Source organism: Moorena sp. SIO4G3, assembly GCF_010692305.1.
GTDB lineage: Bacteria > Cyanobacteriota > Cyanobacteriia > Cyanobacteriales > Coleofasciculaceae > Moorena > Moorena producens_A.
Map to the genome: position 1 here is coordinate 1 of NZ_JAAHIG010000007.1, position 57,671 is coordinate 57,671.

The 57,671-nt window shown below is 44.5% G+C and carries 53 protein-coding genes and 2 pseudogenes (1 of these 55 running past the window's edge); 32 read left to right on the plus strand and 23 right to left on the minus strand.

Features of this window, described 5'->3' with window-relative positions; translation table 11 throughout:
• Positions 1–127: 127 nt before the first annotated feature.
• The 8 genes and pseudogenes from F6J99_RS02035 to F6J99_RS02070 all read right to left on the minus strand — a co-directional run.
• A pseudogene (locus F6J99_RS02035) lies at positions 128–346 on the minus strand (transposase); the annotation flags it as partial.
• 338 nt (positions 347–684) lie between these two features.
• Positions 685–1,044, minus strand: a complete 360-nt coding sequence (locus F6J99_RS02040; RefSeq protein WP_293091209.1) for a hypothetical protein — start codon at positions 1,042–1,044, stop codon at positions 685–687.
• Positions 1,045–1,534: 490 nt separating this feature from the next.
• On the minus strand, positions 1,535–2,116 hold the full coding sequence (locus tag F6J99_RS02045) for a Uma2 family endonuclease (RefSeq protein WP_293111502.1): 582 nt from the start codon (positions 2,114–2,116) through the stop codon (positions 1,535–1,537).
• Between the two features lie 284 nt (positions 2,117–2,400).
• On the minus strand, positions 2,401–3,255 hold the full coding sequence (locus tag F6J99_RS02050; RefSeq protein ID WP_293054140.1) for a hypothetical protein: 855 nt from the start codon (positions 3,253–3,255) through the stop codon (positions 2,401–2,403).
• Positions 3,256–3,570: 315 nt separating this feature from the next.
• Entirely contained in the window at positions 3,571–5,100 is a 1,530-nt protein-coding gene (locus F6J99_RS02055) for a hypothetical protein (protein ID WP_293111503.1), read from the minus strand.
• A gap of 288 nt (positions 5,101–5,388) precedes the next feature.
• On the minus strand, positions 5,389–6,672 hold the full coding sequence (hisS, locus tag F6J99_RS02060; protein WP_293111504.1) for a histidine--tRNA ligase: 1,284 nt from the start codon (positions 6,670–6,672) through the stop codon (positions 5,389–5,391).
• Positions 6,673–6,690: 18 nt separating this feature from the next.
• A complete protein-coding gene (locus F6J99_RS02065) occupies positions 6,691–6,969 on the minus strand; it encodes a hypothetical protein (RefSeq protein ID WP_293111505.1) in 279 nt (92 codons plus the stop codon).
• Between the two features lie 178 nt (positions 6,970–7,147).
• On the minus strand, positions 7,148–7,534 hold the full coding sequence (locus F6J99_RS02070) for a hypothetical protein (RefSeq protein ID WP_293111506.1): 387 nt from the start codon (positions 7,532–7,534) through the stop codon (positions 7,148–7,150).
• Here F6J99_RS02070 and F6J99_RS02075 point away from each other — a divergent pair.
• Both F6J99_RS02075 and F6J99_RS02080 read left to right on the plus strand, forming a co-directional pair.
• Positions 7,515–8,105, plus strand: a complete 591-nt coding sequence (locus F6J99_RS02075; protein ID WP_293111507.1) for a hypothetical protein — start codon at positions 7,515–7,517, stop codon at positions 8,103–8,105. The two genes, F6J99_RS02070 and F6J99_RS02075, sit on opposite strands and share 20 nt — an antisense overlap.
• Before the next feature lie 622 nt (positions 8,106–8,727).
• Complete coding sequence (locus F6J99_RS02080) at positions 8,728–8,862, plus strand: hypothetical protein (RefSeq protein ID WP_293111508.1); 135 nt, start codon at positions 8,728–8,730, stop codon at positions 8,860–8,862.
• Between the two features lie 44 nt (positions 8,863–8,906).
• Here the strand turns inward: F6J99_RS02080 and F6J99_RS02085 are convergent, their stop codons facing one another.
• Together F6J99_RS02085 and F6J99_RS02090 are read right to left on the minus strand one after the other, a co-directional pair.
• Complete coding sequence (locus F6J99_RS02085; RefSeq protein WP_070390813.1) at positions 8,907–9,683, minus strand: RNA polymerase sigma factor SigF; 777 nt, start codon at positions 9,681–9,683, stop codon at positions 8,907–8,909.
• A gap of 547 nt (positions 9,684–10,230) precedes the next feature.
• Entirely contained in the window at positions 10,231–11,061 is an 831-nt protein-coding gene (locus F6J99_RS02090; RefSeq protein WP_070390815.1) for a photosystem II manganese-stabilizing polypeptide, read from the minus strand.
• Positions 11,062–11,246: 185 nt separating this feature from the next.
• On the opposite strand from F6J99_RS02090, the gene F6J99_RS02095 reads away from it, so the two are divergent.
• From F6J99_RS02095 to rdgB, 3 genes are all read left to right on the plus strand, one after another.
• On the plus strand, positions 11,247–11,702 hold the full coding sequence (locus F6J99_RS02095; protein WP_293111509.1) for a hypothetical protein: 456 nt from the start codon (positions 11,247–11,249) through the stop codon (positions 11,700–11,702).
• 370 nt (positions 11,703–12,072) lie between these two features.
• The gene (locus F6J99_RS02100; RefSeq protein WP_293111510.1) at positions 12,073–13,515 is read left to right on the plus strand and encodes a phosphoglucomutase/phosphomannomutase family protein; all 1,443 of its coding nucleotides are present in this window, start codon (positions 12,073–12,075) and stop codon (positions 13,513–13,515) included.
• Between the two features lie 173 nt (positions 13,516–13,688).
• Positions 13,689–14,303, plus strand: coding sequence for an RdgB/HAM1 family non-canonical purine NTP pyrophosphatase (gene rdgB / locus F6J99_RS02105; RefSeq protein ID WP_293111511.1), 615 nt, complete (start codon positions 13,689–13,691; stop codon positions 14,301–14,303).
• Positions 14,304–14,398: 95 nt separating this feature from the next.
• Here the strand turns inward: rdgB and F6J99_RS02110 are convergent, their stop codons facing one another.
• Entirely contained in the window at positions 14,399–14,737 is a 339-nt protein-coding gene (locus tag F6J99_RS02110; protein ID WP_070390819.1) for a P-II family nitrogen regulator, read from the minus strand.
• A 1,366-nt stretch (positions 14,738–16,103) separates the two neighbouring features.
• Between F6J99_RS02110 and F6J99_RS02115 the strand changes: the two genes are divergently transcribed.
• Together F6J99_RS02115 and F6J99_RS02120 are read left to right on the plus strand one after the other, a co-directional pair.
• The gene (locus F6J99_RS02115; RefSeq protein WP_293111512.1) at positions 16,104–19,451 is read left to right on the plus strand and encodes a valine--tRNA ligase; all 3,348 of its coding nucleotides are present in this window, start codon (positions 16,104–16,106) and stop codon (positions 19,449–19,451) included.
• 22 nt (positions 19,452–19,473) lie between these two features.
• Entirely contained in the window at positions 19,474–19,941 is a 468-nt protein-coding gene (locus F6J99_RS02120) for a hypothetical protein (protein WP_293111513.1), read from the plus strand.
• A 162-nt stretch (positions 19,942–20,103) separates the two neighbouring features.
• On the opposite strand, the gene F6J99_RS02125 is transcribed toward F6J99_RS02120, so the two are convergent.
• The 5 genes from F6J99_RS02125 to F6J99_RS02145 form a co-directional block, all read right to left on the minus strand.
• Complete coding sequence (locus F6J99_RS02125; protein ID WP_070390822.1) at positions 20,104–20,772, minus strand: HAS-barrel domain-containing protein; 669 nt, start codon at positions 20,770–20,772, stop codon at positions 20,104–20,106.
• A gap of 58 nt (positions 20,773–20,830) precedes the next feature.
• Complete coding sequence (locus tag F6J99_RS02130; protein ID WP_044493740.1) at positions 20,831–21,022, minus strand: NAD(P)H dehydrogenase subunit NdhS; 192 nt, start codon at positions 21,020–21,022, stop codon at positions 20,831–20,833.
• 82 nt (positions 21,023–21,104) lie between these two features.
• The gene (rodA, locus tag F6J99_RS02135) at positions 21,105–22,373 is read right to left on the minus strand and encodes a rod shape-determining protein RodA (protein WP_293111514.1); all 1,269 of its coding nucleotides are present in this window, start codon (positions 22,371–22,373) and stop codon (positions 21,105–21,107) included.
• Positions 22,360–22,488, minus strand: coding sequence for a hypothetical protein (locus F6J99_RS02140; protein ID WP_293111515.1), 129 nt, complete (start codon positions 22,486–22,488; stop codon positions 22,360–22,362). The genes rodA and F6J99_RS02140 overlap by 14 nt, the downstream gene beginning before the upstream one ends.
• A 100-nt stretch (positions 22,489–22,588) precedes the next feature.
• On the minus strand, positions 22,589–23,653 hold the full coding sequence (locus F6J99_RS02145) for an Mrp/NBP35 family ATP-binding protein (RefSeq protein WP_293111516.1): 1,065 nt from the start codon (positions 23,651–23,653) through the stop codon (positions 22,589–22,591).
• Between the two features lie 632 nt (positions 23,654–24,285).
• Between F6J99_RS02145 and F6J99_RS02150 the strand changes: the two genes are divergently transcribed.
• From F6J99_RS02150 to F6J99_RS02200, 11 genes are all read left to right on the plus strand, one after another.
• The gene (locus tag F6J99_RS02150; protein ID WP_293111517.1) at positions 24,286–24,483 is read left to right on the plus strand and encodes a hypothetical protein; all 198 of its coding nucleotides are present in this window, start codon (positions 24,286–24,288) and stop codon (positions 24,481–24,483) included.
• Positions 24,484–24,577: 94 nt separating this feature from the next.
• Entirely contained in the window at positions 24,578–25,267 is a 690-nt protein-coding gene (locus F6J99_RS02155) for a class I SAM-dependent methyltransferase (RefSeq protein WP_293111518.1), read from the plus strand.
• 212 nt (positions 25,268–25,479) lie between these two features.
• Positions 25,480–26,421, plus strand: a complete 942-nt coding sequence (locus F6J99_RS02160; protein WP_293111519.1) for a zinc-binding dehydrogenase — start codon at positions 25,480–25,482, stop codon at positions 26,419–26,421.
• Positions 26,422–26,615: 194 nt separating this feature from the next.
• Positions 26,616–27,929 carry an NAD(P)-dependent oxidoreductase gene (locus F6J99_RS02165; RefSeq protein WP_293111520.1) on the plus strand — a complete coding sequence of 438 codons (1,314 nt, stop codon included), beginning with the start codon at positions 26,616–26,618 and terminating at the stop codon, positions 27,927–27,929.
• A 79-nt stretch (positions 27,930–28,008) separates the two neighbouring features.
• Complete coding sequence (locus F6J99_RS02170) at positions 28,009–28,758, plus strand: CmcI family methyltransferase (protein ID WP_293111521.1); 750 nt, start codon at positions 28,009–28,011, stop codon at positions 28,756–28,758.
• Positions 28,759–28,903: 145 nt separating this feature from the next.
• The gene (locus F6J99_RS02175) at positions 28,904–29,788 is read left to right on the plus strand and encodes a hypothetical protein (protein ID WP_293111522.1); all 885 of its coding nucleotides are present in this window, start codon (positions 28,904–28,906) and stop codon (positions 29,786–29,788) included.
• 7 nt (positions 29,789–29,795) lie between these two features.
• Positions 29,796–30,896: a mandelate racemase/muconate lactonizing enzyme family protein gene (locus F6J99_RS02180; protein WP_293111523.1), complete on the plus strand. Its 1,101-nt coding sequence runs from the start codon at positions 29,796–29,798 to the stop codon at positions 30,894–30,896.
• 33 nt (positions 30,897–30,929) lie between these two features.
• Positions 30,930–31,676: a sulfotransferase family protein gene (locus F6J99_RS02185; RefSeq protein WP_293111524.1), complete on the plus strand. Its 747-nt coding sequence runs from the start codon at positions 30,930–30,932 to the stop codon at positions 31,674–31,676.
• A 57-nt stretch (positions 31,677–31,733) separates the two neighbouring features.
• Positions 31,734–34,211, plus strand: coding sequence for a CoA transferase (locus tag F6J99_RS02190; RefSeq protein ID WP_293111525.1), 2,478 nt, complete (start codon positions 31,734–31,736; stop codon positions 34,209–34,211).
• Between the two features lie 37 nt (positions 34,212–34,248).
• Complete coding sequence (locus F6J99_RS02195) at positions 34,249–34,656, plus strand: DMT family transporter (RefSeq protein WP_293111526.1); 408 nt, start codon at positions 34,249–34,251, stop codon at positions 34,654–34,656.
• Positions 34,657–34,672: 16 nt separating this feature from the next.
• Complete coding sequence (locus F6J99_RS02200; protein ID WP_293111527.1) at positions 34,673–35,614, plus strand: 2-oxoglutarate and iron-dependent oxygenase domain-containing protein; 942 nt, start codon at positions 34,673–34,675, stop codon at positions 35,612–35,614.
• Between the two features lie 750 nt (positions 35,615–36,364).
• Here F6J99_RS02200 and glpX read toward each other — a convergent pair.
• The 3 genes from glpX to F6J99_RS02215 all read right to left on the minus strand — a co-directional run bounded on the left by glpX (position 36,365) and on the right by F6J99_RS02215 (position 38,090).
• Positions 36,365–37,402 carry a class II fructose-bisphosphatase gene (glpX, locus tag F6J99_RS02205; protein WP_293111528.1) on the minus strand — a complete coding sequence of 346 codons (1,038 nt, stop codon included), beginning with the start codon at positions 37,400–37,402 and terminating at the stop codon, positions 36,365–36,367.
• 68 nt (positions 37,403–37,470) lie between these two features.
• Entirely contained in the window at positions 37,471–37,638 is a 168-nt protein-coding gene (locus tag F6J99_RS02210; protein ID WP_293111529.1) for a hypothetical protein, read from the minus strand.
• Between the two features lie 239 nt (positions 37,639–37,877).
• On the minus strand, positions 37,878–38,090 hold the full coding sequence (locus F6J99_RS02215; protein WP_293111530.1) for a hypothetical protein: 213 nt from the start codon (positions 38,088–38,090) through the stop codon (positions 37,878–37,880).
• A gap of 185 nt (positions 38,091–38,275) precedes the next feature.
• On the opposite strand from F6J99_RS02215, the gene F6J99_RS02220 reads away from it, so the two are divergent.
• The 3 genes from F6J99_RS02220 to F6J99_RS02230 all read left to right on the plus strand — a co-directional run bounded on the left by F6J99_RS02220 (position 38,276) and on the right by F6J99_RS02230 (position 44,199).
• On the plus strand, positions 38,276–42,364 hold the full coding sequence (locus F6J99_RS02220; protein ID WP_293111531.1) for an NB-ARC domain-containing protein: 4,089 nt from the start codon (positions 38,276–38,278) through the stop codon (positions 42,362–42,364).
• Positions 42,365–42,596: 232 nt separating this feature from the next.
• Positions 42,597–42,911, plus strand: coding sequence for a glutaredoxin 3 (gene grxC / locus F6J99_RS02225; protein ID WP_293111532.1), 315 nt, complete (start codon positions 42,597–42,599; stop codon positions 42,909–42,911).
• Positions 42,912–43,212: 301 nt separating this feature from the next.
• Positions 43,213–44,199 carry a Type 1 glutamine amidotransferase-like domain-containing protein gene (locus F6J99_RS02230; RefSeq protein ID WP_293111533.1) on the plus strand — a complete coding sequence of 329 codons (987 nt, stop codon included), beginning with the start codon at positions 43,213–43,215 and terminating at the stop codon, positions 44,197–44,199.
• A 233-nt stretch (positions 44,200–44,432) separates the two neighbouring features.
• On the opposite strand, the gene F6J99_RS02235 is transcribed toward F6J99_RS02230, so the two are convergent.
• Positions 44,433–44,612 carry a hypothetical protein gene (locus F6J99_RS02235; protein ID WP_293111585.1) on the minus strand — a complete coding sequence of 60 codons (180 nt, stop codon included), beginning with the start codon at positions 44,610–44,612 and terminating at the stop codon, positions 44,433–44,435.
• Between F6J99_RS02235 and tadA the strand changes: the two genes are divergently transcribed.
• From tadA to F6J99_RS02250, 3 genes are all read left to right on the plus strand, one after another.
• Positions 44,571–45,062 (plus strand): tRNA adenosine(34) deaminase TadA, encoded by a 492-nt coding sequence (tadA, locus tag F6J99_RS02240; protein WP_293111534.1) that lies wholly within the window; start codon positions 44,571–44,573, stop codon positions 45,060–45,062. The genes F6J99_RS02235 and tadA overlap by 42 nt on opposite strands.
• Positions 45,063–45,078: 16 nt before the next feature.
• A complete protein-coding gene (locus F6J99_RS02245; protein ID WP_293111535.1) occupies positions 45,079–45,321 on the plus strand; it encodes a hypothetical protein in 243 nt (80 codons plus the stop codon).
• Between the two features lie 263 nt (positions 45,322–45,584).
• Entirely contained in the window at positions 45,585–46,334 is a 750-nt protein-coding gene (locus F6J99_RS02250) for a 1-acyl-sn-glycerol-3-phosphate acyltransferase (RefSeq protein WP_293111536.1), read from the plus strand.
• A gap of 108 nt (positions 46,335–46,442) precedes the next feature.
• Here the strand turns inward: F6J99_RS02250 and psbC are convergent, their stop codons facing one another.
• On the minus strand, positions 46,443–47,825 hold the full coding sequence (gene psbC, locus F6J99_RS02255) for a photosystem II reaction center protein CP43 (RefSeq protein WP_293111537.1): 1,383 nt from the start codon (positions 47,823–47,825) through the stop codon (positions 46,443–46,445).
• The gene (psbD, locus tag F6J99_RS02260) at positions 47,809–48,867 is read right to left on the minus strand and encodes a photosystem II D2 protein (photosystem q(a) protein) (protein WP_008183309.1); all 1,059 of its coding nucleotides are present in this window, start codon (positions 48,865–48,867) and stop codon (positions 47,809–47,811) included. Before psbD ends, psbC begins: the two co-directional genes overlap by 17 nt.
• Positions 48,868–49,354: 487 nt before the next feature.
• On the opposite strand from psbD, the gene F6J99_RS02265 reads away from it, so the two are divergent.
• From F6J99_RS02265 to F6J99_RS02290, 7 genes and pseudogenes are all read left to right on the plus strand, one after another.
• A complete protein-coding gene (locus F6J99_RS02265) occupies positions 49,355–49,921 on the plus strand; it encodes a photosystem I assembly protein Ycf4 (RefSeq protein ID WP_008183311.1) in 567 nt (188 codons plus the stop codon).
• A gap of 156 nt (positions 49,922–50,077) precedes the next feature.
• A complete protein-coding gene (locus F6J99_RS02270) occupies positions 50,078–50,827 on the plus strand; it encodes a peptidylprolyl isomerase (protein WP_293111538.1) in 750 nt (249 codons plus the stop codon).
• Between the two features lie 30 nt (positions 50,828–50,857).
• A complete protein-coding gene (locus tag F6J99_RS02275; RefSeq protein WP_293111539.1) occupies positions 50,858–52,057 on the plus strand; it encodes a beta-ketoacyl-ACP synthase in 1,200 nt (399 codons plus the stop codon).
• A 129-nt stretch (positions 52,058–52,186) separates the two neighbouring features.
• A pseudogene (locus F6J99_RS45385) lies at positions 52,187–52,357 on the plus strand (amidophosphoribosyltransferase); the annotation flags it as partial.
• 22 nt (positions 52,358–52,379) lie between these two features.
• Positions 52,380–52,613 (plus strand): hypothetical protein, encoded by a 234-nt coding sequence (locus F6J99_RS02280; RefSeq protein WP_293111540.1) that lies wholly within the window; start codon positions 52,380–52,382, stop codon positions 52,611–52,613.
• Positions 52,614–52,617: 4 nt separating this feature from the next.
• Positions 52,618–54,141, plus strand: coding sequence for a hypothetical protein (locus F6J99_RS02285; protein WP_293111541.1), 1,524 nt, complete (start codon positions 52,618–52,620; stop codon positions 54,139–54,141).
• Positions 54,142–54,277: 136 nt separating this feature from the next.
• Positions 54,278–56,044, plus strand: a complete 1,767-nt coding sequence (locus tag F6J99_RS02290) for an AAA family ATPase (RefSeq protein WP_293111542.1) — start codon at positions 54,278–54,280, stop codon at positions 56,042–56,044.
• A 209-nt stretch (positions 56,045–56,253) separates the two neighbouring features.
• On the opposite strand, the gene F6J99_RS02295 is transcribed toward F6J99_RS02290, so the two are convergent.
• Positions 56,254–57,066 carry a hypothetical protein gene (locus F6J99_RS02295; protein ID WP_293111543.1) on the minus strand — a complete coding sequence of 271 codons (813 nt, stop codon included), beginning with the start codon at positions 57,064–57,066 and terminating at the stop codon, positions 56,254–56,256.
• A gap of 279 nt (positions 57,067–57,345) precedes the next feature.
• Here F6J99_RS02295 and F6J99_RS02300 point away from each other — a divergent pair, with 279 nt between their 5' ends.
• Positions 57,346–57,671, plus strand: the 5' end (the start) of a protein-coding gene (locus F6J99_RS02300) for a DUF6753 family protein (RefSeq protein ID WP_293111544.1). The gene runs 613 nt beyond the window's last position; the window shows 326 of its 939 coding nt (coding positions 1–326); it begins with the start codon at positions 57,346–57,348; its stop codon lies off the right edge, out of view.

The following is a 57,671-nucleotide window of genomic DNA, read 5'->3' on the forward strand; positions in this document are numbered from 1 at the left end:
TCTCCCGGACTCTTCGGGGGATGGTATTTCACCATCAAGGTTATCAAGTTGTCTTGAGTTCTGAACTCAAGCAGCTAATCCCCTATTACCCTTGGTAGGGTATAGTTTCTAGCTAACGAATCGCACCAACTGAAGCTTGACAGGCATGAGAATTTAAGGCTTTAACAAAGGGATACTCAGACCTGAGCCACGTATTATGACGATACAAGTCTTTTTGTCCTATACCTTTATTGTCCATCCAGTAACGGATGCACTTGTTCCGAACAAACTGACCGGTGCGAATCGCCTCATCAATCGCAGCATATTGAGTTTTATTCCCTTTGACCTTAAATTCTAAGACTATCATTTTGACGTGGAACAACTCTACGTAATATTATAGCACGAAAAAAATAAAGCCGTCCTTCTAGGACGGGGCTTGAGGCCCAAATTTTTGGTCAACCACCGGATTCGACAGAGTGACTGAGATCTACTCCGTTTAAGGGGATATGAAAGCAATACCACAAAATTTACCCTTAAGATGTGCCTGTTGATACTAAATTTTAGGGCTAATCTTAAGCAGTAAGCAGTAAGCTATCAGTTATCAGCTATCAGCATTCAGCCGTGAATGCTGACCTTAAGGATTCTTCTAAGCCTGAGATATCGCCTGTTTGTGGCATTGCTGAACGCCACTTTGAGAGCTATAATTTACCAATTCATCAGTTCATCTATTACAGTGCGAATACGATAAGTGTTCCGGTCACAAGTATTGACACAAATAACATCTACCCTGACATAATCACCTTTGGGAGCACATACAAGATTAAAAATAACGTTATTTCCTCTTTTATAGCGCCATGCGTGAAATTCAGTTTTTTCGATTTCTCCTCCATTTACAAGAATATCCATTTTTTTTATAGCTATATTGTTACAGCTTGTCTCACTCCCACTACTAACGGCATGCCAACCTGTACTACCTCCCTCTCCGGTTATTGCATTAGCTAATCCTTGGTTTAGGGTCATACTTACAATAGTTGCAACAGATAAAATGCTTAATTTCTTTAACATCGTGATTCCTCCTTATCTCTTGTTAACTAATTTTAGAACATCTTATTTTTATTGATTATTCTTAATAATCAATAAAAATAAGATGTTTTTTGAAAACTTAAAATTACTTAATATTTATTGTGTATCAATTTAAGGCATTGCTGAATTAAAATAGATAATAGCGTTTTCAAACGAGTTGTAAAGTCATAGATTGTCGAAAAAGGCAAGAGACAAGAGGCAAAAGGCAAGAGGGAAAAGAGCTCCAGAGTTTTATAGCAAACTCAAAAAAGACCTTTTCAGTTTACATCTCAAATACAAATGCTATAAAACCGTAGGGGGTAAATCTCAATGCATGCTGTTTGCTCCGGTGGGTGGAATAGGCATCTTGCCCGTGGGTGGAACGGGCATCTTGCCCGTGGGTGGAACGGGGCGGGTTGTCTCAACCCTGGCTACGAGGCGGAACATGAATGCTCCCCTAACGCACCCTACTGGGCTAATCTTAAGGATTCATCTAAGCCTCACAGATAGCCTGTCTGAAGTACCTAATCGCTTCAACTTTGGAAGCCATCATCAGACACCGATACAATAAGTCAATATCCAAATCTGGCAAGACTTCACTCTGGGAAATTTTTTCGTAACCATCAGAGCGCAAGTGATACAAAGCAAATACACCATCCTCCCAAAACCAAACTTCGGGTACTCCTAATGCTTGGTAACGATTTAGCTTGCTCTGGTTACCACTGGTAAAGACAACTTCAATAGAGAGGTCTGCAATCACTCCTGAGGATCTACCAATTAGGTAAGATTGGTCTGCTTGTGCAGATGCTTCCCCTTCCTTCTCTTGGGTAAAGCTACCGGTTGGAGTGAACTCAATTTGTTTTTCAACAAAATAAGTACCCAGCAACAGTGCTATGACACCACTGAAGACTTCATGCTCTTGGGAAACTGCCAATATTTCTACCTCACCCCTGTAGTAGAACAGTCGAATTCCTGGGGAGTTGACGAACCCCGCTTGAATTGATTTGAAGTTATGCCAACTTACCCCGGAGTGGACTAGCCGTTGGTCTTTTTGTTTATCTACGACATAGGTCATGGCGATTATTCCTTGTTCACCATAGAAAGCCTAATCAATGAATTTGCGATCGCATAAGCGCGGAAGCTTCGCGTAGCGTCGGCGTTTCGGCAAAGCCGACGCTACGCGAACGCGCAGCGTGGCCAAAGGCCTCAGCCGCGCCAAAGGCGATTAGCCCGAAGGGCGTTGGCTAGCGAACGCAAATTCATGACTACCATCTTTGTAACCATTCAGCTGACAGCTGAGGGCTGACAGCTGACGTATCTTTCCTTACCAGATTAGCAAGATTGTCTCCTGTTCATCTATTATTGAACATTTGTCACCCTACCGAGACGAGTAAAGCGAATTTCAATCCTGCGCCTAGTTTGATCATCCTTTAAACTAATCGGAGCAATTTGTCCATTAGGTAAAATTAACTGAGCTGCAGAATAAGCCCGAAATTGCAGCCCCTTGAGCCGCCCTTCCTTAGCTTGAATCTCACGGAGTAACTGCACAACTGCCAAAGCTCGCATCAGTCCTAAATCAGCATTAGATCCTGGTCTAAGTTGACTGATAGAGGAATTTTTATTAACCACATTCCCAATAGTTTGGTCGATATTGCTACCACCAAGATTAGGTTGACCATCTGTGTGACCAATCAGTTCTACTACATTAATTTCATAGTCCTTGGCATTGCTTTCAATAGCAGGGACAATTTGCTGCCGAATATAGTCTTTCATGGCTGAGGGAATTTGCGCACTACCGGAATCAAATCGGTAATCCCCCTGATCTTTGATTACAATAATCGGAGGTGTATCTGGTGGTTTTGGTGCTGCAGCAATCTGTACCTGCAAAGACCTAACCTGCTGTTCTAGTGCCTTTTCGCGGACAGTTGAGCGCTTTGCCCTAGCTCTCCAAACCGCTACGCCACGCTCAAGTTGATCAACCCGAGCTGCCTTAGCTCGTAATTCGGCATTCTCCCTTGCCAATTGCACCACTTCATCTTCACTTCTGGTGAGATCATCAATGGTTGATTCTAAGGCAGTTTGTGCCAGCACAGACTTCAGGATAGACAGCAACAAAAATAAGATCAGGATCATGAAGGCATTAGACATTAAGTCTGTAAAAGCTGGCCAGAGATTTATCTCTTCATTCCAATCATTATTTCGTGAACGACGCATTTTATCAATTCTCTGTCAATCTTATAATTACTATTAATCATTTGCTGTAAGCATTCAGCTATCAGCATTAAGCTATCAGCTATCAGTTATCAGCTATCAGCATTAAGCTATCAGTTATCAGCTATCAGCATTCAGTTATCAGCTTATGGGCTAAGGGCATATGCTTATATGGGCAAATTCCCAGACTTTCTCGAACTATTAAATTCTCACGCTTAGAGGTTTATTTTAAGCTGAACGCGCACGCGTGAGCTTTTAGCTGACGGCTGACAGCTGACGGCTGACAGCTGAAGGCTGACAGCTAACGATTTGCCAGGTTTATCGTTCACTGCTCAAACGCCTGACTAGCTCTCCTACAGTCATATCTTGAGTTATGCGAGTTGAACCATCGATTTGATTGGACTCAGTCAGTTTTTGGCTAATCTTAGCAATTTCCTGATTGGTGTTATTGAGATGATTGACAACTTTTTCAAGATTGTGTCGCATAATTTCATAATTATGCTGGTCAGTATTAGCTTGCTGAGTAATACTTTGATCAAGGCGATCGCCTAAAGCCTGAATTCCCAGACTTACTCCTTCGGTATAGCTTTTCACATTTGACACTAACTTAGCCAATTCAGCCTGAACGTCACTCAAGCTATCGCTTCGAGAAGCAATCCGTTGTTCTAATTGATCAAGCCTAGCGATCGCTGACTGAAATCCCTGTGCTCCTTGCTGAAGTTGGGGGATAATCTTCCCTAGGGCTTGTTGACTGTGATGATGCTGTTTTACTACATCTAGAGAAGATTGTCTGAGGGCACTGATTTCTTCTGCCAATTTTACCAATTTAACCCCATGACGTTGAAGTTCAGCCATTGCTACTCCCATCCCTTGCACTGATTGAGATAACATACTGGCTGACTCAGAGAAACTGCTTTGGGTTCTAGTTAAATCTACTGTAGCCTTAGATAATTTTTGAGGAAACTGGCTATGCTCAAAGGTTTGAGCAACTTGGGTAAATTGAGCAGCAGCTAGTTGAAATTCTTCAGCACTTCTAGCGATAGTACTAGCAGCTTGGAAGAATCTATTGTAAGAATTTTCTGCTAGTTTAAGCACTTGAGTGTTAGCATCAGCAATTTCTTGAACTTTTTCTCGTAGTGAGGATTCCACTGCTTCTCGAACAGTCTGACCAAATCTCGCCAAAAAGCTTTCAAAGATATTGGACATCCCCTGAACTAATACATCCAGGCGTGTTTGCCCTGCTAAACTCGGCTGATAAATATTATCCAAGTAATCTTCTAAGTAACTAATTAGATTGTTTTTCGCTAGCCCTGTATTGAAGGCGACGTTAATTACCGTTAAGACAGCACTAAAAAAGATAGCGGTTAAGCTAGTGGTAAAAGCAATTCCCATCCCTTCTAGGGGTTGCTGTAATTGGTTAACTAAAGTATTGATATCGGTAGCATCAGACTGACTGATTGTTTGACTGAGTGCTAACAAATTGATGGTGATGCCGATAAAGGTACCTAGTAAGCCAAAGGATAACAGTAAGCTAGGCATAATCCGACCAATGTAATCAATTTGGTCACAAGATATGCCAACAACTTTTTCGTGGCTGTAGGCTTGGTCAATTAATGCGCCTGTATTGACCTGCTCTAAATGTCGGCTAGCATCTGAGAACCGTCTTTCTAGCTCCTCTACAATTCTGGGTTTCTTCCCACGAGGCTGTCCATGGATTAGTCTTCTTACTCGCTTCCCTAGGGATAAAAGATGGGTATGGAGAGCAAAACGTAGTAAAATTACGAATACTGATGGGATTACCACCAGTACTACAGTCAGGGCAATTAAGTAATCCGGTATTGGTAGCATAGCAGTAGCTGGGGAACTCTACAGGTGAGATGGTAGGTAGCGCAGCATCCTCAGGATGCTAACCCCTTTCTTTATAACCTAAGGATACCCATACTTATCTCAAAGCATTGATGTGTCACTACGAAATAATACGACGTTCTTGAGTGTTAACACTGAACACTCAAGGGTGCATCTCCTAACAGTTGTTTGAACCAGCAGTGGTGCGTTACGGGCAGCAACCTAACCAAGGGCTAGAGGCCAAATATCAAGGCTCCCCTAACACACCCTACGCAACTCAACACTCAAGACTCAACGCAAAGGTTCTATCTGCTCTTTTAACTGCTCAGTTTTATCCAATAAATCAGCTTGGGTCATAGTTTCTTGTTCCCCAGAGGCCAGCCATTTCAAATTCACGGTGTTGCTCTGAGCTTCAGCATCTCCGATCACTAAACAAGCCACCGCACCACTGCGGTCAGCTCGCTTAAACTGTTTACCAAAAGCACTTCCACTCAAGTCGAGTTCTACAGCCAACCCAGCTTTGCGCAGTTGCTGAGCCAGTTTCAACCCTTGAGCTTGAGCTACTTCACCTCTGGATACTAGATAAAAATCTAGCGCTAGGGTTGGTGAGGCTTGCAGTTGTTGCAGCAAAATCACCAAACGCTCTAAACCAATCGCCCAACCAACGGCTGGAGTTTTATTTCCCCCCAATTCATCGACTAATCCGTCATAGCGACCACCACCACAAACTGTTGCTTGAGCGCCTAAGTCATCAGAGATAATTTCAAAGGCAGTGTGGGTGTAGTAATCCAACCCCCGCACCAAGCGAGGATTGAGCTGGTAACTAATCCCTAAATCCTGCAACAACTGCTTGACCTGATCAAAATGACTTTGAGACTCTGAACTTAGGTAGTCTAAAATACTGGGAGCATCCTGAGCAATCTCTTGAGTACGTTTGTCTTTACTATCTAAAATCCTGAGGGGATTGCGAGTTAAACGGTCTTGAGAATCTTCGTCCAACTCATCTTTGTAAGGAGTGAGGTAATCTACCAGAGCCTGTCGGTACTGTTGACGGTCTTCGGTACTACCGACAGAATTCAGGTCAAGTTTCAGGTTAACTAGACCCAAGGTATTGAGGATATCCATTGCGATCGCAATTACTTCTGCATCTGCCCTGGCATCACGAGAACCAATCACCTCTACCCCCAATTGATGAAACTGTCGCTGTCGTCCAGCTTGGGGATTTTCATAGCGAAACATTGGACCGGTATACCAGAGGCGTTGTACCCCACCAGCAGCATAGAGGCTATTTTGAATATAAGCTCGCACTACTCCCGCTGTCCCTTCTGGACGTAGTGTCACCGAACGAGGAGGGGTTGCCCGGTCGTTGAAGGTATACATTTCCTTCCCTACCACATCGGTAGCTTCCCCAATTCCCCGTTCAAACAGTTCAGTACGCTCAAAAATGGGAGGACGAATTTCTCGATAAGCCGCTCTATTGAGAATCTGTTGTGCGATCGCTTCTACTTCCTGCCAATATCCAACTTCGTCTGGCAGGATATCCCGTGTTCCTCGTAAAGCCTGGATTAAACCCATTAACGTTTTGCTTCCCCATCATGTGAGCTGCGGTTCACCATCGGAAGTGTCTTCTTCCCAGGCACCATAGCGATTTTGATAATAGGACAAAATTTGCTTGACCCGTTCTCTTTCTACTTTATCAGTAGTCTCGCCATACTCAATCCACAATCCACCAACCTGACTCTGATTGTAATCAAACTGCTGGGATGTTTGGGGGAGTAAATCAGCTTTTACTCCTGTCACTTGCCGTAAATGGGCAGCTACCTCTCGATAAACTGCCAAGGGTAAACCAGGACAACTAATTTGATAACGCAACAGTTTACACTCCTATATAATTTAAAACCATTGGGATGCTCCCAATGGCTGGAAATACCAATTATTTAGTGTTAGGGGAATGGCTGACGGCTGAAAGCTGATAGCTGTTGGCGTAGCCTGCGCGTAGCGCATATGCTTACCTAACACCTAATAGTTAACACTGTACCCTGAGGTTACCTCAAGAAGTTGATGTTGAGTTTTCTCCAACTCGTCTAGACACTTCAACACCGTTTTCTTCCAGAATCACCACTGGATCTAAACCTCTATACATTTCAATCCGCTTGACTAGAACTTGTCCACCTAATATAAACTGTCCAACTTGAACGCTACGACTAGGCTCATTAGGGACATCTAGGATAGCGTAATAGACACCCCTACCGTTATCAACTACCCCTGTGACACTGACATTATAGGCCAGTTCTGGTTCTGGTAGGATTGGCAGTTGCAGATCAAATTCAGGAGGGATAGGGGGGATACCATCCTTGACAACAGAGCTATTGTCTGGTGGTGAACCAGGTTTAGCAATGCTAGTCTCTGTAGATCGAGTGTTCTGGGGCCTTGGCAAAACATTCCCTCTTGATGAGCCAGGAGACTTTCTAGCGATTGAGGAGCTTGAAGGGCTGGTGGATCTGCTAGCTCTTGAGGGACTGGAGGGCCTGCTAGCTCTGGAAGGGCTGGAGGGTCTGCTAGCTCTTGAGGGGCTGGAGGGTCTGCTAGCTCTTGAGGGGCTGGAGGGTCTGCTAGCTCTTGAAGGGCTGGTTGGTGTTACCGCTACACTACCTCCTGTCCCAGGACGCGATCGCAAACCCGGTGTTCGTGGTGCAGGAGTCAGAGGCTGTACCCTTGTCGGGGAACTACTTGGTCTGCCAGGATTGGGCAAAATCTCCACCTCTGGTTGCACTGAAATTGCCGCAAACGGGTCAAGACGTCCCTTATCAATCCGATTTCTTATTTCATTGCTTGGCAAGGTTGTGATCAACGGTGGTATTGGTATTACCTTTTCCTGCTCTGGTGTTTCCGGTAATTTAGGAGCAAATTCAGCTACAGGAGGAGAAGGTTTGGTGCTATCCGGGGAAGCCACCGGAGTAGGTTTAGGGGTAGTCGGCTCCCCCTGTTCAGCCTTTCTACCCGGTTGACAGCCTCCTATAAGCAGAGCCAGCACACTCACCCATACGATGCATGATACTTTACCCATGACCACCTAAAAATAACGCTTTATCCGAGCATACCCTTGAACTTGAAGTTATCGATCTGTGGCACCAACTTCTTTGAAGATAGAATTTTTTTGGCAAACTTCCAAAACTGGAGACTCTCAGCAAAAAGCTGTGGGCATGCTATGGGCAATAACACCCAATCCAAGAAGCCCAAAGCGCGTTTCAGCGATGACTTAGCTATCAAGTCCAGTTACTTTGCCAGCTGTATATAATTTTCTATAATTTTAGCTGGCAGGCATTAGAAGCCCCACAGCTAATGCGTAGCATAGGTGTGGGGCTTCTTTTGCACAGGGTATTATAAAATTGCTATAATATATGTACTGAGAAACAAAGCCGTTCGCGAAGCGTGGCCAAAGGCCTTAAATGCTGGTTTGTCAGTCACCTACGTTCCTAAAAAATAGAAATTATTGTATTGTTCCGGCGCGGAGGGGCATCCCGGAGAGGAAACCTTAGAAGAGTGGAGCCTTAATCATAAAGTTTTAACCCTGTTATGCATAGCCGACTAACCATAAAGGCTCCACTCTTCTTGCGGTAACTTCTGACCGTGTCGTTAATAAAGCAAGCCTACGTATCCGTTCGCGCAGCGTCGGCGAAAGCCGATACCGTTGGGTGGAGTTGGCAAGAAGCCTACACGCTCACTCGTTCGCGAAGCGGCTCTGTAAGAGCAGAGTCAGTGTAGGAGTATGTCACATTATTATGCTTCACCAAATAATAGTGTTAAAATTAATCTTGTGTCGGTTTCATTAACTTTTGCAACGCTTCCAAGCCTTTTTTAACGCGGCGGGATACCGTTACTACACTGATGTCTAAGCGTTGTGCTACCTCTTTTTGGGTCAAGTCATGTAAAAAAACAAATTCCAGCACTTCACGAGTGCGCTTTTCCAAATGAGCTAGGGCTTGTTGAATGCGGATTTGGTCTTCCTGTGCCAGCTGAAAACTGCGATAGCGAGGATCTGGGACTAATTCACCCAAGCTGGTGTTTCTGTCCTCTGAATCTCCCACTGGTGTATCTAAGCTCAGAGGTTCCCGATTTTGATGAGCTAGGGTAATTTCTTGCCATTCTTCTAGGGAAATGTTTAATGCTGCTGCTATTTCTTCTTCTGTCGGTTGCCGATTTAACGTTGCTCGTAAATTTCGAGTAATTTCCACAGACTTTTGCCGTAGTGCTAGCCAGCGTCGAGGAATGCGAATTGAATAACCCCGATCTCGTAAATAGTGCTGAATTTCACCACGAATGTAGGGGATAGCGAAGGAACTAAATGCGATGCCCTTGGTGGAATCAAATCGTTCTATGGCACCAATTAAGCCAATACAGCCAACCTGAAGTAAGTCTTCGTAGCTTTCATGACACTGCTTGACCCAATGATGAGCTTCTCTCCTGACTAGTCCTAAATTGAGAGCCACTAGCTGATTGCGAAGTTCAGCGGTGGGAGATTGCTGGTACTTTTGTAATAATGTTAAGCTTTGATACTTAAGTTTATGGTTAAGGTTAGTCGCCATAACAAAATTTAAGGTGGTAGATTAAAAGTAGATCACAAGTAGATATCAATCGGCTATGATACCCCTAACTCATCCCAATTCTCCTGAATGGCTGCAACAAATTTTTTATCCCTTGTGCTAATGGTTCAGGTTGAATTGGTAATGGTTGTCGGATTACCGATTGATGTTTTCCCGGATCCAATCCCCGGACGATATTATGTTGCATCCCTTTTAGAGAAAGGGGCTCATTTTTATTGGCGTGGGTTTATGCTGCAGTTTTGTTTGATAACATAGGTAACGAGGGTTAATCGAGTTTATTAATCTCCAAAAGCACCGCCTTGGTCATAGTTTACTTACTTTAATTGTAGATTTACCATTAAGTTTCTTAAAACAGTAATTTCACCCTAATCCTGAATTATAAACGATGAAAGTTTATTAATAATACATACAGGATATCGAAAACGCCACATTTTTATCAAAAAAGGGGCATACGCCCCTTAGCAATTAACGTTTTTGCAAATTTCCCATTCTGGGAGTCAGTGGCTTATAAGACTCAAATCAACGTCAGCTATGCTTGTTTTGGTTGAACGCGAGCGTAAAATATCCCCTGAACTTTCACTTCTTCTGGCTCATCAGCACCTAAGTCAGTATCTGAGGGTTGTTCACTTATGAATGTACCAGCAATTTCGCCACTCTCGCTATCTACTTGAGCTATGCGCAGCTCAATGGTGCCTTCGCCCACATCTGCGCTCTTAACATTGGCAAACTCTTGGCTATCCGCTTGAGATGGCAGAGCAACCGAATTATCATAACCACTAGCCAGACCTCGACCTTTGGGATCTAGGAAAACAGCACCCCGATAAGAGGGGACGTAGAAATCGCCATCAAAATCGGTGGAAGCATTGATACTTTCCAAACCCGGCTCAGTTGTGGCAATCAATTTTTTAATGGTGAACAGGAATGGGACTTGCTCACCTCCAGGCAACTGAATAGTGATGGGTTGGAAATCTATACCATCCTTTTCCAAAAACTTCAGACTACCATCTTCTTGAAAAACTAAGTCTCCTCGCACTTGAACCAAGCTAGAGGTATAACGGGTCAATAATTTGCCGGGAAGATATTCTGCCTCTTTGCGCTTAGTTCCTTCTTCCTTGACAAAGAAGGTGGTTGGCTGTACGCACATATCGACAATCTCATAGGACTGGTCGGGGTCTAGAGGAATAGCACCCCGAGTCATTTCTGACAGCTGTGGACAGTTATTCGCTAAACCAGTGTTTCTAATCTGGTCATAGGTGAGTCCTTCGATACTTTCCAAGCTGGCTACATCTGGAGAACAGGACGCTGTAAAAACCCCCAGACATAACGCCAGGAAGGCACAAATCAAAGCACGATACTTCATAGTCAATCTCAATCGTCAATAATCAGATCTAAAAATGTATGTTAGGTTGGTTCTGGAATTGGGTTGCTGGTGCAATAGGAGTTAAACAGCTGCTGCCCTCTAGGCATTGACCAGTATTATCCGCAATTCACACCACACCCATGTTATAAGTCGGGCTACACACAAACTATCGGGAAGCTTGTTATTTGGTTGAACTACTGCCATTTGGGCATAGGGCATGCAAAAATGGCACCGATTCCGTGAGCCTCAGCTGTTCTTTAGAGCATTGTACACGGGAAGAGCCGCCTTTACTGCGACAGTTATTTGATGGAATGGATCGGGATAAAGATTTGGATTCAGAGCAATTACACCCTAAATTACTAGAGATTACCGCTGATATTCGTTCTTTGGCCAATAATTACGAAGGGGATAACATAGCACTGTTGGCTATACTCAGGGCTTTAGAGAAAGTCCATGGCGATATTCGAGACGAGTTATTTCAAGCCTCATTGCCGGATACTCGCCAGAAACTATATGATTTTCTAAAAGATATTGAAGAAAAGGGTGGTTGGCCTTACATTGAACGCATGAATCTAATCTCTGTACTGAATAAGCTGCCTGAGTCAGCCCGATCTAAGCAGGATATCAGCGACGACCACTAGGAAACTGTTGCCCAAGTCCTGGGATGATTGATAGAGATGCACGAACATAGCCACGAAGATAGTAAAGACGCCGGAACAAGAACAAGACATAACTATATAGATAGTGCTTAGATTTAGGAAAAACCTTAGTTGCTTAGCAACTTATTGGTGAAGCGTCAATAGACCAACCTCAATGGTGGGTCGAATACACCCACTGGACAAAATCCCGAAAGAGTGACTTAAGTTAAGTAACTACTATCAGTACTACTAGATGACGACAAAATGGCGAGACAAGCCAGATCAGGCTTTGGCGGGTCAGCAAGACACTAACTCTTTCCAATGCTAGGATTTTGCCGTCAGAGTATTAAAATTTAAGTAACTATATACTACTATGGCGATTGCCGCAGATTCAATTAAATTTGGGACAGACGGCTGGCGAGGTATCATTGCCGCCGATTTTACCTTCGAACGCTTGGCAATAGTTGCCCCTATTGCTGCTCAAGTTCTGGCAGATGCTTATGGGGAAACCACGGGTAGCCAAACGATTATCGTAGGGTATGATCGACGCTTCATGGCAGAAGACTTTGCCAAAAAAACCGCAGAGGTGGTTCAAGCTGCTGGTTTTGATGTCTTACTCTCTAACAGTTATGCTCCTACACCAGCCTTTAGTTGGGCAGCCAAGTCCCAAAATGCTTTAGGAGCTTTGGTAATTACTGCTAGTCATAATCCTGGCAATTACCTAGGCTTAAAAGTCAAAGGAGCGTTTGGTGGATCAGTTCCTCTAGAAATAACTAAACAGATTGAAGCCAAACTTTCTCAAGCACCAGCTACACCTAAGAAAGAGGGTAGTATCAAGACCTTTGACCCATGGTCAAGTTACTGTGATGCCTTAAGACAAAAGGTTGATATTGCCCTGATTCAACAGCTGATTAGTCAGGGGAAACTGACTGTATTTGCCCATGTTATGAATGGTGCAGCAGCAGGAGGCTTGAACAAGATTCTTGGGGTACCCATTATCGAAATTAAGGCCGAACGGGATCCATTATTTGGTGGCAAATCCCCAGAACCTTTACCCGGTTATCTGTCTGAGCTATTTGAAGCGCTCCAGAGTCACCACCGCGAACCGGGTGTTGAATTAGCGGTTGGGTTGGCATTTGATGGGGATAGCGATCGCATTGCAGCGGCTGATGGTCAGGGCAATTTCCTTAGCCCCCAAATCCTGATTCCCATCCTGATTGAACATCTAGCATCACGGCGTAACTTTAGTGGTGAAGTCGTCAAAACCCTTAGTGGTTCTGACCTAATTCCTAGAGTGGCAGCACTTTATAATTTGCCAGTTTATGAGACTGCCATCGGTTACAAGTATATTGCTGACCGGATGTTATCCACTCCTGCCTTGCTAGGGGGTGAGGAATCCGGAGGCATTGGCTATGGCAATCATATTCCTGAGCGAGATGCTTTATTATCAGCACTCTATATATTAGAAGCGATCGCTAAATCTGGAAAAGACTTAAGTGAACTCTACAAGAGTCTGCAAGAGCAAACTGGCTATGCTTCTGCCTATGACCGGATCGATTTACATCTATCGGGGATGGAAGTGCGATCGCGTATACAAGAACAATTACAAACTCAGCCTCTCCAAGAAATTAATGGTCAGGCAGTGGTGGATTGCCAAACCACAGATGGGTATAAATTCCGTTTAGCTAACGACAGCTGGTTGCTGATTCGTTTTAGTGGCACTGAACCCTTATTGCGACTCTACTGTGAAGCCGCTACCCTTGAACAAGTAACTCAAACCTTAAACTGGGCTAAAGATTGGGCCAGTAAGTTTTAGAGTTTAAATTTTGCATTAATGTTGGATTTTGGATTGGCTAGTTTTGGTTGGGTTATTGAAAATCTGGGCTTTGGTGAGTAAGATCGCAATCGGGCATTAAACGCTGCTTGAGCTGTATCGAACTGACTCTGATTGCCAGTTAACCTTTCATCAAACAATCTGACCTTGTTGCTTTGAGTAATCCAAAATCCCAACATCAAACCCCAAATTTGCTCCCAAAATTGCTGGTTGTAGCTACAGGCAATCCTGGTAAGCTGCGGGAGATGCAGACATACCTAGATTCTTTGGACTGGGAATTGCAGTTAAAGCCACCAGAGCTAGAGATTGAAGAAACTGGGGATACATTTGCTGCCAATGCTTGTCTGAAGGCATCAACGGTAGCCCAGGCAACTGGGCAATGGGCAATTGCTGATGATTCCGGTTTGCAAGTCGATGCCCTAGATGGTGCTCCAGGGATTTATTCTGCACGCTATGGCAAAACCGACCAAGAGCGAATTGAGCGGCTACTGGGGGAGCTAGGTTTGGAAGTGAATCGGCAAGCCCAGTTTGTTTGTGTAGTGGCGATTGCCCGTCCAGATGGTGCGATCGCTTACCAAGCTCAAGGGATTTGTCGGGGGGAAATTTTGCCAGCTCCTCGGGGAACTGGTGGCTTTGGCTACGACCCAGTTTTTTTTGTTCCAGAGCAGGGGTTGACCTTTGCTGAGATGGAGCCTGAGATCAAGCGATCCTGCTCTCATCGTGGCAAGGCTTTTGAATTACTAGTGCCTCAGTTGAAAAAGTTAGGTTGACTAGCGGTGGCTAAAACCCTCAACTCCCTATAAAAATCAACTGAGACACGCTAACTCGGTAAACCGTGCCTCAGCTGTGTTGGTATATAGGGTATTTAGACGGCTTCTAGATTTCTTTCCCCAGTACGAATTCTGACCACGTCATCGACAGGGCTAATGAAAATTTTACCGTCGCCAATTTCACCGGTGCGAGCGGCAGCGATCACTTTCTCTACGACCATATCAACTTGATCGTCTTCTACGACAATTTCTACTTTAAGTTTTTGTAGGAATTCAACCGTGTACTCTGAACCGCGATAACGTTCAGTCTGACCTTTCTGGCGTCCAAAGCCTCGGACTTCAGAAACTGTCATTCCCACAATGCCAGCGTTGACTAGGGCGATTTTGACTTCGTCCAGCTTAAATGGCCGGATGATGGCTTCTACTTTTTTCAAGCTCCTAACTCCTCAGTTATTCTGCTATTCATTTGTTATATGTTGACATCCTCACCGTCCTAGAAGAAAGGCGATTCCTAAACCTCACGATTTAGGTTTCTGCTTCAATGCAACAGCCTCCACCCTAACCGGGGTTTTATGGTCTTACGTTCGCTCCACAGACTATCCCCGCAAGTCCTGCGGTTCTCACGTGTCGAGTTTCAAGAAAAGTCTTGATGTAATGCGTGATTCGAGGGTTGGCCTTCCATTGCCCTGTCATCTTTTCCCGGTCTACCGATTTTGCTGCGCCGCCAGGTTACTGGACTTCGCTCGTATAGGCTGTCTGAATCCATCGTCTCGGGTGGGTCATTGACCATATTGATGGTAACATAAAGCCGTCCTATAAGGACGGGGTTTTTTTTTGATAAGCATGACACTTTATTTCACTGTGGATGTGAAAATTTTTATAAATGCTGATAGGTTGACACTCCCCGCTTTAAAAAGACGGGGATTCTTATATCTACGACCGGCCTTAAACCTCCGTGTCCAAATGGCAATATCTAAACCGAAATCCCGTCAAGACTAAGACTTTAGTTCAGTTCACGTGCATACCCAGCGGGCTAGTCTCCTTAAGCGTTCGGTTATTTTTTGAGAAGTGCCTTATGAAGTCCGTTTCTTCCCTGTTTCACCTGGTTCCGGCGTGCCGGAGACGAAACCTTATCAGAGGGTCGCCTTAATAAAAAAGTTTTAACCCTTTTATGCATAGCCTGTAACCCTTAAAGGCTCCACTCTTCTTACGGTAACTTCTAACCCCGCCGTACCGTTGTTTTCTCAAAATGTGTCTTGCTGGGTTCACACACCAATTGTTAGTTGATGATTGGGTTTTTAGCGATGCAGCGCGGTCTTGGGGGTTTCCCCCACTCGCTATTGCATCAAGAAAGGAGGACTTTCCCTACCCTCCGGGCATTACTACTTTCAGGTCAAACAATTGCGGGTCTCTCTCCCGGTTGTGCCTCGGTTTTTCAGCCTGTACCCTATACTCAGATTATACTATGGCGCTAAAGTTTTATCAACCTTTTGATAAAAGTTTTTTAGGCGACTAAACTCGCTAGTCACTTTCATCCCCGATAATCGCGATGCGGGGCTTTCAGTGTTGAGATTTCTAGTAACTCTCAAGTGTTGATCTCGATTGATCAACCGCGAAGACGACTCGCTTTTCTATACTTATCGATATATTAGCTGGACAGGTATTTGGTGACTCCCCACCAACTCATGCTCCCCTGCTTTTATGCCGCACGCATCCTTCCCGTATTTGCAGTTCATCTCCTTAACTATGCTTGAGCCTGTGGCAAAATTGAGGTAAGCCCATCTATTCACCATTCCCAGCATGACCGCAAGCACACCCACCCTGGCAACCAAATACGAACCGAAAACCACCGAAGCCAAGTGGCAACAATACTGGGAAGAAAACCAAGTCTTCAAAGCTGACCCCAATCACCAGGGTGAACCCTACTGCGTTGTTATCCCCCCACCTAACGTAACTGGGAAGTTGCACATGGGTCACGCCTTCGAGAGTACCCTGATCGACACCCTCGTCCGTTACCACCGGATGACAGGACGCAATACCCTGTGGCTACCAGGAACTGACCACGCTAGTATTGCTGTACAAACCATTCTCGATAGACAGTTAGAAGCTGAAGGCAAAACCCGCTATGACTTGGGACGGGAAAAGTTTCTTGAACGGGCTTGGGAGTGGAAGGAAGAATCAGGTGGCACCATCGTTAACCAGCTGAGGCGTTTGGGGGTCTCGGTAGATTGGTCGCGGGAACGGTTCACGATGGATGAAGGCTTATCGAAAGCAGTAATTGAAGCCTTTGTTCAACTCTATGATCAGGGACTGATTTATCGGGGCGAATATATGGTCAACTGGTGTCCAGCCTCGGAGTCCGCTGTTTCAGATTTGGAAGTGGAAAATAAGGAAGTTGATGGGCATTTGTGGCATTTTCGATATCCCCTGACTGATAGCAATGGTTTTGTGGAAGTAGCTACCACTAGACCAGAAACTATGTTGGGAGATACGGCGGTTGCAGTTAATCCTAATGATGAACGCTACCAGGATTTAATTGGTAAAACTGTAACCTTGCCAATTATGGGACGAAAAATTCCGATTATTGCTGATGAGTTGGTTGATCCAGGGTTTGGCACCGGTTGCGTCAAGGTAACTCCAGCCCATGACCCTAATGACTTTCAAATGGGTCAGCGTCATAGTCTGCCATTCATTAATATCATGAATAAGAATGGCACGTTAAATGAAAAGGCTGGCTCTTTCCAAGGACAAGACCGGTTTGAAGCCCGGAAAAATGTGGTGAAGCAGCTGGAAGCAGAAGAAGTGTTGGTTAAGGTAGAGGACTACAAACATACGGTACCCTATAGCGATCGCGGAAAGGTTCCTGTTGAACCCCTAATCTCAACGCAATGGTTTGTCAAAATTCGCCCCCTAGCTGACAGAGCCCTAGAGTCTCTTGACCAGCACCATTCACCGGTATTTATCCCGGAACGCTGGACGAAGGTCTACCGAGATTGGCTGGTGAAATTAAAAGACTGGTGTATATCCCGCCAACTCTGGTGGGGACACCAAATTCCTGCTTGGTATGTGGTGAGTGAAACCAATGGGACAATCACTAGCGAGACTCCGTTTATTGTGGCTCACCATGAAGCAGAGGCTAAGAAGAAAGCAATAGCAAAATTTGGAGAAAATGTCAAGCTAGAGCAAGACTCAGATGTGCTGGATACCTGGTTTTCTTCAGGATTGTGGCCTTTCTCGACTATGGGGTGGCCTGAGGAGACTAAGGATTTGAAGACTTACTATCCGACTACCACCCTGGTAACAGGTTTTGACATCATTTTCTTCTGGGTTGCCCGCATGACCATGATGGCAGGACATTTTACGGGTAAAATGCCGTTTAAGAGTGTTTACATCCACGGGCTAGTGCGGGATGAAAACAATAAGAAAATGTCTAAGTCGGCTAACAATGGTATTGACCCGTTAATCCTGATTGACAAGTATGGTACGGATGCCGTGCGCTATACCTTGGTTCGGGAAGTGGCAGGTGCCGGTCAAGATATCCGATTAGAGTATAACCGCAAGACGGATGAGTCAGCTTCTGTAGAAGCATCCCGCAATTTTGCCAATAAACTGTGGAATGCAGCCCGGTTTGTAATGCTAAACCTTGATGGTAAGACTCCTGAAGAATTGGGTCAACCAAAAGTAGAGGCATTGGAATTATGCGATCGCTGGATTCTTTCCCGTTTTCATCAAGTGGTGCGTCAAACTAGGGCTTATCTAGATGCTTATGCCTTGGGAGAAGCGGCTAAGGGACTTTATGAGTTCATCTGGGGTGATTTTTGTGATTGGTACATTGAACTGGTAAAATCCAGACTGCGTCAGGATGCCAATTCTCCGTCGCGGGTTGTGGCACAGCAAACTCTCGCTTACGTTTTAGAGGGTATCCTCAAGCTACTCCATCCCTTCATGCCCCATATCACTGAAGAAATCTGGCACACCTTGACCCAAAAATCTGGGCAGGTGTTGGCGCTACAACCTTATCCTATAGAGTACCTAGATGGTGAAACTGGGGAAAAAGAACTACAGACAACGGACAGCGAACTGCTAACCGTTAATAAATTAACGGATAATAAATCCGATTACCCTGATGCCCAATCACCGAGGTCAGAAACATCGTTGTCTAAGGACAAGGAAATCTCTAACCAAACTGTAGCTGTATTGTCTAAACTGCCAAAACTTTCTAAGACGTTGTTCGAGGACTACAAACAACCGATAATCGCAGCAGGGTTGGTTGTGGGAGGAATTATTGCCCTCAATATCCTCACAGCCTTCGTGGGTGCGCTCAATCGCATTTCCTTACTCTCAACTAGCTTAGAACTGATTGGTCTAGGATATGCCATTTGGTTTGTTTCCCGTTATGTGCTCAAGGCTGAGAATCGTCAAGAGTTATCGGAAAAAATTCAATCCATCAAAGCAGAAATTGTTGGTAAAGAAGACACTCAGCAATCCTCGGAATTGAAGAAAATTGAGTCCAACATGGGGATGATTGATGGGAATATCAAACAGGGAGAAGATATTAAAGATATAGAAGATATCAAAGATATAGAAGAGGTGCAGGTTAAAATAGACCATGAGGTTTCGTCAATAGGCAATACCCAATCTTCTATATCCCCAAGTTCTCTAATTGACTCAGAACTAGAGCAAAGGTTTGAGCTGCTGATCGGTACAATCCGTACTATCCGTAACCTCCGGGCTGAGGCAGAGATTAAACCAGGGGTGACCGCACCTGTTATTCTGCAAAGCAGCAACAGTGACGAATGTCAAATTTTGCAGGCGGGTCTTGCCTATATCAAAGACTTAGGTAAGGTCAATGAATTAACCATCACTCCAGCCTTGGAGAAAGAGGTAAAGAATACCATGGCCGGTGTAGTCGGCACTGTCCAGGTGCTCATTCCCCTAACTGGTGTGGTGGATGTGGATGCTCTACGGGCTAAGTTAGAGAAGAATTTACGTAAAGTAGAGGCGGAAGTCAAATCCTTGTCTGGGCGTCTGGGTAATAAGAACTTTGTGAGTAAAGCTCCAGAAGCAGTGGTTAAGGGTGCTCAAGAGGCATTAGCTGAGGCTAAAAAGCAAGAGTCTATTTTACGCGATCGCTTAAATAGACTTTAGAAAGATTTCAATCAAACTGGTAATGCTACACCTAGCTCAAGTTCAAGACAATGATGATTTTGGCGGGCTGCAATTGCAACTACTTGCCCGCCAAAACTCTGATCAATTCTGGGAAGTGATTGAGCCAAGACCTGTGGCGTTTACTAATTCCCAAGCTTTTAAAGAAGGTTGCTTAGTCTTAATCGATCTGGCTGAAACTCAACAGGTTATCACTATTCAATCTGCCACCGATTGGGTTTTAGATCTAGTCAAGAAGTATTTAATAGCTGAGGTTAAGTCTACCTTTTTAGAGGAAGAAATGAAACGGGCTGAACAATGGCGGCAAGAGCTAACCTTGAAAAGCCAAGGGTTAGATATCCGCGATTTAGAAGTAGAAGCACGTCGCGAAAAAATTGAAGCCTTAGCAGAAAACTTAAAATTGGAGAAGAAACAGCTGGAGCAAAAGGTAGCCCAATTGCAGGCTAAAATTGATGAAGCTGGTAATGAGTAAAGGGAATAGGGAATAGGGAATAGGGAATAGGGAATAGGGAAACAGAAATATGTATTAACCGTTACTTCGACTGTTATAACCAGGAAACTAAAAAAGTAATTTGTCAAGTAATTCGTAGTCATCCCCCATTATACCCGTGAGGGTTAACGGGGGATGACGATACTACCAATGAATTTGACTCAAAATATACCGCAAGCGGTCATAATCATCCTTAAGTAAGACACTCAAGGTTCGTCCGGCTTTAACTAACCAGTCACGGTCGGTCTGACGAAGACGATAAACTTCCCTAATCACAGCTGCGGTCAGGGGGTCTACTGGGGCACCATTCACTTCCAAAAGTGTTCGCAAAAAATCCAACTGTTCACTAAAGTGAATAACCTCTGATGGTTCACACTGGTAGACAGGTTGATGAATTTGCGGTGGACGGGGTGGAAGATACTGATAGACTCGACCGTGATGGTTGCTAAAACCATTAACACCCTCTTCCGAAGACATAAACCCAACGATGGCAGCACGGAACTCAGTTTTGAGCATGGCAAAAATCTGAGGCTGCTGCTCACGTAATTCTGCCAGTGACAATCCTAAAGCTGTTGCTCGATGAACCGAGTCAATCGGGCTAGTCGTAGCATAATAAACTACAGCAAAAATTTGATTACCTGACTCATCATCTACAGATTTTACCCAGCTGCCAAAGGGAGGCATGACCGGAAAGCTTAGATCTTCTGGCTCTAAACATTGAGCTAGAAATTCTGTAGTTGCTGTTTCAATCACCTCAGCAAGGTGATGTTCTGAGCGATTGCTGGGGCTGAACTGGGGTAAGGGAAGGCGCATGGTTTAGCGATTAGTGATTAGTCATTAATTATTAATGTCTTTTATCTATGCCTGTAAACTAACCCTTTTTACCAATTTTTGGTTTCACCTCTTCGATTTCCGACAGCTGAAACGTTACTAATTTATCCCAGTTACCTCCTTCAAACAGCACAGCTGCTTTACCATCACTAACGCGCTGTACTAGCCCCTCAAAGCGATAATAGGTATCGTCAACATTGATTACGCGAACTATAGAACCTGGAAAAATCATGAATGCCTCAAAACTTAGATTTCCTTTACTAGGATAGGAGCTATTGGACTTATTAGTCATCCAGTATCTTACAACCCATCACTTATTGAAACTTCAATCGCTGTCGATAATTGGCCACTGCTTGGGCCAACCCTAGGCCAAGAAAGTTGCTTAGTAGGGCTGAACGACCGTAACTGAGTAAAGGTAGAGGAATTCCTGTGATGGGAGCTAAGCCAATAGTCATCCCAATGTTGATCACGGTTTGAAACACAATCATTGAGAGCACGCCAATTGTTACCAGAGAGCCAAAGTTGTCTTTCGCATTCTGAGCAATGAGCACCAAGCGTAGGCACAACCACCACAAGGCTAATAAAATACACAAGCAACCTACAAAGCCTAGTTCTTCACCAATGGCTGAGAAAATAAAGTCAGTATGCTGTTCCGGGATAAAGTGGAGTTGAGTTTGAGTTCCCTGGTTTAGTCCCCTTCCCCAAAGTTGACCAGCACCGATCCCAATCCGAGACTGAATTAGGTGATATCCTCCGCCGAGGGGGTCTAGATCGGGGTTCAAAAAGAGCGTTAATCGGTCTTTTTGATAGTCCTTCAACAGATTCCAGAAGACTTTTCCTAACGGTCCGACAACTAGGTTAACCACCAGGGTACCCAAGGCTCCCAACCAGCGCCAAGGGAGACTGAGGAAGGCAATGAGTGTAATCACAGCAGACCAGGTATACCATGCAGGTAAAGATATACTGAACAAAATGGCTGAGACCAGAGGGGAAATCAACAGAACCAACCAGCCGGGATTGGCATTTGCCCAGTAAAGCATACTCAAGGTAATTGCCCCAAACACCAAGGATGTGCCGAGATCAGGCTGCCCAAACACTAATGCCCAAGGTACTATAGTTACTGCTAAAGCTGCTATTACTGCTGGAATGGTAGTAGCGGGGCGTTTGTGCAAGATGGCAGCTAGAGTAATAATCAACCCGATCTTGGCAAATTCTGAGGGTTGAACATTAAACCCTCCAATGGTAACCCAACGCTGAGCACCCTTAGCACTGGCACCGATAATCATTACAGCAATTAAGGACAGATTGGTGATGGCGTAAATTACCCAATGCCATTGGATCAGGGATTGATAGCGCGATCGCGAAATCAATAGAGCGATGAACAGTCCAATACCACCAATGAGCAAGTGGGAGACCCAATAGTTTCCACCATTGTCGATGGCTGCAGAGCGAATCATCACTGCCCCAAAGATGGTTAGCCCCACAGTCAGGAATAACAGTTGCCAGTCTAAGTCTTGCCAGGGGGCCCACAACAGCCGCCAACGAATACTATTTCTAATTCTAAATTTATTAATTTGTACCATCAGTTATGAGGTATGAGCTAGAGCAAAGGGAACAGGGAATAGGGAATAGGGAATAGGGAACAGGGAGTAGGGAGTAGGGAGTAGGGAGTAGGGAGCAGGGAAGAAAAATTATCACAATTTATTTAGGGTTAATACCTATTAGCTATGAGCTATTAGGTATTAACCCTCAGAAAATTGTTAATGGTGATTTTCCATGTTCTATGTTTGAGTTCTTATCAATTAGACAGGGCAGCAATGGAAACTTTGGCAGCAATCTGAGATGCGATCGCTACCAGTGCTTTAGCGGAGGCTGACTCTGGATTACCCACCGCGATGGGCAATCCTTGATCCCCTCCCTGGCGTAGGGAAATTTCTAGGGGAATACAACCGAGCAAGGGAATCCCTAGTTCTTTTGATGTTTTTTCACCTCCTCCAGAGCCAAACAGGTCATACTGACGGTCGGGCAAGTCTGGTGGGATAAAGTAACTCATATTTTCTACTATTCCCAACACCGGGACTCCCATTTGCTCGAACATTTTCAAGCCTCGGCGGGAGTCTAACAGAGCGACATTTTGGGGTGTTGTCACAATTACTGCTCCTGCCATCGGTACTGCTTGGGCTAAGGTTAGCTGAGCATCCCCAGTGCCTGGTGGCATATCCACAATCAGATAGTCCAATTCACCCCACTCTACCTGATAGAGGAACTGGCGAATAATCCCATTTAACATCGGTCCGCGCCAAATCACTGGCTGGTCTGGATCAATTAGAAATCCCATGGACACTAGCTTGACACCATGGTTGAAGGCTGGCTCGATCACATCCCCCTGTTTTCCTTTCTGAACCATCACTTTGGCATCAGCTAATCCCAGCATAGCTGGAGCATTTGGACCATAGATATCAGCGTCTAGGAGACCCACTTTTGCCCCCAACTGAGCCAAAGTAACGGCCACATTTACCGCAACAGTACTCTTACCGACTCCCCCCTTACCACTGGAAATGGCTAAAATATTTTTCACACCCTCAATACCAGTGCGGTCAGGCAAGGATTTTTGCTGAGGTGTTTCAGCGGTAACATCCACGACTACCTCTTCTACTCCCGATAGCTGTTTCACTGCCTTCTGGCAATCCTCTACAATAAATTCCCGCAAGGGACAGGCTGGGGTAGTCAACACTAAGGTAAAACTGACTGTACCGTTGTCAACCTTGACATTGCGGATCATATTTAACTCCACTAAACTCTTCTGGAGTTCGGGGTCTTGTACCGGTCGTAATACGTCTAAAACTGAATTTGTATCAAGCATGACAGATAGGCGGGCATAGCGTTTGTGTTAGCTAAGGCCACGAGGAATGGGGCTACGGTTCGATTGTAGAGCTTTTACGAGGCGCAGTGATTGCCAATCAGACTAAGAAAATAGACCATTGAGGCGATCGTTACCAACTGTCTCGAAATGTATCTGATTATTTTTGTATTTGACTTACAGCCTAACTCCTAAGGGGGGTTAGGGAGAATTCTTACTCCGTGAAAACTGAGAACTATGTACTTAATAAAATCGCAAACCCCTATAAAATATCATGTCTATCGACACTATAGGGTTAATTCTACTTATCAAGTACATTCAAGTTTATTATCCCTGTCTTGATGTAGTCGGTGATGGGTGAAGCCCCTTCATTTTAGCGCATCCGTCACTACTCCCTACTCTCTAAAACCCACCGGCTTAAGTACCTCATGGGATTGATACATACTATAGGTATTGCCCCCCAGTTGATAGTGAAGAGCAACTATCGCCGAGGCAGACGTAAAATTTTGTAAAACTACAACTATCCCTTGTGATAGCTAGATTACAGCACGAACGAAATCGCAAAAGCACTCAAAAAATTTGTCACTTTACCAAAGTATGTTATTCTACAAGAGGCCTAAATGCTAGGGAGAAATATGGGCTTAACGAGAGACCTCTTAAAGGAAGTTATCTGGTGGAGCTGTGCTACCAGTCGGGTCTCTGATCACGAGGATTCCGATTATCCTGACCAACCATCCCTAGCCAAGATTAAGCAGTTCGACTTTGGAAAACAATGTTGTCATGGGGTTTATCACCCGATGATGACTAAAATTCTTGCAACTCTTCCGCACTAGAGGTTTCTTTTAATAGGAGTTGGGCTGATATTTCCCTTGTCGCCCTCTCCCTTTCAGAGATGTCACAAGTTGTCAACAACAAGAGGTATTTATTTTGACGACAACCATTGCTGAACCCAAAAGTGCTAAGACAGTTAATAGTTTTGATGCGATTAAGGAAGCCCACAAGCTTTCTGGAAACCCTGAAGATATCAAGCAATACTACGATCAATGGTCAAGGGCCTATGACCAAGATGTGGAGAATGAAGACTATTGTGGCCCGGATTACATTGCTGCCTATTTGGATTTGTTACCCAAGCAGGATGGAAAGTTTTTGAATTTAAGCAATCCGGAAATCGAAATTTTAGATGCAGGCTGTGGGACAGGCCTTGTCGGTATGGCGTTACGTCGCAAAGGCTATCAAAATGTTGATGGGTTTGATTTGTCCCATGGCATGGTTGAAGAAGCTGAAAAAACCCAGGCTTATCGCAATTTAACCGGGGGATGCGATATGACTAAACCCATCAAAGCCTACCCGAATAATCGCTATGATGCTGCTATTAGTTGTGGCGTTTTCACTCTCGGTCATGTGCCTCCCACAGCCCTCGAAGAAATGATTCGCTTTACTAAGCCGGGGGGATTAGTTGTAGTGAGTACTCGTAAAAGTTATTACGACAGCACAGATTTTCAAGGGGTTTGCAATCAACTCGAAGCTGAAAACAAGGTCAAGCTTGTCAGCTCCATTATTGACGGCCCCTACCTTGCTGAAGAAGGTGCTCACTACTGGGCTTTTAGAGTTTGTTAAAGGCTTAATGGTGAACACAGCAGCATAGGTGGCGAAGCCCGTAGGTTGGGTTGAACAATGAAAGCCAATATGATCGCCTTAGCTGGTGTATTTGTTGAGTTTTTTTAGTTCAATCCAGCCTAAGGGGCTGATCAGCACTGGAAATGAATTCCGGTGTAAGCCCTTTGCTGTGACTAGAAGTCGGCGGTTTCTAAACTCCCGGAGTTTTTCTGATGACCCAGCTCATGAATGCGGCTCTTCTTACTGGCCACGGAGGAGCCGACAAATTAGTTTATACCCAAGTAGCTAAACCCTCGCCCCAAGCGGGAGAGGTTCTGATTCAAGTGGGAGCTTGTTCTGTTAATAACACGGACTTGAATACCCGCACCGGCTGGTATACCGCAGAACAGGAGTTTGAAGCGGTTCTGCAAGATACCGCCACAACAACTATTAATACTTCAACTGGTTGGGGACAAACCGCAATCCAATTTCCTCGGATTCAAGGGGCTGATATTGTTGGCAAAGTGGTTGAGGTCGGTGTCGATGTTGACCCCAAGCTGCTGGAGCAAAGGGTGATGGTGGATCCCTGGATTCGAGCTGAGTCTTCTGGAAGCGATCGCTACATTGGCAGCGAATTAGATGGCGGCTTTGCGGAATATGCAGTTATTCCCGCTTCCAACGTTTATCCAATCCACTCACCCCTATCTGACCTTGAACTCGCCTGCTTTCCCTGCTCCTATTCCACCGCCGAAAATATGGTGGTCAAAGGTCGCATTACTGCTACCGATACGGTACTGATTATGGGCGCTTCTGGAGGAGTAGGCAGTGCTTTGATTCAACTGTGCAAACTGCGGGGGGCGACGGTAATTGCGATCGCAAGCCACAGTAAGCAAGCCTTTGTCCAGAAACTTGGAGCAGATTTTGTTTATGATCGCAACAAAAATTTAAATGATTCTTTAGATCATCATCCCATTACGGCATATCTTGATACTGTTGGTGGAGTGTATTTTTCACAATTACTCAAGAAGCTGAAAGTGGGAGGAAGGTATGTGAGCTGTGGTGCCATTGCAGGGCCCCTCGTCCAACTTGACTTAAGGGAACTCATTTACAAAGATTTAGAAATGATTGGTGCTACTCGCATGGAAGCCAGAGTATTTCAAAATTTAGTCAATTAAATCAATCAAAATTGTTTGAAACCAGTAGTTTATAAAACTTTTCCCCTTTCTCAAATCCATGCAGCTCAAACGTTTTTCCAAAGCAAAAGCTTCTGTGGTAAAGTGGTGATTGATTTAAAGCAACTATAAACTGCGAATTGGATTACCTTTCAACACTGATAGCAATTAACAAATTCTGACACAAGTAGGAGATTATGACTAAGCAAAAAATTGCCTATATTGGTACAGGAGCCATGGGCAAACAGCATATCTACAAACTGCTGAAGGATGGGTATCAAGTCCAAGTTTATGATAAGTATCCAGAAGCAGCAAAAACAGTGATCGCAGCAGGAGCAGTTTGGAAAGATAGTCCCAAGGAAGTTGCTCAAGGTGCAGATCTGGTGATTACCAATTTACCCTTACCCCATCATGTATTAGAAAATATGTTAGGGGAAACTGGGGCAGTAGAAGGCATGAGACCTGGTGCAACTTGGATGGATTTCTCCACAACTGACTACCATAACACTCAACATATAGCAAAAGAAGCAGCTAAAAAAGGACTATTCAGTTTAGAATCTCCCGTGAGTAATCTCTCCCACATGGGTGTAGATTTCTGTAATGCCAGTTTCTATGTTAGTGGAGATCGGGAAGGCTACGATCTGAGTAAAGAAACCCTCGATGCGATTGGAAAAATTTCCTTCTTTGTCAGCAATACCATCGGAGAAGCTCAAACGGTAAAACTGTTAACTAACTTGCTGTTTTATACGGCAATGGTGACAGCCGGAGAGGTTTATATGATTTGTAAAGTATATGGTATTCCTCTACTTTGGATGTGGGATTATATTCGAGCGTCTCAAGGGAATAGTTTTGTCACTGAGCAAGTGAGTCCGTTTATTTTTGATGGTAGTTATGACTATTCTTGCTCTTTAGAAATCACGGTTAAAGATACAGATTTAACCGTAAAATTAGCCGATGAACTGAATGTTCCTTTACCTCTAGGGCGTATAGTTGAAGAGCGATATCGGGAAGCAGGGCAAAAATATGATGCCCATGATAACCATGTCAAGGTGACTAAATTAATCGAAGAAGACAATAATTTAGATTTGAGAGTTCCTGATTTTACTGCTTCCTCTCCCTATGGTTTAGATCGCAGTTATGTTCATTCTGAGGAACGAGTAACAGATAGTTTTGGTCGAATTAAACCTCTCCCCTATCAACTGGAATATACTGCCCCAGAACCTTTGAAAGACGAAAATTTGATGGATATTGCTCAATCTCTCACAGATTTCATGGCTTATATTAATTACTTAATCTTGGGAGAAGCGAATCAGTTAGGTAAAAATATGGGATTGACTGATGAGTTATTGGTTGATGTGATTCGCTGGAGCTGTGGCACTAGTTGGGTTTTTGATAATATTGATGCTTATCAACCTCACCCAGAGATTGTAGAGAAGATAAAATCATTGGATTTTGGCAGTAAAGTGAAACTTCCAGTTATCAAAAAATTCCTGGCCTATTTGAGTATCTAAGATAAATCGAACTAAATGGAGCAAAATTCATGACCTTTGAACATATACAATAAAAACTACTAGTACAACGACTAATACTATGAAATATACTGACATCATCTCACAAGCCAAGCATCAAACTCTGTTATCTAGAGGCGATCGCTTTGTTAAAATATCAGAGCGAGATGATCGAAGTGAAATTCCTGGTGATGTATGGCGGATTTTGCTCAAGAATACCTATTTGCAAACTTGGAAAGGGATTATTTTGAATAAAGGGTTTGCTGAGATTGCCACCTATCCCATGCTTCTGCATGAGTTACAGCCTAAAACTATTATTGAACTGGGCGCATTGAATGGAGGAAGTGCCCTTTGGCTATCAGATAACTTGGAAATTTTTGGCATTCAAGCAGAAATTTATTCGGTCGATATTGACCTCAGTTTGTTGGATGAAAAAGCTAAATCAAAGCCCAATATTCACTTTATCCAAGGGGATTGTAACCAGATAGAATCAGTATTACCCCCTAGTATCCTAGCCAGTTTACCCCATCCTTGGCTGTTGATTGATGATGTCCATATCAATACCATAGGAATTTGTGAGTACTTTCATCAGAATGGCTTACAAACCGGAGACTACTTTATTTTAGAAGACACCAATGCCGAGATTTGGAAATTTTGGAATGATGAAGGTTGGGAAGAAGAACAGGAAATGAGGGAAGCTGTAGAGAAATTAAACAATATGAAAAAATGGTTGCAGTGCCATGAAGACCAATACTTGGTCGATACTCACTACCAAGATTTATTTGGTTACAACGGCTCTAAAAACTGTAATTCAGTTTTGCAACGAGTTTGAAGAGTTGGCTAGCAACTTAAGCTGGGATCGCCAATGCTGTAAAGTTTCGCTCCTACAGGGGATTAATCTGCTCCCTCAGGTTAAGTTATTCTGTTTTATTTTGATACCGAATTTGTTGATTTTGTTTACAAAGGTAGATTAAATAATGGGGTATTTAGTCAATAAAATTACTCTATCCCAAGAAGATAAACAGTCTTTTTCAGAGAATGGATTTATCAAACTGAAACAACTGTTTACAAGTGAAGCTACCGATAAATTACGGAAGCTAACATCTAACTCCCATCAAATGAAAAATCCTCCTAGGGTTTACTCTGGAGAATTTTCAAAAATCGGTTATGACGTTGAAGAAACGGTAACACACGATATCTATTCTTCAACGAATTTTCAATATGTTATGAGACAATTAGCCCATAATGAACTAACTTTCATGCAAGGAATTGCATTTGAGATAAAAGCAAATCAGAAAGGATTCCCTTGGCATCATGACATTTACTCCTTTTGTTACATTAGGCCAGAGGATTTAGGATATACTCTCTGGATTCCCCTCGATCCGATTAATACAAAAGAGCAACACGGAGGCTTGGCCTATGTGTCTTGCCAAGTTTATTCTGCCCGTGAGTATTTTAATTTTATTTACAAATTAGTACAACAGGATAAATTTAAGGAATTATTGAAAACTGAAGACTTGAAGAATTATGATTTCCAGTTTGCTGATCAGATGGAAACTTTTCTTTTGGATAATAATAAATTAGAAGAGGACTTTGAAGTCGGTGATGCCCTTTTGCTAGACAAATGTATTTGGCACAAAAGCTATCCCTTAAAAGCGGGACCATTGCCATCGAGAATGGCATACGTGATGCGTTTCGTCGATTCTCAATCCCGCCACTCAAAAGTTTTCCTTGAGGGGACATACTCCCTCATAGAAGCTACTAGTAATGATGTTCAAAGTGACCTGGGCTATAAAATGGCTAACGTTCTTAAAGATGGTGAGATTATTCCCCATAACTTCGTTAGTTTAAAAAGAAGTTAAAAACAGTATGAAAATCTCACGAATTTCCGTCTATCAAGTCACCTTACCCCTAGAGCATCCTTATCGACTATCAGGAGGTAGGTTGTACTTTGATAAACTGGATTCCACCATAGTTGCTATCGATACAGATGAAGGAATCCGAGGTTGGGGAGAAGGATGTCCTTGGGGTTCCACTTATTTACCGGCTTTTGGGCGGGGCATCAGGGCTGGAATTGAAGAGTTAGCCCCTCAACTCCTGGGATTAGATCCCAGACGCACTGATTTAATCTATCGGACGATGGATATTGCTCTACCAGGTCATCCCTATATTAAATCTGCCCTAGATATGGCTTGTTGGGATATCTTGGGTAAAGCAACGGGATTGCCTCTGTGTGAACTATTTGGTGGTCGTTTAGACCAACCAGTGATCATTCAAGATCTGATTTCGACCGGTACCCCAGAAGAAATGATCAAATCGATCGCCAGAGGTCAACAAAAAGGCTACACCATCCATAGTTGTAAGATTGGAGCCGATGTTGCTCAAGATATTGAAACAATCAAAGCAGTAATGTCTTATTTACCTGCCAATGAAAGTGCAACTTTCGATGTTAATCGAGCCTGGCTAGCAGATGAAGCAATGCGGGTTATGAATGCTGTTACTGACTCTATTTGTTATTTTGAACAACCCTGTGAAACCTATGAAGAATGTCTTCAAGTCCGTCGCGTCACATCTCATCCGATTATCTTAGATGAATGTATTCAGCGCTATGGGGATATTGTCCGCGCTCAAGGTGACCAAGCTTGTGAAGCCATTGGGTTAAAAATTAATCGGTTTGGTGGTTTAACTAAAGCCAAGCGCATCCGAGATTTTTGTATGGAAACTGGGATTCGGATGAATATTGAAGAAACTGGGGGTAGTGTAATTGCAGATACGGGAGCCGTGCATCTTGCTCAAGCCACTCCACGAATGTTTTTGCGAGCTACTTGGTTATGTAATGATATGCTAACTATTGACACAGCTACAGGTGGTGCCCGCAATCAAGGGGGTAAGACTTTTGCGCCAGAAGCTCCAGGGCTTGGTGTAGAGCCAATACTTGATGTTTTGGGTGAAGCGATCGCGGTATATTAATGATTTGCATATAACCAAATATCAGACAGAATCATGAGTAAGATTTTAGCCCTGTGGACTACCTTTCGCACTAGATCTACTGCCTTTGAGTGCATGATGCGAGAACGAGGAGATTTTCTGGTTTTCCACGAACCCTATGGTCTTTCATTTTACAATAGCGAAGAACGGCGCAATACCAATCGTTATCCAGATGCTGAAATCAAAGCTGAGTATAACTATCAAGCCACAAGGGAAAGGTTGCGGGAAGAAGCAAAACAGCACAAGGTATTTATCAAAGATATGCCCTACTATATCAGCAATTTAATAGAACCTGAATTTGTGGCTGAGTTAGATAACACGTTTTTGATAAGAGATCCAGCTAAAATGCTTCCTTCATTGCACTACCTATGGCCAGATTTTACCCTAGAAGAAACTGGGCATGAACCTTTGTATCGTTACTTTATGATGGCTGGAGATATTAGTGGTAAAACACCCATCTTAATCGACTCTGATGATCTGCTCGAACAGCCAGATGCAACCATTAAAGCATATTGTGATGCAGTGGGGATCCCTTTTATTCCAGAAGCCTTAAGTTGGGAACCAAAATCTCGACCAGAAATTAACCAGTGGCAAGATGGGTTGTGGCATAGTTCTCTTAAGACTAGCAAGGGGTTAAGAGAAGGAAAGCAGAAAGAAAACAACTATGAAACGGTGGAGGATAACGATCGCTTAAAGCAAGCCTACAAATATTGCTTGCCTTATTACCAAAAACTTTACGAACATCGACTGCGGATTGAATAACGGATTTTGACGCTGAAACAAACGATATAGATTGATATTTACCAGGAATATAATCTATTGACGTTTACCATTTTCAATAGTAAATTTTCCGAACAAAAAGGAGAAGTAATGAGCCAAGGTGCTTTGTCTGATTTAAAAGTTATCGATTTGACTCAATATATAGCGGGTCCATATTGTACAAAGCTCTTAGCTGGGTTTGGTGCTGAGGTTATAAAAGTTGAATCACCTAGCAGTGGCGATCCCGTTCGACACATAGGCCCATTCGTAGGCAACAAACCAGGTATTGAGCGAAGTATTCCTTTTCATTGGCTCAACGGGGGGAAAAAAAGTGTAACTCTTGATTTCGAAACACCAAAGGGAATTGAAATCCTCAAACAACTGATTGCAGAGGCAGATGTTTTAGTCGAGAATTTTGCTCCCACTGTTATGCCTAAGCTAGGGTTAAGTTACGATGAGGTTAAAGAGATTAATCCTGCTATTGTCATGACCTCTATTTCTAATTTTGGTCAAAATGGGCCGTATCGGGATTATCAAACCAATGAAGCGATTCTATACGCCATGAGTGGCTGCATGGAGTCAACGGGTGATACAGATAAGCCACCGTTGGCCTCCGGACCAGCTGTTAGCCAGTACACGGCTGGTATGTATGCCTACTTGGGCACCCTGATGGCACTGTTTCAGCGTGGGGATGGAGGTGAAGGCCAACATCTTGATGTCTCCATCCAGGAAAGTGCTATTGAGAATGTCCAGATGAGAGTGACCACATATTTCCATACGGGCAAGGGCAAACCACGCAACAGCAATAACAGAGACTGGGCACCATGGCAGTGTTATCCTTGTCGCAATGGTTATGCTGCCGTCCTGGGAGGTCCCCATCGTCATTGGCGGAAGGGAGCTTCTTTATTTGAAGAGCCACGCCTTTTAGAAGACCAGTTTCTCCATGTCTTGGATCGTGCTAAGGCTCATGATCAGGTCGAGTCCCTGATTAAACCTTGGCTGATGGGTCACGACAAAGAGGAAATTTTTGAACTGGGTCTAGCTAGGGGATTTGCCTTTGGTTACTTGGCAACAATGGCAGAAGCCTTCGGGTTTAAACAGCACCAAGAGCGGGAGTTTTTCCTAGAAACTGAATCCCACCCAGAAGTAGGACGGTTAATATCCTGTCAAGCTCCCTTCCGTTTGTCGAACAGTTCGTGGTGTATGGGACGAGCACCATTGCTCGGAGAGCATAATCAAGCTGTCCTGGCTCAAGAGCTGCAATCTTCCTTATCTGACAGGAATCAGCCAAAAGAAAACAGTAATCATCTGCCAAACCAAAAGAAAAATCCACCTTTGTCGGGAATTCGAGTGCTAGAGATTTCCCGCGAATGGGCAGGCCCCCATGCTGGAAGAATCCTTGCTGATTTTGGTGCTGAAGTAATCCGGATTGATTATCCCCCTCGGATGGAAACCACACGGGGAAGTTCTACAAAGGATAAAGCCTATAATCGGCAGTTGGGTTTTCATCAACTGAATCGCAACAAAAAATGCCTTGCGGTGGATCTCAACGATCCAGTAGATCAGGAAATCCTGAAAGACCTGATCCGTCACACAGACATTGTCCTAGAAAATGCCAGACCGGGTGTACTCAAAAAATTAGGCTTTTCCTATGAAGAACTCAAGGGGATTAAACCGAACATCATTATTGTTTCCATGTCCGCCTATGGACAAACAGGTACTTATGCGCCTTATCCTGGTTACGGTGCTTCCATTGAACCTCTCAGCGGTATCAACTCCCTAACTGCCTATAGTCCATATACACAGGCAGATGCAAAGCGGATTAGAGAAACTGACATGATCAATGGTGTGATGGGTGCCTGTGCCGCTCTCACTGCCTTATCCAATCGCCAAAGAATCGGGGAGGGAGATTGGGTCGATCTCTCCCAGTTAGAAGGATTAATGCACGGGATTGGAGGGGAGCACTTCTTGGAATATGCAGTCAATGGGGAGACAACCTTACCCATCGGGAACCGTCACCCAGCCTACGCTCCCCACGGCTGTTATCGTTGCAGGGAGGAAGATCAATGGGTTGTGATTGCGATCGGCTCGGATGAGGAATGGAGGACTTTTTGTCAGACCATCGGACAGCCGGAATTGAGTCAAGACCTGCGGTTTGCCACAAGCGAAGATCGCCAACAAAATCACGACGCACTCGACACACTGATAGAAGCCTGGACACGCCAAAAAACACACTATGAAGTCATGCACTTGCTTCAAGATCGGGGGTTGATGGCAGGAGCAATCTTGAATATTCCTGAACTCTGTCAAGATCCTCATCTCTGGGAAAGAAACTATTTTCAGAAACCCAGTACGGGTTCGGATACATTTTTTCCCGGCTTTCCATTACAGATGTCCGCTACCAGCGCTGTTTTTGAACATATTGGTGCAGACTTAGGAGAACACAATCGTACAATCATCTGCGATCTACTGGGTCGCCCTGAAGAACAAGTCAAATCATGGCCGGAAGAGGAGCTGGGTACTGACTACGATCCATAGTAATATTTTGGATCAGTCAATAGGGGTGTATGAATAGATGAAACCATGGTTTATACCTACATTAGGCGCAATTTTGTGTTGGGGAGCTTGGGCATTTTTGCCTAAACTTTCGGCTCAGTATATTAGCGATAGAAGTGCCATTGTCTATCAGGGATTAGGAGGAGCAATTGTTGCAACGCTTATCTTTCTGCATCTCAGGGATGGCCTGGAAACCCATCCAGGCGGGATTATAGCTGTAATTGCAGGAATGCTCAATTTTTTGGGGGTGCTATTTTATATCAAGGCAGTTTCTAAAGGGTCAGTGGCGATCGTTTCTACCCTATCAGCCCTTTATCCCTTAGTGGTAATTGTCTTGGGGTTAGTTGTTTTGCACGAAACATTGACCCTAAAACAAATGATTGGTATTGGTTTTGCCCTAGTTGCGATCGCGCTAATTGCTACATGAATCAGGATAATTATAAATGAATACATTACCCGTAATATCCTTAACAAAATTAAAAGACCTCAATGGTTCAAAATCAGGCAACGAAGAACACAAACGCCTCTACAACATCTGCTTAGAGCATGGGTTTTTATATTTGAAAGATCATGGCATTTCTGCCGAGTTAGTTCAACAAACCATCGACAGCTCTCGTAACTTTTTCCAGTTGCCAAAGGACATTAAAGAAGACTACGGCCAAGACAAACAAACCGTTTATCCCAACACGTCTAGGGGCTACGTTCCCCTTTATGGCGAAACCCTCCATGAGGATGTTGGTCCTGATCCCAAGGAACTTTTTGACCTTGGCATTGAACATCCACCTTCAGACAAGCCTTTTACTGGCCCCACCTTGATTCCTGATGATACTGTAGCCCCTAGTTTTGCTGCATCCCACTATCAGCTTCAAGGGGAAATTATGACTAAAATTGTTCCCCACCTTCTCAGGGCACTGGCTGTTGCTTTGAACCTTGACCCGGATTGGTTTGACCCTTATTTTGATGATCCGATTCTAATTCATCGAACTATTTACTACCCCTCTGAAAGTGGTGTGGCAGGAAAACATACAGACAACGGCATTTTTACTGTGTTAATCCAAGAATATTTTCCCACCCCTTCCCTGCGGGTTTATACTAAAAATGCCTGGATTGATGCGGTCTGTTTAGAAGATGCTTTTGTGATTAATTTGGGGGATATGTTGCAACTTTGGACAAATGGTTTGTTTGTGAGTACTCCCCACGAAGTGATTCATACACTCTCCAGGAGTCGGATTTCGATTCCTTTCTTTGTTTATCCAGATGTAAACGCAACGTTTGAACCGATCGGAACCGATAAAAAGATAAATGCTACTGACATTATGCTGAAAAACTTTACTTCAATTTGGGTTGAAAAATCAGGGGCAGGTAGGGCTAAAGAATTAAAGTAATCAGGATTCTGTAGATAATAAGTTATGGGGATAATAGCTGACTTGTCGCCCCTTCAGCCTTGGTTGACTGGTTGACCATACCCCCTAAACCCCACCCGCGACACCAGGTCTTCTTTTTCCGCTTCTTGTACCCTGCTTGACCGAAACCACGTTTTGCGATCGCATTAATCTTTACCTCTACAATCCCATCTCAATCCTCAAATACCTATTTATCTCCTTAAAGGTGCTGCACTTGAGTCAATTTTGATATAACCAAGACACAAAATCCCCCTCACCTTCAAAATCCAACAACCTGAGCAGGTGACAACAGGGTCAAATTTCTATAGCGCTTGTCATAGTAATGAGGTCAACAGGATTTTTTCCCTCTTGCTTCTTGCCTATTCCCCATGCCCTCCTTCACCCTTTATCGGGAGATAGGGGGGATTAAAGCTAATAAAAAGTTATTTTTAACCTGAAAAAAAACCTCTCCCCAGCACCCCAGCTCCCTTTCACCCGTAGAAAAAGACAATTTATTCCTGAAAATGAAACAGCCCTGCCTTAAAAAAGGGGGGAGCCATACTCCCTCGTCCCCCTTTTTTAAGGGGGATAATGGGGGATCTCCGAGGCAAGAAGAAAAGCCCTAGGCGCTACAGGGGTAAGGATTCAGCTAACGGCTGACGGCTGATAGCTGATAGCTGATAGCTGATAGCTGATAGCTGATAGCTGATAGCTGATAGCTTACCTACAGGGTTACAACCCTCTTCCTAAGAGTTAGCTCAATTGGATATACTTGGGCTGTTCAAACATATGGACGGTGTCCACAAATCGAGCGGTCTTGGACTGACTGGAAATAACTAGGCTTTGAGTCCGTGCTCCACCTTGGAAGAACCGAACCCCTTCCATCAGGGTTCCTGGGGTGATGCCGCAAGCAGCAAACAGTACGGTTTCGCCAGAGGCTAGTTCCTCAGCATTGTAAACCTTATCGGGATCGGTAATGCCCATTTCGTTGAGCCGGGCAATGTTGCTTTCTTTGCTCTCCCCAATCAGACCAGTTTTCACGATGGCGGGATCATAGATCAGCTGACCTTGGAAGTGTCCCCCTAAGGCACGCATTGCTGCTGCTGAGATTACTCCTTCTGGCGCAGCACCGATGCCCATCAAGGCATGGATATTGGTACCAGCAAAGGCACAGGAGATGGCGGCTGAAACGTCACCGTCACTAATCAGTCGCACCCGAGCACCAGCTGCCCGGATTTCCTGGATCAAGTCCTTGTGACGGGAACGGTCCATCACAACCACCACTAGTTCTTCAATGGAGCGCTCTAGACAATCGGAGAGGATTTGCAGATTTGCGGTTGCGGACTTGTTGATATCCACATGATTCAATGCTTGGGGTGGTGCTGCCAGCTTCTTCATGTAGAAGTCAGGAGCTGCAAATAGACCACCCTTCTCGGAAATAGCTAGCACTGCCATGGAACCGTTTTGTCCATAGGCAACTAGGTTGGTGCCTTCACAGGGGTCAACCGCAATATCAATTTCGATCAGCTCACTTGGGTTACAGAAGTCGGCAGCATTCTCTTGGGTGCAAATCCCAACTTCTTCACCAATGTAGAGCATGGGAGCATCATCCCGCTCACCTTCTCCAATTACAATGCGACCCCGCATATAGATCTTGTTCATCCGCTCCCGCATGGCTTCTACAGCCACTTGGTCAGCAGTGTTTTTCTCCCCTTTACCCATCCATTTGGCGGATGCGATCGCAGCTTTCTCTACGACTTCTATAATTTCTAAACCTAGTGTATTTTCCAAAGCGCCCGTTCTCCCAAAAGCTTGATGAGCTTAATTTCTTAATTATTTGTTTACAGTCTTTAAGTCTATCAGAGCGTGGGATCTCGTAGAAGGGAACAGGGAATCGGGAATCGGGAATCGGGAATCGGGAATCGGGAATCGGGAATCGGGAATCGGGACTGAAATCCTTGTTTACTATAGGGTTTAGGTTTGTTGAGGCTGGGCAGGGGGCTGTGTGGAAACGGATGCGATCGCATCACCCTAGGGAATCGGGAATCGGGAATCGGGAATCGGGAATCGGGAACAGTGAGTGAAACCCTTTCCCCTGGTTAGTTTCAAATTCCCCCCTTATTAAGGTATTTCTTCCAATTCCCCCCTTATTAAGGGGGGTTAGGGGGGATCACCCACACTGCCTATTCCTTATTTGCCCCCTAAATCCCCCAATTCTGGGGGACTTTGATATCATTACTACCCAAAATTTTGGGGTTAGGGGGGATCACCCATCCTGCTTCTTAAACCAAGGACCCACCACCTGGATCAATCTAGTCACAGCTCCCACTAACACTGCGATCGCTAAAATCATTTCCGCTGGACTGTCCCCATCCTTGAGCCAGAGTGCAGGATTTTCCATTAGGGGCTGTGGTTGTTCGACTAATGCTATAGTGTCAACTCCTTGATTATCAACCACTTGCTCTTTGATGTCATTCATGGTAATGCTTCAATTTCCTAACTGAATCCATAGTGACCTGAGGGTAGTGTCCAAAAGCAACAGCTAAGTTTAGGGTAGCTACAACCACGGTATATCAAGGCTAAACTAGTTGAGGGTAGCTTCTTCAATTGAGGGAACACCTACCCTAACCCTCAACTTTTTTTCCTTCCCCATCCCCCAATAGAATGCCCAGACGTACTTTAGGTCCTACAGTCAAAAACAGAGCACTGCGTCTATTTGAAGCATTAGTTTCCTTTGCTCAAGACATCGGTAATCAGGGAAATAAAAATATTAAATTCTATTGGAAAAAGAAAACCTCAACTGATCTGAAACTAGTAATTGAAACTCAGACCAGATATTTAATGGGACTCACCAAGGATGATAACTATCCAGGTAGTCTCAGCAAGCTTCAAGTGGCGGAAGCCTTGCAGCGGATGGAAGACTTTTTAGGAATTTTAGAAGACAACCGTGCTCAGAAGAAGGGAAAAGACCAAAGGCATTTCACTCTGACACTCTACGCCCAAGACCTAGCTACAAATTTAGAACTATTTAATCAACAGTGGGACGATAAACGACCAGATAAATCCAAACAGCAAAAACCAGCAACTGCTACTCCTGCCAAAACCTGCCAATCCTTTCGCCCTAAGCCAGGGGTTCCTTTCCAAGCCCCACCCCTACCAGCTCACTTTATCCAGCGCCCAGAAGTAAGCCAATCCCTCAAGCAATCCTTACTGTCAGAGCAGACAGCCAAGACGGGAACTCTGGTGGTTAGCGCCATTTATGGTTTGGGGGGGATTGGTAAATCGACCTTGGCTGCTGCTATTGCCCATGACCGAGAGGTACAGACTCATTTTCCCGATGGTATTCTGTGGGCAACCTTGGGTCAGCAGCCAGATTTGCTGTCTTTTCTCAGTAGTTGGATCCAAGCACTGGGAGACCATGACTATAAACCCACTAATACTAAGGCTGCTTCTAGACATTTACAAACCTTGCTCTATGACAAGGCTACGCTGCTAGTCGTAGATGACGCTTGGAACCCAGACCATGTTGAACCCTTTCGGATTGGTGGTGCTAAGTGCCGCGTGTTAGTGACAACTCGTGAAGCTCGAATTGTCGGAGTGACTCGATATGATTTAGATGTGATGAATCCCTCACAAGCCTTAGCCTTACTGGAAGACTATGGGGGGTCTCAACTCAAGGGGTCAGACCGTAAACAAGCCGAAGCCCTAGCCACAACTGTGGGCTACTTACCCCTAGCCCTGGAGTTAGGGGCAGCACAAATAGTAGATGGTATTTCCTGGAAGGAGTTACTCTCTGACCTACAAACGGAAATTGCCCTGTTGGAAACCTTAGATTTACCAGGTGCCGAAGAGGTTGATGAAAAGCGACGCAAGCACTACAGCCTAGTGGCATCCTTTAATCTCAGTCTACGGCGACTACCATCGGAAAAATTTCAGCAGTTTGCCTGGTTGGGTGTCTTGCCAGAAGATGTCTCGATTACTCCGGCTTTAGGCACAACCTTGTGGGATGTTGGTGCGAGGGAGGCCAGAAAGACCTTACAGTATTTCAAGTCTAAGGCTCTACTGCTCTGTGGTAAATCCACTAATTGCACTCCCACCTATCAGCTCCATGACTTAGTCCATGACATGGCGCGTCGGTTGCTAACTGCTGAAGCAGCTACAGGGGGAGAGGGCAACTTACCGGGTTTGGGATTAACCTGGCCCCAAGCCCATGGTCAACTCCTAGAGCGCTATCGCCAAAAAACCGAAAACGGGTTATGGCACACCTTACCAGACGATGGCTATAGTCACAGTTATCTGACCTGGCATTTAGAAAAAGCGGGTTGGGTAGAGGAAGTACACCAACTGCTCCAGGAGGAAACAGAGGCTGGACGCAATGGTTGGTATGAAACTTGTGAACGTTTGGATAAACTGGGGAGCTTTGTCAAGGATGTGGCCAAGGCTTGGCAGTTAGCAGAAGAGGCTTTTTCCTATTCACCAACTCGTTCCATTAGTTTGCAGTGCCGTTATGCTTTGATGGTGTCTTCTATCAATAGTTTGCTAGGGCATATTCCAGGAGAATTGATGGCAGCCCTGGTAGAGAAAAAGATCTGGACTCCAGTTCAAGCTTTGGCTTATGTTAAACAAATACAAGATCCTCTTAGTCGAGCTAATGCCCTCAGAGAGCTAGCGCCAAAGTTACCGAAAACATTACTCTCAGAAGCCCTCAAAATCGCACAGGCCATTACCGATGAGTCGAACCGAGCCTATGCCATCAGAGAAATAGCACCATATTTGCCTGAAGTTATACTCCCAGAAGCCCTCAAAATCACACAGGCTATTACCGATGAATCAGACCGAGCCTATGCCCTGAGGGAAATAGCACCACAGTTACCGGAAAGCCTACTCCCACAAGCCCTAGAAGCCGCAAGAGCCATTACCAATGAATCGAGCCGAGCCATAGCTCTAAGTGAACTAGCACAACAGTTGCCGGAAATCTTATCAGAAGCCCTAGAAGCCGCACGAGCCATTACCGATGAGTCATACCGAGCCTATCCCCTCAGAAGACTAGCACAACAGTTGCCAGAAATCTTACCAGAAGCCCTCGAAGCGGCACAAGCACTTACTAAGGAGTCGAGCCGAGCCTATGCCCTGAGTAAACTAACACCACAGTTGCCAGAAATTTTACCAGAAGCCCTCGAAGCTGCACGAGCCATTACCGATGAATCAGACCGAGCCTATGCCCTCAGAGAACTAACACCACATTTGCCGGAAATCTTGCCAGAAGCCCTAGAAGCGGCACGAGTCATTACCAAGGAGTCGAGGCGAGCCTATGCCCTTGAAAAAATAGCACCACAGTTGTCGGAAAGTTTGCTCCCAAAAGCCCTAGAAGCGGCACGAGCCATTACCAATGATACAGACCGAGCCCATGCCCTCAGAGGACTAGCAGCACATTGGCCGGAAATTTTACCAGAAGCTCTAGAAGCGGCAGAAGTCATTACCAATCAGTCAAGCCGAGCCCATGCCCTGAGTAAACTAACACCACAGTTGCCTCAAATCTTACCAGAAGCCCTCGAAGCGACACGGGCACTTACCAATCAGTCAAGCCGAGCCCATGCCCTCAGAGAACTAGCACCACATTTACCGGAAAGCTTACTTCCAGAAGCCCTAGATATGACACGGGCCATTACCGATGAGTCAGACCGAGCCGATGCCCTGAGTGAACTAGCAAAACATTCGCCGGAAAGCCTACTCCCACAAGCCTTAGATGTGGCACGAGCCATTACCGATGATAGAGACAGAGTCTATGCCCTGAGTGAACTAGCACGACAGTTGCCTCAAATCCTACCAGAAGCCCTCGAAGTAGCACGGGCCATTACCGATGATAGGGACCGAGCCTATGCCCTGAGTTACCTAGCACCACAGTTGCCGGAAATTTTACCAGAAGCCCTCGAAGCTGCACGGGCTATTACTGATGAGTCGAACCGAGCCTATCCCCTGAGCAACCTAGCACCACAGTTGCCGGAAATTTTACCAGAAGCCCTAGATGCAGCACGAGCCATTACCAATGAGTCAGAGCGAGCCCATGCCTTGAGTGAACTAGCACCACAGTTGTCGGAAAGCTTGCTCCCAAAAGCCCTAGAAGCGGCACGAGCTATTACCGATGAGTCAAGCCGAGCCTATGCCCTGAGTGAACTAGCACCACAGTTGCCGGAAATCTTACCAGAAGCCCTCGAAGTGGTACAGGCTATTACCGATGAGTTTAACAAAGCCAATGCCCTGAGTGAACTAGCAAAACATTTGCCGGAAAGCCTGCTCCCACAAGCCCTAGAAGTAGCACGAGCCATTAGTGATGAATACAGCCGAGCTGATGCCCTGAGTAACCTAACACCACATTTGCCTCAAATCTTACCAGAAGCCCTCGAAGCGACACGGGCACTTACCAATCAGTCAAGCCGAGCCTATCCCCTAAGTACACTAGCACCACATTGCCCGCAAAGCCTACTTCCAGAAGTCCTAGAAATGGCACAGGCAATTCAGTCTGAGTATCACCGAGCCTATGCATTCAGTGGACTAATCGAAAATCCTAACTTTTCCCTCCAAGAGGACGTTTACCTTTGGCAAGAGTTTCTTCACACCTTGGCTTTTCGCGATCGCGAGTCCTTCTTAAGATACCTGGTTGATCTCAGTCCAACTATTATCTCGTTGGGAGGCAAGGAAGCTCTGGCTGCAATTGTTGAAGGGATTAAGGATGTGAGTCGCTGGTGGCCCTAGAGTGGAATGAAAAAGCTTTCCAAACAACTATTTTATCAATTATTATTATAGGGTTTTTGTAAACAGGATTACAACCATGGCTAGATAGTATTTTAAAACAAATAATCAAAGCAAATACTGATTTATAGTAACACAAAAAGTTATCTTATTTCTTTCCTTTTTCTTAATTTAAACTATCCTGTAAGTATGGTATATCTTGAACTAGGATTCAACAACATAGGATTAACCAACAATGCTCGATTTTCTCAATCCCATCCTAGGACGCAACCCAGAACAGATGAAAGCCAATGTGGAAATTTACACGTGGCAAGCCTGCCCCTTCTGTATCCGAGCGAAGCTATTGCTATGGTGGAAAGGGGTTGACTACACGGAGTATAAAATCGATGGGGACGACAATGCCAGAAACAAGATGGCGGAACGAGCCAACGGAGGCCGAACGGTACCCCAAATTTTTATCAATAACCAACACATTGGCGGTTGCGATGAGTTGTATGATTTAGACGGTAAGGGACAATTGGAGTCTTTGCTGACTCAGGCAGCGAGCTAATGGGAATCGGGAATCGGGAATCGGGAATCGGGAATCGGGAAGAGAGGGCGTTGCTGATTATGGGTATGATTTTGCCCCCCTAGGGAGTGTTTTCAAAGTTTTCCGCAAGATTATGATCCCCCCCAGCCCCCCTTAAAAAAAGGGGGGAGCCATACTCAAAGTCCCCCTTTTTTAAGGGGGATTTAGGGGGATCTCCAATGTTCCCTATTCCCTACCTTGACAGTTAACTTTTCAACTTCGTGCAAGATCGGAATCAAAAGGTTAAGGTTGATTGGTTAAGCTTTCAGGGTGAATAACAATAGTGAAACGTTTAGTTATTAGTGCCTTAGTCTTCGTGATCATGCTGGGAGTAGTAGCATTCCCTGCGGCTGCTACGGTCAAGCGCTATCAAATTAGTGAATCGCCTAATGTTGATCTGTCTTTAGATGGCCCTGCCTTTGACTTGGGTGGTGGTGGTCCTGATGTGGATGAAGCGATCCAGTGGATGATTAACCAAGTTAGGGATTGCAGCAAATGCGATCGCAAAGTTGATGTAGTAGTAATCCGGTCTTTTGGTGACGATGGCTACAATCAACCGATCTATGACATGAACGGGGTTAATTCTGTAGAAACCCTAGTGCTCGATAGCCGTGATGACGCGAATCGACCGGATGTGGTGGCTACGGTGGAAAACGCTGAGGTATTATTTTTTACCGGTGGTGACCAGTGCGACTACGTGGAGAATTTCCAGGGCACAGACCTTCATAATGCGATCGCTTATGTCCTTGATAAAGGTGGGGCTATTGGTGGAACCAGTGCTGGTGCCATGATTCAAGGTAGTTTTGTCTATGATGCTTGTCAAGGGTCTATCCGCTCCGATGAAGCCCTCAATGACCCCTATGACCATTACATTAGCTTGACCAATCACCTATTTAAATGGCGAGACCTACAATCAGTAATTGTCGATACCCACTTTAGCGAAAGAGAGCGCATGGGTCGCCTGATGGTATTCATTGCTCGCCAGCTCCAAGATACCGACGCAGAAGAAGTTTTAGGCATCGGGGTAGACGAAGCCACATCAGTAGTTGTAAACTACAACGGTTACGCTGAAGTGATCGGAGAAGGCGCAGCTTATTTTGTCCTAGGTGACCATCGACCAGAAGAATGTGAACCAGGAATTCCCCTAACCTTTTCCAATTATAAAATTTGGAAACTATCCGGAGGTGACACCTTTGACCTCAGATATTTACCAACTTCCGGCTACGAAATCGCTAGCGTAGAGGAGGGAGTAATTAGTTTTGGAGAATAGGGAATAGGGAGTAGGGAACAGGGAACAGGGAACAGGGAACAGGGAACAGGGAATAGGGAATAGGGAACAGTATCAAAGATATCCCAGTAGTTTTTGGTGTTATGATTAAGTAGTATTATTTTTCGTGATATATCTAGTTTACTAATCAAAAAATAAACTATAAAATAATTACAATAAATCCAATATTTATGGATTTAAATTAACAAGTTAAAATTTAAAATAGCAATAAACAATTAACCCTTAATCCTTCTCTCCCCATCTCCCCATCTCCCCATCTCCCCATCTCCCCATCTCCCCATCTCCCCATCTCCCCATCTCCACGCTTCCCTCTCTACTCCCTGCTCCCTACTCCCTGCTCCCTGCTCCCCAGAATGGAAGTACCTAACCCGATTGATAACTCCTATCTCATCCATCGCAAATGGATGAGTGTAGCCATAGAAATTGCCCAGAAAGCTGGTGAAGCGGGTGAAGTACCAGTGGGTGCGGTGATTGTAGACAGTGAAGGTAAGTTAATTGCTACAGGAGAGAATCGCCGAGAGCGGGACAAAGACCCCACTGCTCATGCCGAAATCCTGGCACTCCGTGCTGCTGGTAAAAAGTTGCAAAGTTGGCATCTGAATCACTGCACTCTCTACGTTACTTTGGAACCTTGTCCCATGTGTGCCGGAGCGATTATCCTAGCACGACTCGGTCTTCTGGTTTATGGTGTGGACGATCCTAAAACTGGCAGCATTCGCACCGTTGCTAATCTTCCTGATAGTGCTTGTTCTAATCATCGGTTGCCAGTAATAGGGGGAATTATGGAATCCGTTTGTCGGGAACAGTTGCAATCTTGGTTTAGCCAGCGACGCAAAAGACCGTAAGCATTCGCCGTTGCTCGTGGAATGGGCATCTTGTGTGGAACTGGCATCTTGCCAGTTTCCTGCTTATTATGGAATGATTTTGTGGGTGGAACTGGCATCTTGCCAGTTTCCTGCTTATTATGGAATGATTTTGTGGGTGGAACTGGCATCTTGCCAGTTTCCTGCTTATTATGGAATGATTTTGTGTGTGGAACTGGCATCTTGCCAGTTTCCTGCTTATTGTGGAACTGGCATCTTGCCAGTTTCATGCTTATTGTAGAACTGGCATCTTGCCAGTTTCCTGCTTATTTTCGAGCGGGCAGGATGCCCACTCTACTCATATCCATTCCAGGACTGACGCAACGCCATTAATAACCTTAGTATAGATAGCTAACAGATGAGGGCATGACACCACAAGAAGTGTCCCGTTAGTATCAGATATTGATCTTGAAACCACATACAGTAGAAGTGAAGGTTAAGGATTTAAGACAAACCCTTGATCCTTGATAGTTTAGCTCTACTTCCAGTAAGTAGGATTGACCAATGACAACAACGTTAAAACACACTTCTGATGATGGTAACGATCATGATAAGGCCATTAACGTCATGTCAGTAGATTCTGGTATTTGCCACTGGTTAACTAACATTATCTATCCTTTAGGACGGCGTGTTGTTATTCCGTTTCATTTTGGTCAACTTACCGTGACAGGGCAAGAGAACGTTCCTAAGACAGGTCCTGTGATTTTAGCTCCCACCCATCGCTCTCGTTGGGATGCGTTAATAGTTCCTTTCTCCGTTGGTAAACCCGTAACCGGACGTGACTTGCGGTATATGGTCTCAGCCGATGAAATGAATGGCATACAGGGCTGGTTTATCCGTCGTGTAGGAGGGTTTCCCGTAAATACTGGACGTGGAGGAATTAGCAGTATCCGTCAAACTGTGGAACTCCTGAGCAATGGCGAAGCACTGGTAATGTTTCCTGAAGGCAATATCTTCCGTAATGGTGAAGTAAACCCGTTAAAACCTGGTATGGCTCGTATTGCTTTGCAGGTAGAATCATCTCACCCTGGTATTGGTCTCAATATTGTACCGATTAGTCTTAATTATAGCCAGCCTATCCCTAAATGGGGTTGTGATGTCACAGTAACTGTTGGATCTCCGATTAGTGTAGCAGATTATAGTACTCAGTCAGTTAAAAAAGGAGCTGCACAGCTTACCCATGACCTGCATACAGCGATGACCAACTTAGACAAGAGTTATCCACAAAACTGTTCCAAAAAAAAGCTCCTGTAGAGTACAGGAGCTGTAAAAATCACTTAGCTATTAGTTAGCTATTACTTAGCCATTAATTAGTCTTTCTTAGTCTGATTTACCATTGAGTTATTCACTCAATAAAATCACCTAGTCAAGGTCAGGCATACTAAGTACTGCTTCAGTTTCACGCTCAATACCTTTCTCGAATCCAGCAGCGGCAGCCCGTGCACGACCAGCGTGCCAGAGGTGACCAACTAGGAAGAAGAAAGCCATCACAAAGTGGAAACTAGCCAACCAAGCACGAGGGTTGACATAGTTGAAGGAATTTGCCTCAGTAATAATACCACCTACAGAGTTGATGGAACCGTTAGGAGCATGGGTCATGTACTCAGCAGCACGACGTAGCTGCCAAGGCTGAATGTCATTTCTGAGCTTGTTAACATCCAGACCATTGGGACCCCGTAGAGGCTCCAACCACGGACCTTGGAAGTCCCAGAAGCGCATGGTTTCACCACCGAAGATGATTTCACCAGTAGGAGAGCGCATCAGGTATTTACCCAGACCAGTAGGCCCTTGGGAAGATGCGATGTTAGCACCTAGGCGTTGGTCACGGGCTAAGAATACGAAAGACTGAGCTTGAGACGCTTCAGCATTGGTAGGGCCATAGAACTCGCTAGGATAAGCGGTGTTGTTGAACCACACGTAGCAAGAGCAAATGAAGCCCATCATGGACAAGGCACCTAAGCTGTAGGAGAGGTAAGCTTCTCCAGACCAGACAAAGGCACGACGAGCCCAGCCGAAGGGTTTAGTCAGAATATGGAATACACCACCAAAGATGCAGATCAGACCAATCCAGATATGACCGCCAATGATGTCTTCCATGTTGTTGACACCAATAATCCAACCTTCACCACCGAAGGGAGCATCGACTAAGTAGCCGAAGATCACAGCGGGGTTTAGGGTTGGGTTAGTGATCAAACGAACAGCACCACCACCCGGTGCCCAAGAGTCATAAACACCGCCGACGAACATAGCCTTGATCACCAGCAAGAAGGCACCCAATCCTAACATGATCAGGTGGAACCCGATGATACTAGTCATCTTGTTCTTATCCTTCCAGTCGTAACCAAAGAAGTTAGAATAACTTTCTAAGGCTTCAGGACCACGAACGGCGTGATAAATACCGCCAAAGCCCAATACGGCAGAAGAAATCAGGTGTAGGACACCAATAACAAAGTAGGGGAAAGTGTCAACAATTTCGCCACCAGGACCAACACCCCAACCTAAAGTAGCCATGTGAGGGATTAGAATCAATCCCTGCTCGAACACAGGCTTTTCGGGAATGTAGTGAGCAACCTCAAATAGGGTCATTGCGCCAGCCCAGAAAACGATCAGGCCAGCATGGGAAACATGAGCTCCCAGCAACTTACCGGAGAGGTTGATCAGACGGGCATTACCAGACCACCAGGCGAAACCGGAAGATTCTTGGTCGCGATTGCCCGCAACCATAGTATTAGAGAGCGTTACCACGCGGTAGTACCTCCTCAGGGAACTCAAAGTTTTGGTGAGGTTGGTCTGCTGGAGCCATCCAAGCCCGCAGACCCTCATTTAGCAAAATGTTCTTAGTATAGAACGTCTCAAATTCTGGGTCTTCTGCTGCCCGGATTTCCTGAGACACGAAGTCATAGGCTCGCAGGTTCAATGCTAAACCTACAATTCCTACTGCACTCATCCACAAGCCAGTTACTGGTACAAACAACATGAAGAAGTGTAACCAGCGCTTGTTGGAGAAGGCAATCCCGAAGATTTGAGACCAGAACCGGTTAGCGGTGACCATGGAGTAGGTCTCTTCCGCTTGGGTGGGGTTGAACGCTCGGAAGGTGTTGGCTTTATCTCCATCCTGGAACAAGGTATTTTCTACCGTTGCCCCATGAATAGCACACAGCAGCGCCCCACCGAGTACCCCGGCTACTCCCATCATGTGGAAGGGATTCAGTGTCCAGTTGTGGAAGCCTTGCAGGAACAGGATGAAACGGAAGATACCTGCTACTCCGAAGCTAGGAGCAAAGAACCAGCTGGACTGTCCCAATGGGTACATCAGGAACACGCTGACAAATACTGCTATCGGCGCACTGAATGCGATCGCGTTGTAGGGTCTAATGCCTACTAGACGAGCAATTTCAAATTGCCGCAGCATGAACCCAATCAGACCAAACGCTCCGTGGAATGCTACGAAGCTCCACAACCCTCCTAGTTGGAACCAGCGGGTCAAGTCTCCTTGAGCTTCTGGACCCCACAACAGCAGCAGGGAATGTCCCAGACTGTTAGGAGGAGAGGATACTGCTACGGTCAGGAAGTTACAACCTTCTAGGTAAGAAGAGGCTAAGCCGTGGGTGTACCAAGAGGTAACAAAGGTGGTACCAGTTAGCCAGCCCCCTAACGCCATGTAGGCACAGGGGAACAACAGAATGCCGGACCAGCCGACGAATACAAAGCGATCGCGCTTGAGCCAGTCATCGAGGATATCAAACCATCCTCTGGTGCTGGGGGCGCGTCCTACTGCTACTGTCATAGATTCAAATCCTCATACATATAACGATTTGCAAGGATTCAAAATTGGGACGCTTTTACGTCTTTTTACCGACACTCCCACCCTTCTAGAGGTGGATTTCCCTTAGAGTTCAGTGAGGCAAGAGTCACTTCCCTCTTACAGGATTGTCTTTTAACGGGATGCCACAGGCTATCAGGTTAGGCTGTGGTCACTTAATGTTTCTTAAACTATCACACAGTTTAACGCTTGACTTGATTCTCCCATAAGGAGAGTTGGGTTACAAACGTTACATACAATAATAATAAATACCAAAAATTTTACAAAATTACACATACTCCTCAGATTTTTTTTATATTTGGTGTCAAAAGTTACATAATTTCCCTGTGTTGGTCAAAAATGTGATACTAGTTCTAGATGAGCTCGCTGCAGTATCCGTAAATCAACTGATCTACTCTCGAACTCAGCGCTATTGTCAAGTCAGATTTCTTAGAGGCAACCACATCTTCTCATGGCAGCATCCACCAACCAACTGGAAAACCTGGTACTTCGACAATCGGTTCTTGGCTCTCGCCGTTTGAGCAACTATTTAGTGGCAGGAGCTGTATCCATAGGAGGTATAGGCTTTTTCCTCGCAGGGCTTTCGAGTTATCTCAACATGGATCTACTCCCGATTGGAGATGCAACCAACCTAATTTTTATCCCTCAGGGAGTAGCAATGGGGTTCTATGGCGTTGCTGCGCTGTTGCTATCTCTCTACCTATGGCTAACCATTTATTGGGATATCGGTGGAGGGTACAATGAATTTAACCAAGAAACAGGTATGGTCAGAGTAGTGCGGTCTGGCTTTCCCGGTAAAAACCGTGAAGTCGAATTCAGTTGCCGTACAGAAGATGTCCAGTCGATTCGAGTAGACATCAAAGAGGGTCTAAATCCACGCCGAGTCCTCTACGTGCGCACTAAGGATCGCCGGGAAGTTCCTCTAACTCGTGTTGGTCAACCCATCTCCCTTTCGGAATTAGAAAATCAGGGAGCAGAGCTGGCTCGTTTCCTCGGAGTTCCCTTGGAAGGGTTGTAAAGTCTCAGGTGGCCCACTCCCTTATCAAGTTGCTTCCTGTTTAAATAAAGCTGTTTAAATAAAGCTGTTTAAATAAAGCTTATTAAAAAAATTAAGTAGTATAGGCTACAGAAACTTAAAAATTAAACAAATATAAACTATCTAGTTAAACTAAGCATGAGTATGAATATCCGGCGCTGGCTATCTGTGATGTTAGTAGTGTTAGGTCTGGTAATAGCAGGATGTAGCAGCCCAACGCCGAACTCAACGGAATCATCAACTCCCCAAAACAAATCTACTCCTGCTGAGACCACCAGCAATCCCCAATTCAGCAATTTACCCCGACTAGACAAAAAAGCTACTGTTGAGCTGAGGGTAAAAGGCTCACCGATTACTATTGAAGTGTATGGAAGCAATGCCCCGATTACAGCTGGCAATTTTGTGGATCTGGTTGACAAGGGTGTTTATGACGGACTAGTGTTTCACCGAGTGGTAAGGGAACCTCAACCATTTGTTGTCCAAGGTGGTGATCCCCAAGGAAAAAACCCAAAATTTCCAGTAGAGCTTCTGGGCACAGGGGGGTTCATCGATCCACAAACGAACGAAACTCGCTATATCCCATTAGAAATTAAGCCGAAGGGGGCAAAGGAACCGATATACAGCAAAACCTTTAAGGCAGCCGGAATTCCTGGTGATCCTCAGTTGACTCATACTCGTGGTGCTGTAGCCATGGCTCGTTCCCAAATGCCAAACTCAGCCTCTTCACAGTTTTACTTTGCCCTAGCAGAGCTGCCTTTCTTGGATGGGAACTATGCTGTATTTGGCAAAGTCATTAAAGGTATGGATGTGGTAGACAAAATTCAGCAAGGCGATCGCATTGAATCAGTCAAGGTCACTCAAGGCATCGAAAACCTCAAGAAACCTTAAGATAACGATTAACGATCTTTAAACGAATTCGTGGAGGTATGTGTTACTGGGATTGGATTAGTATCTGCTTTAGGTCGCCTCAAACCCAGTTGGCAGCACTTGCTAAACGGTGAGTCGGCTATTAGGTGGTATCGACCCTTTGCCAATTTACAACCTCTACCGTTGGCTATGATTGGTCAGACACCAGCTTCTGTTGAAAAGCTGACCTACCAGGTTGTAGCAGATGCTCTTGAAGATGCTAACTTAACCATCCCTCTCAGGGGTTGTGGGGTGGTGATTGGTTCCAGTCGTAGCTGTCAGGCCGCTTGGGAGCAACTAGCCCAGGAACAGATCACTAGTCAGAGGAAACTCGACACCGAACCAGAGTATCCCCGATTTGATATCTTAAATGAGGAGATATTAACTCTAGAGCATTGGTTAGACACTCTACCCCATCAACCGGCTATTGCTGCTGCCCATTACATTGGTTCCTTTGGGCCAGCACTAGCACCAATGGCAGCTTGTGCAACAGGAATTTGGGCGATCGCTCAAGGATTTGAATTGATTCAAACCGGTCAATGCCAACGAGTCATTGCTGGTGCTGTAGAAGCACCAATTACTCCTCTAACCCTAGCCGGATTTACTAAAATGGGGGCTCTAGCAAAAACTGGTGCTTACCCCTTTGACAAGCAACGTCAAGGCTTGGTGTTGGCAGAGGGAGGTTCTGTCTTGGTATTGGAGTCAGAGGATTTGGCTCGTCGTCGAGGAGCACCTATCTATGGAAAATTATTGGGGTTTGGCTTAACCTCGGAGGCTTATCATGTCAGTACACCTAATCCAGATCGACAGAGTGCGATCGCAGCTATCAAACAATGTCTAGACCGTAGCCACCTATTTCCTACAGATATTGATTATATCCATGCCCACGGTACCGGAACCACACTCAATGATCAGAATGAAGCGGAGCTGATTCAGCAGCTATTTCCCCAAGAGGTGGCAATCAGTTCTACCAAAGGAGCCACCGGTCACACTCTTGGTGCCTCTGGAGCCATTGGTACTGCTTTTTGTTTAATGGCTTTAAAACACCAAGTCTTACCCCCTTGTATTGGGTTGAGGGAAACGGAATGGGATTTGGATTTCGTAAGTATAGCGCGTCAGTGCCAAGTCAGGCATGTGCTATGTTTTAGCTTTGGTTTCGGGGGGCAAAATGCAGTAACCGCTTTAGGAATATCCAGCAATTGCCGACATTGAGCCACAATAATATGGTATAGGTGATATCGTTAAGGAAACATTAAGTTTAATTAAATATACAGAACCAATCCCCTTGGGATTTAGGTTAAACCGACTTCATGCCGCAATTAGGAGCAACCCATAATAGTTATGATGCCCAACCAATCCCTTTCCTCTGAGCAATATTGTGATCAGTCCAAGAATGACTATCTCCAGCACTTGGACAAGCCAGAGGAAGCTTGCGGAGTCTTTGGTATCTATGCACCAGAGCAAGATGTCGCTAAGCTAACTTACTTTGGTCTATTTGCCCTACAGCATCGAANTCATCGACTATTTTCCTAATGTGATTGAGATTTTTGATCAATATGGATTATTAGCTGGCGTAGTGGTGTCCAAAGGCATACCCTATGAAATGCCTAGGCACAACGATCAGGTCAGTGACTACAATGCTTGGTATTTCGATGGGCAGCTTTGCGTGTTTTATCGAGGAAAAAATATTTGGCTTGATCGCACTCAGAACTTGCAGCACCGAGCAGCAATTTTTGGAGCCTTAGGGTTGGGAGCATTAGGAGTTTAAAATCATGGCAAAAGTAACAATAGTCAGTGAGTCCTATGTATCATCTTTACAAGGACAATACCAAGGTGTCATTTCCAAATGGTCAAGTGGACTGGCAGCCTTTAGGCAAAAGCAGCAGCAAAAGCAAGAACAAAATCGACAGGGTCAACAACTCAATGGTCAGGTATATAATAGTAATCAAGAGCCTGAAATTAAAATTACCGACGGTGATCAAGTAGTCTATGGTAAAGATGGAGATAGGTTGGTCAATGACTTAAACTCAGACATCATTGGTCAGTTGACTTTAGCCAAAGAGTCATCTGTAGGAGAGATGGTTGGGGTGACCAATAAAAAAGTAGAATTGGATGGAATCGTTATTTTACAAACCAATGATGAAGGTGTTGTAAAGGTTAACGCTTTTGATCAACAACAACTACAGGGGCAACAACAAAAGGTATCTAGTCCAATTCAACCACAAAACCAACCTTTAAAACCAAAAGTCCAACCCGTCAAAGCTAATACTGAAAACAGAGGTGGATTATATTCAGTACGACGGTCAGTGCAGGCTTTAGAGGATACACCACTAAAGAAGTTTTTGCAGTCCCAGGTTAATGAGATGCGTATGCTTCGTAGGGCTCAAAAACAAAAACAAGAAGCTATGCAATCGGAGTTTCTATCTGAATTGATTGAAGCCCGAATGCTTGAATCAAAACAGCCGAGTTGGTGGGAAAAGGTTGTTTCACCGATTTCAGAAAAAGTAGAAAAAGTCAAAAATGCTGTGTCTAACTACCATGAAACATCCCGTCAAAAAGAAGCTGCTGCTACCTTAGTCCGCTTAATCAATTCCCAAGCATCACCAGGACAAGATACCTATGAATCAGCAGATTATACGATTCATCGCAAGGATAATTCCTATGCAATGAGGGACAAAAAAGGTAAGGAATTGATCAAGTTTCGCGCTGGTGCTATGGGGGTCACTGTACAGGGAGAACCCAAACTAAATGAACAGCAATATCAAGAAATTTCACAGGTTAAAAAGCAGTTAGATTGGGGACAGAAACCTGAGGGAAAATTTCAGCAATTAGGAGCCTCTGAGGCTGACTACTTTAGTCGTGTCAAGGCAGTTGCAGATACATTGGTCGAATATGCCCAATCACAAGGAAATACTGTCCAGGTTGAAGGTAAACTCAACTACAACTGGAGAGCAACTCCCAATGGCGATCTCACAATTGCCGCTAAGGACAGACGAGGAACCATCTTTTCACAGCAGAAAGGACAATTCATGTCCCAGATGACACAACGGGATTTATCCTACTTTGAGCAAGCGTTAAAACCCTTAATGAGCCAAGCGCCACAACGACTAGTTCAGCCCTCTCGATCATCAGTGCAGTCTCTAAAATCTCAAAGCCTAGGTGCTCCTAACCCCTTTGCTCACTCCAGTCTAACAGCACTGGCTTCAAGCAATGGACAGGCTTTTCAACCGCCAGCTAAAACACCTATATCGCAACCGATTAATCTCAAACAAAAATCAAAGGAGCTATCTTTGTGATGCTTTTTGTTAACTGTTAACCCTCAACAATAAACCACCTGAACTATAGCATTTTTAATTTTATCGAAATTTTGGGGACATCACCTATTTGGAAAATGCTATAGTTTCATTTTGAATCAATAACGTTTGCTTGAGAATGAATATACCCGAAGTTGGGACATTATTAGAATGCTATAGAGCAGTATCTATAGGAATTCCCTTGATTGAAAGACACAATGTACTCAGGTGGATTTGTCAGAGTCTTACCCAGGATGGAGTATTCCTGGTTTACCTCTGGAATTTAGCTAGTCGTGGATTTCAGAAAATTGAATGGGATGGAAATTCTCAAACCTTAGAAAGTTCAATGGTTAATGTCCTAGAAGAGCGTGAGCCATTTTCACAGGTTGTTGAAGTGTTGAATTTTTGCCAAGCCTATTCTGGTAAAGCCTTATTTATCTTAGAAGATTTACCGTCTTTACTCGATAGTGCTGACAGTGGGCAAACCATAACTATCAGAACCTCATTGTCTAATGTTCTCTACAACTTTGGTCTATCAAGCGATAAGTTTATAATTCTTTTGGATACGGGGGAGAATGAGTTACCTCGAATTTTAAACTCAATTATTCCTGCTGCCGAATTTCCTTTTCCAGAGCCCAAGGAAGTCACAGCATTATTAAAAACTCATTTAGTAGAATATGGTTTGGCTGACCAAGAAACACCTCTAGACGATAGACTAGCTCGGTCTATCGGGGGATTGACTCCGGAAGAAATTCGGATGGCTGTCAAACTGGCGGCGAAAAAAAATAAATACGCTCCCATAGTGTCTTGCCTGTTAAGCGATGGGCGTTTCGGCAAAGCCGACGCTACGCGAACGCGAAGCGTGGCCAAAGGCCTCAGCCCCGCTTTCAGCGAACGCTCTTCAGAGCGCGCCAAAGGCGAACGCAAGCAATTTCATATAGCAGTCAACAAAGCCCAATCTCAATCAGAGCTAGCCAAGCAATTAATCAATTACAAAATTCACAGACTCAAAGGATTTGGTTTAGAGTTCCTCAAACCTGATGTTGGGGAATTTGGGGGATTAGATAAACTGAAACAAGCCTTGGAATGGGTGAAACAAGATTTTTCTGATCAAGCCAGAGCTTATGGAATTCCATTGCCCAAGGGATGGCTATTGATTGGTCCTCCAGGAACAGGAAAAACCTTTGCTGCCAAAGTCTGTGCTCAAACCTTAGGATTTCCTTTAATTAGCATGGGAGTGGATTTAGTAATTGGTAGTAGTCCAACCCATTTAAAACGACTCTTGTGTCGAGTTGAGGCCGCGAGTCCTTGTGTTTTGTTTCTCGATGAATTGGACAAGTTTTTTGATTCCCAAACAAATAACACCAAACAAATTCTAGGAATTCTATTAACCTGGTTGCAGGAGAAGACAACTCCCACATTTGTGATTGGGACTCTCAACCGATTAGATGCTTTGCCTCCAGAATTAACTCGTGCTGGCAGATTTGACAAACTATTTTATGTCGGTTTTCCCAAAGAGATTGAACGGTTTGAGATTTTTAAACTCCATGCTAGCCGATTTGATCCTCGTTATCGGGAGGGAAATGGACCATTAACAGAAAAACAATGGCGTCGATTATTGAGTGCAACACGAAAATGTACTGGAGCAGAAATTCGTGCCATTGTAGAATCAGCCGTGCAGCGAGTGTTCCATCAAGGTCAGAGAACTCCTTTTAAAATTGAATTGGAAAATCTATTGCAGCAGCGAGAGGCAATGACTCCCTTGTATTCTCAGGATACAGAGAGAGTTTTAGCAATGGAAAATCGAGCAGAAGGAGTTTGTAAGCCTTCCTCTTCACCAGATAAATCAATTTTTGCTAGGGAAATAACTACCTTGTGGGGAGAAAGATTAAATGTTGGGTCTTAAGTGATATTATCTCCGGATAATTATCATGAATACCACTTGTTAGCATCTCCCCATTCAGACGTGATATGATATCTAGTTAAGTGTAATGGGTAATGGGTAATTATTGTGATTACTCCTATACCATTACCCATTACCACTTAATTCTTACCGATTACCAAGCAGTTTCATCAAGAGATTGTTTATCTCGATTAGGTTTCACTAACTGCTGATTAAGACTTAAATTCCAGCAGATAATTTATCCCCAGTTTGCTGCAAGACGATAGGAGATAGACAGCTTTGGTATTGCCTTTAAGGGCAAAGTATTCCCAAATCTGAAGACAATCTCCTAAACTCATAGTTTTCATTATCCCTTGAGTTTCTGTATAACAGAATAGTATCTTACCCGAAAACCCTTTGGCTTTCAATTTTTTGAGTTTTCTCCTTGAGTTAATAATTCCCACCAGTAAGGCAACCGATGAGCCTATGGCATCCATGGCAGCGGATAAACTAACCCGAAACTCCTGATCATCCTCTGTCTTTAATATTTCTAATTGGGATTGACCAATTGTAATCCTAGTCGGGGTTGCTTGTAGCCAATCTGAATCTTGGTTAATTAAGTTCACCCTTGCTTGGATTAATTGATTTGGGTCTTTCTCTAATTGTTCAATGAGTTGCTTTAAGGAAACTGTTTGATTTTTATCCAGGTAGGGGGGGATGAGATTCTCTGCAACTAAATATTTCCAATAAGCCAGTAAGCTGTTGATAGGATAAACAGTCAATTTTCTCTGGGAAGGAGCAGTAACCCATAATTTGGGATAGCCATTTTCTTCAATAAATTGTTGAGCTTGTCTTGGAGACTGTCTAATCGGTATAGACATTTGTCGTAAGCTAAAAACAATTTGGTTATCAAGGCTATAAGCTCCTAGGGTGACTTCCTCTAATTGAAGACAGATATGATCTACGTGGGGATAATCTAAAAAATCATCATCAATTATCTGAGGATCAGTGTGGTGAGTTTCAGCACTTAGGTGGGTCATAGCCATAAATTCCTTCTTCTAAATCCCTTGATTTAAGTAGCGCAATCGGTGCTTTCAGCCTGGGCGTAGCCCGTTAGCTAACTGCTGAATGCTTCCTGATTTAACGTGTTCAAGTTTTTGAGTGTTTCTATTTCTTGGTAGTACTCTCGTGGGCAGAGCAACGGATTGATTATGTACATATAACCCCTTATAGTAACGTTCCTTTTTTCAGAGAATTTTTATCGTTTCAGGATTTTAACGTCTTTATGTAACAAATATTTACAAATATTGTTATTCTCGAATTTTATGGCTATTTATAAAGAAGTAAGCAAACAAGGAATTAGGGAAATGGTAGGAAGTAATCTTTCTCAAGAAAACCTCTCCCACATCAAGCAACCTGAAAGTCTGTCAGATTTAATTGACGAGAGGGATAAGACGGATTACTCTCTATTGGAAAAGCTGTTAGAAGGACGTTCGGATAGCTTTAAGGCAAAAATTTTAGATTTAGTTGTTGCGACAGAAGTGGACGCTAATGACCCGCTATTCCTATTTTTGGTAGCAACGTCCAGTTTGGAAAAAATCTTAGCAGATACTCCTAAATCCTTAGAGCAGTTATTCCGAAGTTGGGAAAA

Excerpts from the sequence above, each read along its gene's own strand:
- F6J99_RS02160 (WP_293111519.1), top strand. The coding sequence starts at position 25,480 with ATGACCCAGCTCATGAATGCGGCTCTTCTTACTGGCCACGGAGGAGCC.
- F6J99_RS02175 (WP_293111522.1), top strand. The coding sequence starts at position 28,904 with ATGGGGTATTTAGTCAATAAAATTACTCTATCCCAAGAAGATAAACAG.
- F6J99_RS02185 (WP_293111524.1), top strand. The coding sequence starts at position 30,930 with ATGAGTAAGATTTTAGCCCTGTGGACTACCTTTCGCACTAGATCTACT.
- F6J99_RS02285 (WP_293111541.1), top strand. The coding sequence starts at position 52,618 with ATGGCAAAAGTAACAATAGTCAGTGAGTCCTATGTATCATCTTTACAA.
- F6J99_RS02270 (WP_293111538.1), top strand. The coding sequence starts at position 50,078 with ATGAGTATGAATATCCGGCGCTGGCTATCTGTGATGTTAGTAGTGTTA.
- F6J99_RS02290 (WP_293111542.1), top strand. The coding sequence starts at position 54,278 with ATGAATATACCCGAAGTTGGGACATTATTAGAATGCTATAGAGCAGTA.
- F6J99_RS02195 (WP_293111526.1), top strand. The coding sequence starts at position 34,249 with ATGAAACCATGGTTTATACCTACATTAGGCGCAATTTTGTGTTGGGGA.
- F6J99_RS02250 (WP_293111536.1), top strand. The coding sequence starts at position 45,585 with ATGACAACAACGTTAAAACACACTTCTGATGATGGTAACGATCATGAT.
- F6J99_RS02295 (WP_293111543.1), bottom strand. The coding sequence starts at position 57,066 with ATGGCTATGACCCACCTAAGTGCTGAAACTCACCACACTGATCCTCAG.
- tadA (WP_293111534.1), top strand. The coding sequence starts at position 44,571 with ATGGAAGTACCTAACCCGATTGATAACTCCTATCTCATCCATCGCAAA.
- F6J99_RS02130 (WP_044493740.1), bottom strand. The coding sequence starts at position 21,022 with ATGATTTTTCCAGGTTCTATAGTTCGCGTAATCAATGTTGACGATACC.
- rodA (WP_293111514.1), bottom strand. The coding sequence starts at position 22,373 with ATGGTACAAATTAATAAATTTAGAATTAGAAATAGTATTCGTTGGCGG.
- F6J99_RS02215 (WP_293111530.1), bottom strand. The coding sequence starts at position 38,090 with ATGAATGACATCAAAGAGCAAGTGGTTGATAATCAAGGAGTTGACACT.
- F6J99_RS02265 (WP_008183311.1), top strand. The coding sequence starts at position 49,355 with ATGGCAGCATCCACCAACCAACTGGAAAACCTGGTACTTCGACAATCG.
- hisS (WP_293111504.1), bottom strand. The coding sequence starts at position 6,672 with ATGGGTTTAATCCAGGCTTTACGAGGAACACGGGATATCCTGCCAGAC.
- F6J99_RS02100 (WP_293111510.1), top strand. The coding sequence starts at position 12,073 with ATGGCGATTGCCGCAGATTCAATTAAATTTGGGACAGACGGCTGGCGA.
- F6J99_RS02180 (WP_293111523.1), top strand. The coding sequence starts at position 29,796 with ATGAAAATCTCACGAATTTCCGTCTATCAAGTCACCTTACCCCTAGAG.
- F6J99_RS02085 (WP_070390813.1), bottom strand. The coding sequence starts at position 9,683 with ATGGCGACTAACCTTAACCATAAACTTAAGTATCAAAGCTTAACATTA.
- F6J99_RS02090 (WP_070390815.1), bottom strand. The coding sequence starts at position 11,061 with ATGAAGTATCGTGCTTTGATTTGTGCCTTCCTGGCGTTATGTCTGGGG.
- F6J99_RS02125 (WP_070390822.1), bottom strand. The coding sequence starts at position 20,772 with ATGCGCCTTCCCTTACCCCAGTTCAGCCCCAGCAATCGCTCAGAACAT.
- F6J99_RS02145 (WP_293111516.1), bottom strand. The coding sequence starts at position 23,653 with ATGCTTGATACAAATTCAGTTTTAGACGTATTACGACCGGTACAAGAC.
- grxC (WP_293111532.1), top strand. The coding sequence starts at position 42,597 with ATGCTCGATTTTCTCAATCCCATCCTAGGACGCAACCCAGAACAGATG.
- F6J99_RS02055 (WP_293111503.1), bottom strand. The coding sequence starts at position 5,100 with ATGCTACCAATACCGGATTACTTAATTGCCCTGACTGTAGTACTGGTG.
- F6J99_RS02165 (WP_293111520.1), top strand. The coding sequence starts at position 26,616 with ATGACTAAGCAAAAAATTGCCTATATTGGTACAGGAGCCATGGGCAAA.
- F6J99_RS02235 (WP_293111585.1), bottom strand. The coding sequence starts at position 44,612 with ATGGATGAGATAGGAGTTATCAATCGGGTTAGGTACTTCCATTCTGGG.
- F6J99_RS02040 (WP_293091209.1), bottom strand. The coding sequence starts at position 1,044 with ATGTTAAAGAAATTAAGCATTTTATCTGTTGCAACTATTGTAAGTATG.
- F6J99_RS02220 (WP_293111531.1), top strand. The coding sequence starts at position 38,276 with ATGCCCAGACGTACTTTAGGTCCTACAGTCAAAAACAGAGCACTGCGT.
- F6J99_RS02170 (WP_293111521.1), top strand. The coding sequence starts at position 28,009 with ATGAAATATACTGACATCATCTCACAAGCCAAGCATCAAACTCTGTTA.
- psbD (WP_008183309.1), bottom strand. The coding sequence starts at position 48,867 with ATGACAGTAGCAGTAGGACGCGCCCCCAGCACCAGAGGATGGTTTGAT.
- F6J99_RS02120 (WP_293111513.1), top strand. The coding sequence starts at position 19,474 with ATGCTACACCTAGCTCAAGTTCAAGACAATGATGATTTTGGCGGGCTG.
- F6J99_RS02200 (WP_293111527.1), top strand. The coding sequence starts at position 34,673 with ATGAATACATTACCCGTAATATCCTTAACAAAATTAAAAGACCTCAAT.
- F6J99_RS02210 (WP_293111529.1), bottom strand. The coding sequence starts at position 37,638 with ATGCGATCGCATCCGTTTCCACACAGCCCCCTGCCCAGCCTCAACAAA.
- F6J99_RS02115 (WP_293111512.1), top strand. The coding sequence starts at position 16,104 with ATGACCGCAAGCACACCCACCCTGGCAACCAAATACGAACCGAAAACC.
- F6J99_RS02050 (WP_293054140.1), bottom strand. The coding sequence starts at position 3,255 with ATGCGTCGTTCACGAAATAATGATTGGAATGAAGAGATAAATCTCTGG.
- F6J99_RS02045 (WP_293111502.1), bottom strand. The coding sequence starts at position 2,116 with ATGACCTATGTCGTAGATAAACAAAAAGACCAACGGCTAGTCCACTCC.
- F6J99_RS02150 (WP_293111517.1), top strand. The coding sequence starts at position 24,286 with ATGGGCTTAACGAGAGACCTCTTAAAGGAAGTTATCTGGTGGAGCTGT.